Origin of the sequence: Bradyrhizobium sp. cf659 (assembly GCF_900113725.1) — a bacterium.
Taxonomy (GTDB): domain Bacteria; phylum Pseudomonadota; class Alphaproteobacteria; order Rhizobiales; family Xanthobacteraceae; genus Bradyrhizobium.
Genome location: NZ_FOQJ01000009.1, coordinates 166,775 through 222,824 on the forward strand (window position 1 = coordinate 166,775; position 56,050 = coordinate 222,824).

A 56,050-nucleotide genomic window follows, 5' to 3' on the forward strand; every position below is an offset into this window, starting at 1 on the left:
CGGCGGCGCGCCCGCGCATGTCGCCCCGCCCGCGGCACCGCCGGCGCCGACCCCGTTCCGCGCCGCGCCTGCCCCCGGCAATGGCGCCGAGGCCGAGAAGGATCCGGGCGAGGCCGCCGCCGAAGCCGACATGGACGAGGACGACGAGTTCGAGAACCAGATGTCGCTTGCGGCGATCGAGGCCGAGCTCAAGCCCAAGGTCGTCGAGATCTTCGACAAGATCGCCGAGAGCTACAAGAAGCTGCGCAAGCTTCAGGAGCAGGACATCCAGAACCAGCTCGAGAGCACCTCGCACGGGCCCTCGCTCTCGCCGCACCAGGAGCGCAAGTACCGCAAGCTCAAGGACGAGATCATCGTCGAGGTGAAGTCGCTGCGCCTCAACCAGGCGCGTATCGACTCGCTCGTCGAGCAGCTCTACGACATCAACAAGCGCCTCGTCTCGCATGAGGGCCGCCTGATGCGCCTCGCCGACAGCCACGGCGTCGCGCGCGAGGACTTCCTGCGCAACTACACCGGCTCGGAGCTCGATCCGCGCTGGCTCAACCGCGTCTCGAAGCTGTCGGCCAAGGGCTGGAAGAACTTCGTCCACCACGAGAAGGACCGCATCAAGGACCTCCGCCACGAGGTGCATCAGCTCGCCGCGCTCACCGGTCTCGAGATCGTCGAGTTCCGCAAGATCGTGCACTCCGTGCAGAAGGGCGAGCGCGAAGCCCGCCAGGCCAAGAAGGAGATGGTGGAAGCCAACCTCCGTCTCGTGATCTCGATCGCCAAGAAGTACACCAACCGCGGCCTGCAGTTCCTCGACCTGATCCAGGAAGGCAACATCGGCCTGATGAAGGCGGTCGACAAGTTCGAGTACCGCCGCGGCTACAAGTTCTCGACCTACGCGACGTGGTGGATCCGGCAGGCGATCACCCGCTCGATCGCCGACCAGGCCCGCACCATCCGCATCCCCGTGCACATGATCGAGACGATCAACAAGATCGTGCGCACGAGCCGCCAGATGCTCAACGAGATCGGCCGCGAGCCGACCCCGGAAGAGCTCGCCGAGAAGCTCGGCATGCCCTTGGAGAAGGTCCGCAAGGTCCTCAAGATCGCCAAGGAGCCGTTGTCGCTCGAGACCCCCGTCGGTGACGAAGAGGATTCACACCTCGGCGATTTCATCGAGGACAAGAACGCGATCCTGCCGATCGACGCTGCGATCCAGTCGAACCTGCGCGAGACCACCACGCGCGTGCTCGCCTCGCTCACCCCGCGCGAAGAGCGCGTGCTGCGCATGCGCTTCGGCATCGGCATGAACACCGACCACACGCTGGAAGAAGTCGGCCAGCAGTTCTCGGTGACGCGCGAACGCATCCGTCAGATCGAAGCCAAGGCGCTGCGCAAGCTGAAGCATCCGTCGCGGTCGCGGAAGCTGCGGAGCTTCCTGGACAATTAATTCGGATCGTCATGCCCGGGCCTGACCCGGGCATCCATCCAACGAAAACGGCGGGCCGAAAGCCCGCCGTTTTTCTGTCGTGCTGACGCTTGGCGTGTCCCGTGGACGCCAGCCTACTTCTTCTTCACCCCCACCCGGTCGAGGTTCTTGATCGCCAGCGGCGGGCGGCCGGATTTTTCGGCGATCTCGCGGTCCTGCTCCATGATGAAGCCGCGGGCGGGCTCGTCGCCCTCGAGGCCTCCGAGCAATTCCGCAGGGACGCGCCGGTTGGAGCGTTGGGAGCCGTCCTCATAGACGACGTTGAAAAAGGCGAATTCGCCTTTGGGATTGGTTCCGGGTTTCTTGGCCATGGCCGCTTGTCGTCGATAAGGGCGCAGCAGTCAAATGGCTTTGGCGGTTGTCGACATCCGCGTCGAGCCGGCGCTGCGAGCTTACGGCTGCACCAATCGGTGAAATCTGCTTGTCGGGGCAGGGGCGGGCTCGCCGGCGATCTGCTGCGACCCTCCCCTCAATAAACGGCGGGCCGAAAAGCCCGCCGCTTATTTTGGGTCTTCAGTGTCGCCCGGGGCTGGCGGGGCGACAACCTAGACTAGAATATTATAATCTGCGCCATGCCGTAGCAAGATAAATCGGGGCCGCGTTGGTGTCGCGGCGAGCGCGGCAGATATGCGTCGGTTGCGACCGCGGTTCCGATGTGCGCCGAAACAATTGCTTGGACCGTCAAAGCACTTTGTTCATCTTGTCTGCTCTCGCAATGCAGCGCGAGGGTTGCGCATTTGTAGGGAAATGCGCCGGGCTGCACGTCTTCCCATTTGCGTGCGGACGGGTTCCATCTTCGCGGTGCACATCTCAATGGGTGCGCGTGCGCTGCGCCAGTTCCTGGACGGCGAGCCGCGAGTGATGTCCGCCGCCGCGCCCGCTGTCGTCGTCCTTGCGTCCCTGCGCCATGATCGCGCTGCCCATCGCGGCGGAACCGAAGGTGATGAGGAACGAGGCGAGCAGCAGGAGAAGCGCAACGCCGCCTGCGCGGTCGGCGAGGATCAGCTCGCGCAGATGCCCGGGGTTGAGCCAGAGCAGGCCGCCGACGAGAAGCGCCGCGGCGCAGGCGCCGATCGCAAGGTTGATGGCGAGCAGGCGGAACAGGGGGATGCGGAGGAGGGCGGCGCGGGTTGGTCGAGGCTGCTGATGTTCGGGCATGGCGGTTCGCCTCATGATCGCATCGGTCGCATCAACCGATGGCGCTGCGCAGGCATCAGCATTATAGCGGCAACTCTCTCATTCGTCATTCCGGGACGCGACGACGTCGCGAACTATGATGCGCGATTGCGCATCTGAGAATCCATCGCGCTGTCGACTCTGCCGTTCGATGGATTCCGGGTTCGCCCTTTGGGCGCCCCGGAATGACGAGTAAGCCCTCACGGCGCCACCAGCTCCACCCGCCGGTTCAGCGCGCGGCCGGCGTCCGTTGCGTTCGGGCCGACCGGGGCGAGCAGGCCGACGCCGGCGGTACGCAAGCGTGTCTGTGCGATGCGAAAGCTCTTCACGAGCTCGGCGGCGACCGCTTCGGCGCGGCGCTTCGACAGGTCGAGATTGTACTCATAGGCGCCCTGGCTGTCCGTGTGGCCGACGATGAAGACGTTGAGCTGCGGCTGGCTCGTCAGGAGCTTTGCGATCTGCTCCAGCGTCGGGCGGCTCTCGGGTTTCAGCACCGCCTTGTCGGTGTCGAAATAGATGCCGTAGAGCGCGATGTGGCCGGTCTCGCCAAGACCCTTGGCCATCGCTGCGGCATCGACCATCTTGTTGGCGATGGCGCCAAGCTCGGCGACGGTGACCTGCGCATAGATCTCCTGGTTGTTCTGGCTGACGATGACGCTGGCATAGGTCTCGCGTCCGCCCTCGCTCTTGTGGCCGGCAAAGTAGCGGTAGTTGAAGCCGTCGACCCACATCTGCGGGATCGGCAGCGTGTCGACGCTTTCCGTGAAGGGAATGGCGCCGCAGGCCTCGGTGTCGCAGGCGAGCAGGGTCTCGAAGCCGGCCTTGGCGAGCTGCGTCTCGAAATTGCGCGACACTTCCAGGATCGAGGGGCCCGGATTGGTGCGATAGGCGATGCGGAAGATGCGCCCTTCGAGCCGCCGCGCATCGGTCGGCTGGCCGTCCCTGAAGGCGGCCGCCTGCATCCGCGCCGCGTCAAAATCCTTCACCACATAGCCGGTGATGACGCTGCCCGCGAACCGGCCGATGCCGGGATAGTCGCGGCTGCCGGCGACGTCGCGCGTCTGCGCGGCAGCGGCGGTGATGGCGAGAAGGGAGAGCAGGGCGGCAAGGACGAGCGATCCGGGGATGTTTCGCGGCGCGGGCATCGGCACTCTCTGTCGGTTGAGGAAGGGGGCGCAGACGTTAGTCGCCTGCACTCTACCGCCGGTTCTCGCCGACGGCCCGCTCCCTTGCCGATTGTCCGGAAAGCCGCCGCCGCCCGTTTCAAGCCGCCGGTGCAATCCGGCTGCCGGCCTCGTGCTCCTGCGCCGCCTGCTGGCGTTCCATCATGGTCTGCCACAGCGTCGCGATGCTGGTCTGGGTCTGCGGCGCGATCAGGCAATGGCCCTCATTGTCGAAGCCGCAGAACCGCACCGCCGGGTCTTTCCTCACCTCGGTCAATGCCTGGTTGAGCATCTCCAGGCAGGTCATGACCTGGCCGACGTCCTGCAGGCGGGTGTGATGCAGGATGTCCATCAGGCGGAACGTCATCACCGCGGGCTGGCCGAAGCTGATGCCGGGACGGCCGAGCTCGAACAGCACGTTCACGGCGGGAAACACGCCGCGGACGTGCTCGAGCACGCCGGCCATGTCTTCCACGCTACAGGCGACGAGATGAGCGGCCTGCGGCGGCGCGGCCGCGGGCGTCCGCGGTGCAAGGCCGAGCGAGGCGATCACCTCCTGCTCGATCCATTGCCGCACCAAGGCGGGCGCATTGCGGATCTGTTCGGCGGTCAAGGTAATTCCGGTCATCAGCTATTCTCCTGGCGGCTCTCCTGCTTCGCTCAATCTAGAAAGCGGGGCGCGAGACACGTTGATGCGGATCAAGCGCGCCGCTTTGACGGTCGCCGCTTTCCCGGGCATGATCGCGCGCTGCTTCGCGCAAGGAATTTGGGGGGATCGCTCGACATGCTGAGATACGCTCTGGCCGCCGTCTGCTTCGTTGGTCTGGCCGGCGGCCCGGCCGAGGCCGCGCGCTGCGGCGGCGACTTCAACAGCTTCGTCGCCGGCATGACCGCGGAAGCGCAAGGAGCCGGCGTCGCGGCGAGCGTGACCAGCGCGGCGTTCAGCGGCATCACCCAGGACGGCGCCGTGCTCGCCTTCGACCGGCGCCAGCGCTACACCTTCAACAAGAGCTTCGAGCAGTATGTCTCGACCCGCGTCGGGCCGGGCCGCATCAATGGCGGCAAGGCGCTGTTGCAGCGACACGCGGCGCTGCTCTCGCGCATCGAGCAGCAGTTCGGTGTGCCCCGCTATATCCTGGTTGCGATCTGGGGGCTGGAAAGCGATTTCGGCAAGGGCGACATCGGCAAGCTACCGGTGGTCCGCACGCTGGCGACGCTCGCGCATGACTGCCGCCGCACCGAGCTGTTCCAGGGCGAGCTGCTCGCCGCCCTCAAGATCGTGCAGCGCGGCGACCTGCCGCTGCGCGACCTGATCGGCGCCTATGCCGGCGAGATCGGCCAGACCCAGTTCCTGCCGTCGTCCTACATCAAGTACGGCGTCGATTTCGACGGCGACGGCCACGTCGACCTGCGCCACAGCGTCCCCGACGTGCTCGCCTCGACCGCGAACCTGCTCCACACCAGCGGCTTCAAGATGGGCCAGCCCTACGGCGAAGGCACCGCCAATTTCGAGGCGATGCGGGAGTGGAACAGGGCGGTGATCTATCGCAAGACCATCGGCTATTTTGCCGATCGGCTGGCGGGGCAGTGAGGGAGGCGCTGCTGAGAGGTGGAGCGCACGCGCCACACACGGTGTCATCGCCCGCGAAGGCGGGCGATCCAGTATTCCAGAGACGGCAGTGATTGAGCCGAGAGGCCGCGGCGTACTGGATTCCCCGCTTTCGCGGGGAATGACAGCGGAGTGTGAGGCCGCGCTATTGCGCACCTGACTACTTCGCCGTCCCCTTCGCCATCTTCTCCAGCCTCCGCTGCAACGTCGCCCAGTACGTCCCCGGGCGGAAGCGCTGCAACAGGTCCATGAAGCGGGCGTCGTTGCCGATCAGGATGCGGGGCTCGTTCTTCTCGATGCCCTTGATGATGCGCAGCGCGGCGTCCTTCGGCGTGGTCTTCGCCGCGTTCTCGAACCGCTCGATCATCTGCGAGCGGCGGGCATTGTCGGTGACGCCGGCCCCGGTGCGCGAGCTGCGCGCGATCGAGGTGGCGACGCCGCCGGGATGCACGACCGACAGTTTTACGGGACTTCCCGCCACCGCGAGCTCGTGCCGCACGCTCTCGGAAAAACCGCGCACGGCGAACTTGGCCGCGGCGTAGGCCGATTGTCCCGGCGGCGCGATGATGCCGAAGATCGACGAGACGTTGACGATATGCGCCTCGTCCCTCGTCTTCAGGTGCGGCAGGAAGGCGCGGGTGCCGTGCACCACGCCCCAGAAATTGATGTCGAACAGCCACTCCATCTGCGCCTGGTCGATCTCCTCGAACGTGCCCAGCAGCGCCACGCCGGCATTGTTGACGAGGATGCCGAGCGACGGATGCGCCGCTGTCGCTTCGCCTGCGAATTGGGCGATGTCGCCGGGTTCGCTGACGTCGACGCGATGCACGCTGATCTTGCGCGCCGCGTCGCCCCCTTCGCCGATCTCGGCGGCGAGCGCCTTCAGCCCGGCCTCGTCGCGATCGGCGAGCGCGAGGTCGCAGCCACGCCGGGCGAGTTTGATGGCGAGTGCGCGGCCAATGCCGCTCGCGGCTCCCGTGATGGCGGCGGCGCCGCGAATCGCAGTCATGGATCCCCCCGTCAAGCTCCGATTTTGGAACTATGATTTACAATTTTTCAGAATGGAACCGAACCGTATGCGAGTTGGCTCCTTAACGTAAGTTACTTGGACGGAGACAGGCAGCATTGGGAGCCGCCGATGGGACAATCAAGACCATTTACAGCAACGGCACTCATCGTTGAGGACGACCCCATGCAGAGAGAGATGCTCAGTCTCCTGCTGGAGGAGAGCGGCTATCAGGTCATCCAGTGCGAGAGCGCCGAAGCGGCCGAGCGGGTGCTCGAGAAGAGCGCCGGCGCACTCTGCCTGATGCTGACCGACGTGCAGCTGGCCGGCCGCATGAACGGCGTCGAGCTCGCCCATGTCGCCAAGGGACGCAATCCCAAGCTCGACATCATCGTCACCTCCGGTCGCCCCCTGATGCAACCCTTGCCCGACGGCGCCAAATTCTGGGCCAAGCCCTGGGCGCCGCTCGACGTGCTGCGCGAGGCCGAGATCGCGCAGCTGTCCTGACGGTGACGGTGTCAGGACTGTTGTGTTTGCAGGGCTTGGCCTGTTCTCAACCCGTCATCCCGAGGCGCGAGCCGCGCGGCGCAAAGCGTCGCGTGGCGAGCCTCGAAGGATGAACGGCCGAGATGCAGCCGGGCCATCACCCTTCGAGGCTCGCCGAACAGGCGAGCACCTCAGGGTGACGGTGCTGGAATTGCTTTGTCTGTGGGGCAGGCCTGTTCTCAACCCGAGGCGCCGCTTTCTTGCGGTGAGGCGGGATGATAGGGTCTGCTCATGACCTGGTCCTTCCTGCTCACCTCGCTGATCGTCGTCGCCTCGCCCGGCACCGGCGTGCTTTACACGCTGGCGGCGGCCTTGACGCGCGGCTCGCGCGCCAGCCTGGCTGCTGCCTTCGGCTGCACGCTCGGGATCGTGCCGCACATGATTGCAGCCATGCTGGGACTTGCCGCCGTGCTCCACACCAGCGCGCTCGCCTTCGCCGCGCTGAAATGGTGCGGCGTTCTCTATCTGCTCTACATGTCCTGGCAGGCGCTGCGCGAGCGTGGTGCGCTGGCGGTGGAGGGCGAGATCAAGGAGCGATCGAGCGGCCGGGTCATCGTCACCGGCTTCCTGATCAACATCCTCAATCCAAAACTGTCGATCTTCTTCCTCGCCTTCCTGCCGCAGTTCATCGCGGCGGACGAGGCCCATGTGCTGGCGCGGATGCTGGAATTGAGCGGCGCCTTCATGGCGATGACCTTTGCGGTGTTCGTCGTCTACGGCCTCTGCGCCGCATCCGTGCGCGAGCGCGTCATCTCCCGCCCCGCGGTGATGACCTGGCTGCGCCGCAGCTTTGCCGCGGGATTTGCCGCGCTCGGCGCCAAGCTCGCGTTTGCCGAGCGGTAGGCTTTCTTCCTTCACCTCTCCCCGCCTGCGGGGAGAGGTCGGATCGCCTCGGCGATGCGAAGCATCGTCCGGTGCGATCCGGGTGAGGGGGTACAGGTCTCACGGCAATCTCATGTGGGGAGAGAGGCCCCTCACCCCACCCTCTCCCCGTAAGAACGGGGCGAGGGAGTGAGAGAACGGAGCGGGACGCGACAAGCCAGCCAATAAAAAAGCGGGCCTCGCGCCCGCCATCTTCAAACTCTCTTAGCCTTACCCGACGCCCGGGCGGAGCGAGCTCCACCCGGGCAAAGAACATGCTGGCTACTTCTTCTTCGCGGCCTTCTTGGCCTTCTTCTTTGTCGCCTTCTTCGCCTTCTTCGCTTTCTTAGCCATAGTATCCTCTCAAGGGTTAATGGTGGAACGCGACACGAGGGATGCTCGGCGGAGGGCCAGCCTCGCAACATCCTCGACGACAAACTCAGCAGATTCGCAGGTCTCTGCCCCGCGCCGTCATATCTGTGTCATCACGTTATCCACAGCTCAGATGCGTTTTCGGGTGATTTTTGCCCGCGAATCCGCTCCGCGCGGATCGCGAGACGACCGCGCGAGGTCGACGGCGACATGCCTAACGATCCGATAATCCGCGCGCCGTTCATGAATCCAAAACCAAAGGCGTGCATTGGAGGATCGCAGTGAGACTCCGTTAAGTGCAACCCGCGCATTGTTCCCCGCAAGAAAACGGGGACGGGTGATGGACGGACGGCTGCCAGGAATGGGGGGCGGGGCGCTGCGCGCGCTGCGGCGGCCATGCTGAACGTACCGACACTCTGGACGGTCTTCGCCGTCAACTTCCTGGCGCTCGGCCTGATCTGGGCCTACGTGACGCGCTCCTATCCGAAATTCGCGGCCGCACGGTTCTGGATGGCGTCGGCCTTCGTCGCCGCGGCCGGCGCGATGGCGGCCCTGGTCCGCCTGTTCGTCTCGTCTCCCTTGCCGCTTCTGTTCGGCGCTGCCGGCGTCGTCGCGGCGAGCTGTCTCGCCGCCATGGGCATTCAGCGCTTCTACGACCAGCCGGTGTCATGGCGCCTCATGATCGCGACGGGCGCCTTGAGCCTCGGCGGCGTCGTCTTCTTCATGGTCGGCTTCGACCACATGCAGCTGCGCATGCTCAGCTACACGATCGGCCAGGCCCTGCCGCTGGTGCTGTCGCTGCGTCTGTTGCTGTTGCCGCCTGAAGGGCGCGTCAATCCGGGCGCCCGTCTGGCCGGTATCGTCATCATCACCATCATTGCGATCTTCCTTGCCCGTGCGGTGGGCAATCTGCTCGGCCACGACTTCTCGGCGGTCGCCGGCGGTCAGACCCATGCCGTCATGGTGCTGGGGCTCCTGTTCCTGTCGATGACGCTCAATTTCGGCTTCCTCCTGATGGCGATGGACCGGCTGCGTGGTGAGGTCGCCGATCTCGCGCTGCTCGACGATCTCACCGGTGTCGCCAACCGGCGCCATCTGTTGCAGCGCCTGTCCGAGGAATGCGCCCGTTCGGAGCGCAGCGGCGAGCCGTTCTCGCTGCTGGTGATCGATCTCGACGGCTTCAAGACCATCAACGACACCCATGGCCATGCCGCGGGCGATGCCTGCCTCCAGCACTTCACCCTGATGGCGCAGACGCGGCTGCGGCCCGGCGACATGCTCGCCCGCACCGGCGGCGACGAGTTCTGCATCGTGCTGCCGTCCTCTTCCATGCGCGAGGCGGCCGCAATCGCCCGTCGCGTGCTCGAGGTCTGCCGTCGGGACGCCGCGGCCTGCAACGGCAACGACATCCCGATCGCGATCTCGATCGGCGTGGCGCAATGGGACCGCGGCATCGGTCAATTCCCCGACCGCCTGATCGCGCATGCCGATCACGCACTCTATGCCGCCAAGAAGAACGGCAAGAACGACTTCGCCGTCTACGATCCGGCGCCGCCGCTCTCGCCCGAGCCGAACGGCACGGGCGAAGCCGCGCGCAATTTCGCCTGATGACGTGCTAGGCTCGGGTCCGCATTGGACCCTTGATGATGATGTCTCGCCTGCTCGCGGCCATTCTCGCCGCTCTTCTGATCGCACCCGCCGCCGCAGCCGACGCCGAACTCGCAAAGCTCGCGCGCGCCTCCGGCACGCCCGACATTCCCGGCCTGAAGATCGTCTGGCTGGCGCCGTGGGGGGATGTCCGCAGCGCAAGATCCTGGCGCAACATCATCGTGCACCAGACCGAGGGGCCGGCGGGCTCGGCCCGCGGCGGCGCGGCGGAGCAGTCGAAGAACCCGACGCGGCGCGGCGTCACGGTCTGGGTCGAGACCGACGGCACGGTCTATTGGGCGGTCGCGGAAAACCTGGTGCCGACCCATGGCGACGGCGCCAACCGCAACGACAACAAGTACATCGACAACAGACCGACCTATCGCCAGGTGGTGCGCGACAATTCGATCGGCGTCGAGTTCGCCGGCAATTATCCCGATGTCGCGGCCGGCCCCACCGAGGCGCAGGTCGCGGCGTGGAAGATCCTCGTCAAGGTGCTGCGCGCGCGCTACGACATCCCGCTCGACCGCGTCTATGCGCACAACTGGATCGACTACAAGGACGCGCGCTATTGCGAAGGCTGCTGGCTCGCGACGCTGGCGAGGACATGGGGGGAGTAGACCTCCACCGTCATTCCGGGGCGCGCGTAGCGCGAACTATGATGCGCAATTGCGCATCTGAGAATCCATTCATCCACCAGCTCTGCGGCGAAATGGATTCCGGGCTCGCGCCAAGCGGCGCGCCCCGGAATGACGGGAGGGGTCAAACCGCCTCCGCCATCCAGCCGAACAGCCGCCGGATCAGTCCCGGCCGCCGCGGCAATTCCGGCGGCTCGTCCGCTGCGAGCACACGTTTGAAGAAGTAGTCCAGGAACACCATGTCGTTCGGCTCGGTGACGGTGAATGTCTCCTCGCCGAAGTACACGCTGTAGTTAAAGAAGAACGGACCCATGATCGGGATCGTCGCGGTCGAGGCGTAGTCCTTGGAGATCACGAAGCCGGCGGGGTCGAGCCCGTGCTCGCGCATCGCCTGCTCGACCAGCGGCAGCTTGCGCATGAACTGGGCGGAGAAGCCGCCGACGGTGGATTGCAGGATGATCGACACGGCGCGTCCATTCGCTTGCTGTTGTCGGTCCGGTCCTTTTGGGTCGGCTCATCGGACGCGCGGGTTCAAGGCCAGCGCGGTTCTACGTCGGTCAGGGGAAGGGAACGTGATGGCCGTCTCATCCGGCTGTGCGGCGGATGTCGGTCTTTGCAGGGTGGCGCGATCAGGCCGCATCATTGGGCCGCAAACACAGCTGTCATCGCCCGGCCTTGACCGGGCGATCCAGTATTCCAGAGGCCTGCGTTGGAGAACTCGCTCTCGCAACCGACGCCGCGGCGTACTGGATGCCCCGCTTGCCGCCTACGCTAAAGCTTCGGCGCCCCTGGACCTCAACCCCGGCGAAGCCTTGGCGTAGCCGGGTCGCGGAGCATGGCACCGAATGTGGAGCGACACCTCACCCAACAAAAAAGCCGGCGTTGCCGCCGGCTTTTCCGTCTCTTTCGATCCGCCAATCTCTGGCGCCAGCGAAGCCCGCTTAATGCGCGGCTTCCAGCGCGGCCTGTTCCGCCCTTGCGATCGTGCCCTTGACCGCGGACTGCACCTTCTCGAAGGCGCGGACCTCGATCTGGCGGACGCGCTCGCGCGACACGCCGAACTCGGCGGCAAGGTCTTCCAGCGTCATCGGCTCATCCGCGAGGCGGCGGGCCTCGAAGATGCGGCGTTCGCGCGGGTTGAGCACGCCCATGGCGCCGTTCAGCGCGTTACGGCGGTGATCATACTCCTCGTGCTCCGCCATCATGGCTTCCTGGTTGGGCGTATTGTCGACCAGCCAGTCCTGCCATTCGCCGGCTTCGCCGTCGTCGCGGATCGGCGCGTTGAGCGACGCGTCGCCACCGAGGCGGCGGTTCATGTCGATCACGTCCTGGTCCGTCACGCCCAGCCGCTTGGCAATGGTCGCAACCTGGTCGGGGCGGAGATCGCCCTCGTCCAGCGCATTGATCTTGCTCTTCGCCTTGCGCAGGTTGAAGAACAGCTTCTTCTGGTTCGCGGTGGTGCCCATCTTCACGAGCGACCAGGAACGCAGGATGTACTCTTGAATCGACGCCTTGATCCACCACATCGCGTAGGTGGCGAGACGGAACCCCTTCTCGGGTTCGAAACGCTTCACCGCCTGCATCAGGCCGACATTGCCTTCCGAGACGACCTCGGAGATCGGCAGGCCGTAGCCGCGATAGCCCATGGCGATCTTGGCCACGAGGCGGAGATGGCTGGTGACGAGTTGGTGCGCCGCGTCGCGATCGTCATGCTCGCGCCAACGCTTGGCGAGCATGTATTCCTGCTGGGGTTCCAGCATCGGGAACTTGCGGATCTCGGCGAGGTAGCGAGAGAGGCCGGATTCTCCATTGAGCACCGGCAAAGCAGCGGTACGGGCCATAGTTGAGCCCTCCAAGGTTCAGGCCCCCGATAGCGGCGGGCCAGGCAGACGACCGCTGTGTTAAAGCCGGCCGTAGCTGCGATGTTCCGCGTTGGTCATTTCCAACGCAGGCGCAATATACCCCATGGGGGGTCAAAAAGGGAAGGATTGCTGACGTCACGTCCCCGTGTGGCAGCTATAACTTTTTGTAATGTAACGCTTTTCCTAACGGAGCTGCGTCATAGCGCCGCTTTCAGGGTGCCCTCCAGGAGAAGCAAATCCTCCGGCAAAGCCGCCTCCCAGTGGAGTAATTCTCCCGTCCTCGGGTGCTCCAATACCAGCAGATAGGCGTGGAGGGCTTGCCGCCCGAGCGCCGCCAAAGCGGCTTGTGACTCCGGGCCGAGCTGGTTGGCCTTGGTCTTGAAATGCGGGCCATAGACGGCATCGCCCATCAGGGGATGGCCGATATGGGCGAGGTGGACGCGGATCTGGTGGGTGCGCCCGGTCTCGAGCTCGCAGGCGAGCAGCGCCGCGATTGGCTTGCCGTCGCGCCCGGCAAAACTCTCCAGGATCTCCCAATGCGTCACCGCCTCGCGGCCGCCTTGGCGCACCGCCATCTTCTCCCGCGCATACGGATGGCGGTCGATCGGCGCATCGACGGTGCCGCGATGTCGGTTCGGCACCCCCCAGGCGAAGGCCATGTAGCCGCGCCGCATCGCGCCGGTGCGGCCGTGGTCGGCGAACTGCGCCGACAGCGAGGCGTGCGCGAGGTCGTTCTTGGCGACCACCATCAGCCCGGTCGTGTCCTTGTCCAGCCGGTGCACGATGCCGGGCCGGCGCACCCCGCCGATGCCCGACAGCGTCGAGCCGCAATGGGCGATCAGCGCGTTCACCAGCGTGCCGGTCTCGTGGCCGGCTGCGGGGTGCACGACCAGGCCCTTCGGCTTGTTGATGACGATGATGTCGTCGTCCTCGAACACGATATCGAGGGCGATCTCCTCGCCCTTCGGCTCGGCGGGCGCGGCCTCCGGCACGTCGATTGTGATCGTATCGCCGCCACTGACGTGATAAGCGGGGTCGCGGATGGCGGAGGCCTTCAGGCTCACCGCGCCCGCCAAGATCAGGGCTTTCAGCCTCGATCGCGACAGGTCCGGCAGGCGCGCCGCCAGCACGCGGTCGAGCCGGGCCGAGCCCTCGTCGCCGGCGACGACAACCTCCAACCTTTGCGCAGAGCCTGAGTTTTCCATGACGACGTCTGATACCGCTGTTCCCGAACCGACCCCCGAGCAGGCCGCGCTGTTCGCGCGGGTGCGGCGGATGATGCTGATCGCGGGGTTGACCACGGCGCTGGCGATCTGCGCCGTTCTGATCGCGGTGGGCTACCGCCTTTTCAAGTCGGAGGGAAGGGCGCCCGAGCCGGCCGGCGACGTCACCGCCACCCTGCCGAAGGGCGCCAGGATCGTGTCGACCGGGGTCGCCGGCGACCGCCTCGTGATCACGCTCGATGTCGGCGGGGTCACCGAGATCCGCACCTTCGACGCCCACACGTTGAGGCCGGCCGGAAAGCTGAAATTTGCCAATGAGCCGTAAGGGTGGCCCGGACATTCGGCCCAAATTTCCACCGTCGTCCTGGCGAAGGCCAGGACCCATAACCCCAGGTTTTCGTTGCGTGAACGAGATCGGCGCTCCGATGTGCCTTAACCATTGGCATTCGGGGTAATGGGTCCTGGCCTTGGCCAGGACGACCGGGGTGAAACCCCCAATCTCGCCTTGCCGCCGGCAAAATTCGCGGCTATGTCGTAGCCCTCACGCTCCCTTCGTCTAGCGGTTAGGACGCGGCCCTCTCAAGGCTGAAACAGGGGTTCGATTCCCCTAGGGAGCGCCAAGTCCCCGATAATTTGCGATCTTGTGCGATGCTGCTCCGGCCCGGGAGCGCCATGTCGCGCAATATTTGGTCGATCACGCACCGTATCGGCGAGGTTTGGCGCTTTGCGCACGCCGATTGGCCAATTCGCAGGCGGTCGGCCGGGCGACCTGAACCGCCGGACGGCACGGGCAAATCGACGTGCGCCTTGCATCGTCTCAGTGATGCGCAGAAACACTCCTGACGGTCTCGGTCAGCATATCACCCGGCGCGGAACGGCTGAGGTCACCCAGGCTGATGATGCCGATCATCCGCTTGCTCTTGTTGATCACCGGCAACCTGCGGACCTGCAGCTTCTCCATATGATGCATCGCCTTTGCGAGGTCATCGTCCTCCCGGCAGCAATGGATGCCTTCAGTCATCACGTCGCGCGCGGTCGCGCGGCCGGCATCGAAGTTGTGGCTCGCGAGCCCTTTGCAGACGATATCGCGGTCGGTCACCATCCCGACCAGTTTGTCGTCCTCGCCAACCGGAATGCAGCCGATGTCATGCGCCCGCATCAATTTGGCAAGCTCGGTGAGAGGGGTGTCGGGGCTGACCCAGTCGACACCCTTGTGCATCACGTCTTTGACTTTCATGGCGAGCCTCCGTTCGTGGGTTTGAAGTGCATTAATGCAACGCAGCGGCCCCCCATTTTCTGAATTGTACAGCCGATCGGGCGCGAGATCGCAGCAGAAGGCATCATTCCCTGCCCGTCCGACCAGACAAGCGCAGACGTTGTCGCCGTTACCCTCCCCCACACTCTAACAGCGACTTCGCGACCGGAGTTCCCGCCCAGGATCGCAAAGGCAATGGGCGGTCTCCAAAATCCTCAGTCGTGCGCGCTAAACCGCCCGTGCGGCGCATTGGCCGTCAGGCGCTCAAACTGCGCGTGTCCCATATGAAGCAGCGTCTCGTGATCGCCGGCTTCCATGTAGATGTCCGGCTGTGCCTTGATGCTGTCGTCGACGATCGTATCCAGCCCGTAGCATTTGCCGACGGCAGGTACTGCACCGTGTGCACAGTCGCTGAACAGCCGATCGATCTCGGTTTCATCGGCCATGTGGACGTTGTCGCCGAGCTCTGTCCTCAGTTCCGACAGGTGGAGGTGGTGCGATGCGGGCAAGACGGCCAGCACGTATTCGCCGTCGCGCCGCAACACGATGCCCTTGGCGAGGCGATCGCCAGGGATGTGGCATACCTCGGCCGTGCGAGCGGACGTCATGCTGAGTTCGTGCGGGATCACCTCGTATTGGATGTTCTCAGCGGCTAGGTATTTCTGGAGCGTGGGAGCAATGGCCATGACATCACCTCCGATGCTGGATGCAAACCATCCACCGTAGGGGCTTCCCGGCAGGCTCGCGCCATACGATGGGCGGCTATCTGACTATAGACCCAACAGGGGTCTTCCATCCGCAAATATATGCTAGTTCGCCGTCTTATTCAGCATGGCGCGTCACTTTGCGCCGTTCCGCGGTCCCGGCGATGCAGGTTCGAATACCGGTGTCCTCGCCTCGAGGCGCTAATCCCGGCCGTGAAATCGAGCGGCGGGCGTCGCTCATTTCCGCTATAATGAAATCATGACGATCGGGATTACCGGACCCGGACGCAAGGTACCAAGGCAAAGTGCCGTGGCCAGGCTCATCGTTGCGGCCATCGTCATTGGGACTTCCCTCATCCTGCTCGCGCTCGCGAGCGACCTCCTGGTCGGCTGGCTGTGGTTTTCCTCGATCGGCTACCTGCAGGTTTTTGCGACGACAATCGGCGCCGAGGCCGCCGTCTTTCTTGCCGTCTGGACGGCAACCGCCGTCATCCTTTGGTTGAACGGATGGCTCGCACTGCGTTTTGCCCGACGAGGGTCGACGCAGCCTGTCGCCGCTCCGGCGCAAAGCGCCGCGGGCAACGTGCAACCGGATCTGCTTGCGCTCGTGCGCGATCAACTGCCGTTGCCCCGGTTGATCGCAGGCGGTGCAGCTTTGCTCGCTCTTCTTGTGGCGGCGGAGGAAGCCGGCAACTGGGGCGTCTTCCTGCGATTTATCTATCAGGTACCCTACGGCGCAGACGATCCGCTCTACAACAAGGACATCGGCTTCTACCTCTTCTCGCTGCCCGCCTATATCGTCATCAGGAACTGGATGATGCTCGCGCTCGTTCTGAGCGGGCTTTTCGCCGCGGCTGTCTACTGGCTGCATGGCGACATCGAATACGACGTTCGCCGCCGGTCAATATCGCCGGCGGCGATCGCTCATGGTTCCGCTCTGCTTGGTTTCATCTTCGCGGTAAAAGCCTGGTCCTACGTTCTCGACCGCTATCTGCTGCTCTATGGCGACAATAGCGTCGTCGTCGGCGCAAGTTACACCGACGTGCATGTGGGGCTGCCGGCGTTGTGGCTGATGATCGGAATTTCGATCATCGCGGCGCTTGCCGCCTGGGCGAACGTCCGGGTTCGCACCTATCGGCTCCCGGCCGTGGCGATCGTGCTCGTCGGCGTCGGCATGTTCGTGCTGTCCGCCGTCGTCCCTTGGCTATACAGGCAGTTCGTCGTCAAACCGAGCGAGTTGGAGCTGGAGAGGCCCTATATCGAACACAACATCGCGCTCACCCGGCAGGCATATAATCTCGATCAGATTGCAACCAAGCCGTTTGCTGCCGAGCAGAAGCTTACCCCAGAGGTGCTCGAAGCCAACAAGGCGACAATTGAAAATATCAGGCTGTGGGACTGGCTGCCGCTGTCGGATACCTACGCGCAACTGCAGGAAATCCGCACCTATTACAAATTCCATGACCTCGACGTTGATCGCTACTGGCTCGATGGCTCCTACCAGAGCGTGATGCTCTCGGCCCGCGAACTGCGGTCCTCCCTGTTGCCGCCGAACGCCCAGACCTGGGTCAATCGCCACGTGCTGTTCACCCACGGCAATGGCGCGGTGATGAGCCCGGTCACACGCAAGAGTGCCGAAGGACTGCCGCTGTTCTATCTGCGGGATATTCCTCCCGTCGCAGACGTCGGTCCCAGGATCGACGAGCCGCGCATCTACTTCGGCGAGCAGACCGACGACTACGTCATCGTCAAGGGCAGCACGCCGGAGTTCGATTATCCGAAGGGGAAAGAGAACGCCTATGCGGCCTATGGCGGCGCCGGCGGCATCCCGATCGGGGGAATGGCCGCGAGAACGCTGTTTGCTTACTATTTCAACGACCCGAACCTGATTCTTTCAAGCTACATCACGACCGACAGCCGGATCATGATCCGGCGCAACATCCAGACGCGGGTGAGCACGATCGCTCCGTTCCTCAAGCTCGATCACGATCCTTATCTGGTCGTCAGCAATGGGCGCATGTTCTGGATGCAGGACGCCTACACGACGAACTCCTATTTCCCGTATGCAGAGCCGGCACAGGGGCTCGATCTCAACTACATCCGCAATTCGGTGAAGGTTGTCGTTGATGCCTATAACGGGACCGTCGACTTCTATCTGGTTGATTCCGGCGACCCGGTTGCGGCGACCTACCAGCGCATCTTTCCGAGCCTGTTCAAGCCGTTCACGACGATGCCGCCGGACTTGCGGAAGCACGTTCGCTATCCGGAAGACCTGTTCCTGATTCAGGCCCGGCTGTACCAGACCTACCACATGGAGGCGGCCGACGTTTTCTACAACCGCGAGGATCTCTGGCAATTCCCGCGTCAGCCGGGCGGCGACGGCATCTCGACGATGACCCCCTATTACATCATCATGCGGCTGCCCGGCGAACCGCAGGCCGAATTCTTCCTCATGCTGCCCATGGTGCCGAGCCGCCGCGACAACATGATCGCGTGGCTCGCCGCGCGCTGCGACGCACCCGACTACGGCAAATTGATCGTCTACGAATTCCCCAAGGAGAAGCTCGTCTACGGGCCGTTCCAGATCGAGGCCCGGATCAATCAGAGTACGGAGATTTCGCAACAGCTCACGCTGTGGAATCAGATGGGCTCGCGGGTGATCCGCGGTGCCAATTTGCTTGCGATTCCGATCGAGAACTCGATCCTTTACATATCGCCGCTCTATCTGCGAGCGCAGCAAGGACACCTGCCGGAGCTCAAGCGCGTGATCGCAGCTTATGGTGAGCGTGTCGTGATGAAGGAGACGCTCGCCGAGGCCTTGGCCGCCCTGTTCACGGAATCCGGTCCGGCGCCGGTCACCCCGAGCAGGATGGAAGAGGCGCCCCTGACAGGCCCGACGGCAAATCAGTCCAGGGAGGCGCTTGATCGCTACAACCAGGCAGTGGAGCGATTGAAGGCAGGAGATTGGAAGGGTTTCGGCACGCAATTCGATGCCATGCGCGAACTCCTGGAGGACATGAACCGGCGCCCCGTCGACCGATGATGCCTCGGGCTTTCCGCATCGTTGGCCGAGGCACCTATGTGCGCGGACGCGTGCCTCAACTGTGTGCCGTTAAGAATTGCGGCTGTCGCGCCATTTCGATACAGAGCGTCGACGCACTGATCAGGCGGACCGAAGCCATCCTTCCGCGGTCAAAGCTTCCAGCACAGTGAAATAGTCCTTGTTCGGATCCTGGTTGGACCCCGTTCCGACGTCGTCGCCGCCCGATTTGATTCCGTGCATCAGATCGTTGAGATGTCCGGTAAGTACCGAGCCGATCGCATGAACGGCTTCGTGACGATCGAGCCCCTCGGACATCAGTCGCTGCGCCGTGCGTCGCACCGGCAGCTCGGCATCAGCCATCTGGTTCTCGACGATGACGTGAACGACAGCGTGCAATCTCTGCCGCGGGAGGCGAATCCGGGCACGTCGATGATACCCCAGCACAGCATCGATCCGTTCTTGTTCGTCCAGCGCAAGCCACTGATCCGGATGTGGCTCCAAGAATGGATCATACCGCCAAGTCGCGCCTAACTCTTGCTCAAGCGCTGATCGGGAATCTTCCCGCGTCTGCGGATCAACTCGGTGCAGTCCGGATGACGGCTCGCTCCGGCTCCGCGGGTTGAGACAGCACTTCTTGAACTTCTTGCCGCTGCCGCAGGGGCAGAGGTCGTTTCGTCCAACTTTGTACGAATTCACTATCGCGAGCACCCGCGACAAAACCGCGTTGAAAGATTCTCCTCCGAGGGAGGAGGCAATATGGACAGGGTGGTTAGCGGAGCAATCCCGGGCCACGACGTGGCGCAGCAGCCACGGGGCGGTTTCGTTCAACGCCTCAGTTCACCAAGACCTAATTCCCTCCACAGCCAACCGAAGTCGTAACTGGCCATTGCGCTGTTGTCATCGCCGGATTTGGCCGTCATGTTCTCCATCATCTTGAGCCATTCGACGACTTTAACTCGTCCGTCGTCGGTCTTGACTGCTGCACGTGGCGTCAGTCCTCCGAGCACGGCAACCGGCTCATCGAGGACGCTGCGGTAGTGCCGGTCCATTTGACCATGGATGATCGCAAATTGCTCCTCCTCGGAGATATCGACCGCCTGGGGCTCGCCGGCGTCGCGCGATGCCATTATTTGCTCGACAGTTTCGGTCTTGATCGAAGGTTCGCCGACCCGCGAGCCGAGTATCCTGGACAGCAGCGCATCGCCGCGGTCGGAGCGCTGCCGGGAGTTCGTGCTGAGTACAACCGCCTTGTCCTCCAGCTTCACATCGCCGAGCACGAGTGCGCCGTCGTCGCGCCAGGTTTCGAAGTTCAATGACCGCCCCGGCTGTTCGCCGGCACCCGCCGCCGCCGGTTTTTCCCCGGTGATCCAGTTCCAGGTTATCATGTCCGCTGTGCAAAATTCGGCATGGGCGTGTAGTACAGTGCGAATGTCATTGCTGGTTGTGCCGGCTGCAAGAGGGTAGCGCACTTCGCACAGAACCAGCTCATCCCCTTCGGAGTTTCGCCAATCGGGGATCGACGGCTCTCGAATCCGATCGATCAGATCGACGAGCCAAAAGGTCGTGAACAGCGAACCGCTTGTGCGTGCCATCTCGGTCGGAGACAGATCGGCGATCGCCTCGTCGTCGACATCTTCTCCGAGAGCGTCTTTCGCAAATCTTCGTCTTTGATCCTTGCCGAGCTTTTCGAAGGCATCCCAGGCTTCGAGGATATCTTCCGCTGTGCCGTGTTCGAACACTAGCACGCCGCCGCCTACCTGCATTTTGCTGCCGACCTGAACGACGCGCGCCGCGATGCGGTCCCACGGCTTGAGGCTGCGGGTCGCGCTCCGCTCGCTGATCAGGACCGGTTCGCCGCCTCGGATGAGATCCCGTGCGTGAAACGACGTGCCGGGGACGATGTCGCTCACCTCATAGAGGCTCATTGTCGAACTTCGCAGCGCCGCCATGTAGGTGCGAACCGATGCAGTCTCCTTCCAGCCGCGCCGTTTCAGATAGTCGTCGATGGCATTCTCGCCGTCGCCGAATTCGCAGGTCAGGAAGTCCTCGAACGCACAGGCCCACACCGTGCTCATGAACAGGTCTTCACCGATGGTCGAAACGATATCCTCCATCCCGAGACCGGTTTCGTCGCAGGCGGGCAATACATGGTCTGCAAGGATCTCGTCGAAACGATCGGCCCAGGGGCCGCGCATCGACCATTGGATCAGGCGTTCGAGTGTGTGTTTGCCGGCCATATTCCCGCTCGCGTCATGAAGATTGTTCGTCGCAACGCGCAGGCAGTCTATCAGGCATACGCTGGCGGTTCGACCCGGAACCGGATCCGCCACGGGAATTCACCAGGTTTCTCGCGGCTGCCCGCGGTAGCCTGGCGAATGAGGCGGACGACGCAGGGCAGTCGTGCATGCTCGAAAATTAGACCGCGGCTTCAATCGTGTAGGAGCTTGCAGCCTTCTGAATTACGGTGGCATTGCTGGACTGCGCTCAACTCCATAGCGCACTCAGCTCCCAGGCTTTGGATGTGGCCTCATTCACCTGCCAGGTACTCGCGCGACTGTATCGCTCTCAAGCCGCCTCGTAAGGCGCGATCTTCTTGATCTGTGGTGCGAGTACGTCTTCGGCTGTTTCGAGATCGAATCGAGCCTGCATGTTCATCCAGAATGCAGCGCCAGTCTTGAAGAATTTGCCGAGCCGCAGCGCGGTGTCGGCCGTGACGGGCTTTTCTTCGCGCGCAATGCGCTCGATCCGGGTGCGCGGTACGTTCAGGGCGGCCGCGACCGCGTAGGGCGTCAGCTTGAGCGGAGCGAGAAATTCTTCACGCAGGATTTCGCCGGGATGAATTGGCGGTAATTTCTTTGCCATCTGCGAACTCCTTTGGTTGGCCACAGGCGGCCGGTCTAGTGATAGTCTATGATCTCGACGTCTTCGGGACCTGCATCCGTCCATCTGAACACGATCCGCCATTGATCGTTGATACGAATCGAGTGCTTGCCCGCCAAATCGCCCTTAAGAGCTTCAAGGCGGTTGCCGGGAGGCGATTTCAAAGCATCGAGAAAGTCGGCGGCGTCCACCATGATCAGCTTTCGGCGCGCGACCTTTGCGATATCTGCCGGAAAACCCTTCGGGGCCATGCGGCCCTGAAGGATCAACTCGGCAAACTTCCCCTTGAAGCTCTTGATCATGACAATACGTATCTCGTCGAGATACGTATTGCAAGGCCTTAGTATCTCGATGAGATGCTAAGGCGAGTGGCGCGTTTTGTGGCAGGCGTGACGGACGAAGCAGTACAAAATTCCACCGTCAATCCCCTTTCGCAAAAATATTCCACTTCGCCGAAATTCGGATTTATCGTATGTGTCGACCGTCCCGGCCCGGCAAAAGGGCGGTCGTACGTCGTCACGAACGCGGGCTGGGTTGCGGTGGACGCGGGCGTGCGCGGACGCGTGCCTCAAGGGTGTGCCGTTAGGAATTATGGCGCAATTTCGATAGTATGAGAGCTCGCGGTTTTAGTCTGGCTGGCGCCATTTCTCTGGGCCCGGCGGGCTTCAACAGATTGATTGTTTCGTCCAAAGGATTGTGCCTGTGGCACTAGCCATCAACATCCGCGCCGACAACAGTTCTGCAACCGAGATCGAACGGCTGTGGGACCAGGTTGCTGCCTTTGAGGTCGAGCCGTCGATGCGCGCCCTCGGCTACCGACCGCATTTCACTTTTGCGATCTACGATTCCCCTTCGATCAGCGAGCAGACTGCATGGGATGCCATGCTGACGGCCGTCACCGGCGAGGCGCAACTGCGTATCGAATTCAGACAAATTCGTTGGTTCGAAGGTTCGCCTCTCGTCCTCTGGGCCGACCCAGCGTCCAATGGGGCCCTGACCCGCATCCACAGCGCCATCAGTGCAGCAATTGATCCGGCGCATTGTCGCCCTCATTATCGGCCCGGAGCATGGACGCCACACTGCACGCTCGGCACGCGCATCGCCGACGAACGGCACGATGACGCCATTGCCTTTGCACGGTCATACGACGGCAGGATCGAAGTGCTGTTCGATGTGGTGGATTGCGTCGCCTTTCCGCCGGTGCGAATTATATCCGAGCGGAGATTGCCATCGTAGTCGGTCGTCAATCGGGGTGATGTGTTTCGCGAGAGCTCAGCCCATCCTACGTACTAAGCGGCGCTTCGGACCTGATCCGCTGCAGGCGCGCCATCTCGCGACTGCGCGGCTGTCGGGCAAAACAGCCGAAACAGGATGTCAACCCCGTCCTCCAAAAACATTCCACTTTACCGAAATTCGGATTTGTCGTATGTGTCGGCCATCCCAGCCCGGCAAAAGGGGCGGTCGTACGTCGTCACGAACGCGGGCTGGGTTGCGGTGGACGCGGGCGGCGTTAAAGGCGGTCGGTAGCGTGCAGGGCGAGATGAACCTCGTGAGCGCGCTACGGACCGCGAAGACGGACGGCGCCCAAGCTTTGCGGAGCCTTTGACGGAGCAGGGCCGCGCCCTGCGAAGCCTCTTGGCGAAGCAGGGTTAGCTCGCGTACGGCGAAACCGTGTGGTCCTGGCCGTCGTTGCTACGGTCAAGCCTTGGCGAAGGCGTCAATCGCGTCAACCGGCGCGGTGCCGCGCATTTCGCGAAGGCGAGGGAGGCCAGAACGAACTCGGCTCCCGGGAGAGCACGGCATAGGCCGTCAAACCATCGCGCAGGGAAGGCCGGGTTTCGGCGGCCCTGTGTCTCCCCTGTGCATTGCGTGTGCATCTGTTCAGCGCAGGGGTCTTAATGGGTGCCAGCCGGCGCCCGGTCTTCCCTGCGCCCTTTCTTTCGAGGGGGTGTGACGCGAAGCACAGCTCGGGCAAATCATGCCGCGAGAACGCGAGTGCGCGCCCGGGCCTCACGCCCGGACCTCCCATGCGAGCATGATGCATCGGCATCCGCGGAGGTGGTCGTTGTCCCGAAAATCTGCCTCTATGCGCCCCGACGTGCCTCCGAAGCTGCTGCCGGGCCTTTGGAGGTTTTGGCAATTGCATGCGGAGCGACGATATGAGCGGTTTGGTGATCTCTGGCGGCCGGGTGGTGGATCCGGCGAGCGGGATGGATGCCATCGGTGATGTGGCGGTGGTGGACGGCAAGATCGCCGCCGTCGGCGCCTCGCTCGGCGGCGCCGAGCGGGTGATCGACGCCACCGGCCTCGTGGTTGCGCCCGGCTTCATCGACCTGCACGCGCACGGCCAGTCGATCCCGGCGGATCGCATGCAGGCGTTCGACGGGGTGACGACGACGCTCGATCTCGAGGCGGGCGTGCTTCCGGTCGGGTCCTGGTATGAGCGCCAGGCCCGGAAGGGACGCGTGCTGAACTACGGCGCCGCCACCAACTGGGCCTTTGCGCGCATCGGCGCGATGACGGGCTCCAATGCGGAAAGCTCGCTGGAGGCGTTCGGCAACGCCATGCGCGACCGCCGCTGGATGGACAACGTCGCGACCGACGCCGAGGTCGCCGGCATCCTCGATCGCCTCGCGCGCGGCCTCAACGAAGGCGGTATCGGCATCGGCATCTTGAACGCCTACGCGCCGGGCGCCGGCGTGCAGGAGCTGACCGCGGTCTGCCAGCTTGCAGCCGCCAAGGACGTGCCGACCTTCACCCACGTCGCCTACATGTCGCGCATCGATCCCGAGAGCGCGGCGGAGGCCTATATCCGCCTGATCGGCTATGCCGGCGCCACCGGCGCTCACATGCACATCTGCCATTTCAACTCGTCGAGCAAGACCGATATCGAGCGCTGCCGCGTGCTGGTCGAGAAGGCGCAGGCGCAGGGCCTGCCCATTACGGTCGAGGCCTATCCTTACGGCACCGGCTCGACCGTGCTGGCCGCGGCCTTCTTCAGCGATCCCCAATTCGTCGAACGCAACGGCACCGGTTACGATTCCGTGCAGCGCGTGACCGACGGCTATCGCTTCCATGACCGCGAGGAGCTGCTCAAGGCGCAGGCCGAAGAGCCGTCCTCGCTGGTGCTCTGGCACATCCTCGACACCGAGAACAATTCGCATCACCGCGACCTGCTCGACATGTCGGTGCTCTATCCCGGCGGCGCCATCGCCTCCGATGCGATGCCGTGGACGCTGTCGGACGGCACCACCTATACCGGCGACGCCTGGCCGCTGCCTGATGATGCGACGTCGCATCCGCGCTCGGCCGGCTGCTTCACAAAGTTCATCCGCGAATGGGTGCGTGAACGCAAAACGGTCTCGCTGCTGGAAGGCGTGCGCAAATGCGCGCTGATCCCGGCGGAGATCCTGTCGCAGAGCACGCCCGCGATGCGCGCCAAGGGCCGGCTCGCGAAGGGCGCCGATGCCGACATCGTCGTGTTCGACTACGAGAAGCTCAGCGACCGCGCGACATTCACGGCGATGAACCGTCCATCCGAGGGCGTGCGGCATCTCGTCGTCAGCGGCCAGGTGCTGATCAGCGACGGCGTGCTGGACGTGGCGGCGCGGCCGGGCAAACCCGTGCGCCGCCCCGTCGTCGAGAGCTGACCCATGCCGGTCCCCATTCTCCTGGTCACGGGCTTTCTGGGGGCGGGCAAGACCACGGTCGTCAACCATCTGCTGGCGCATGCGGAGGGGCGGCGCATCGCCGCCGTCGTCAACGATTTCGGCGCGATCAACATCGATGCGGAGCTGATCGCGGGCGCGAGCGACGGCGTGGTGAGCCTTGCCAATGGCTGCATCTGCTGCTCGCTCGAAGGCGACCTGCTCCGCACGCTCGCGACGCTGCTGCGCCGTGATCCGAAGCCGGACACCATCGTCATCGAGACCAGCGGCGTCGCCGATCCCTCCGACATCGTGCGCAACCTGAATGGACCCGGTGATCCTGCGCGAGGCGCCGCTGGAAACCGTGCTCTGCGTGATGGACGCGGGCACACCGCCGTCGGCCTTCGATGACGCGCTGGTGCGCGCGCAGCTGCGCGTCGCCGATATCGTGGCGCTCAGCAAGCTGGATCTGGCGGACGAGGGCGCAGGTGCCCGGATGCGTGAGGCCATCCGCGCGCTGCGCGTCCCCGCCGTGGTCGTCGATGCGCAGCACGGCGAGATTCCGTCCGCGCTGTTGTTTCCCGCAACCGTCGATCGCGCGCCAGCGGCACGCGAGCCGGGGCCGCGGCGGCCGGCAGAGGAGCGCTTCGAGACGCTGAGCTGGACCTCGGATCAGCCGATCTCGCTGCCGCGCTTGCAGCAGGCCATCGGCCGGCTCGCGCCAAAGCTCGCCCGCGCCAAGGGCCTGTTCGAGACCATCGAGCAGCCCGGCCGCCTGACGGTGTTCCAGTTCGCCGGCGGCCGCGCGACACTGGCGCCGGGTGAAGCGCCGACGCCAGGCGCGCCGCGGACCCGGATCGTCTTCATCGCCGAGCTCGGGGTGCTCTCGAAGGCCGAGCTCGACGGGATCATGGCGGGGTGCGTTGCGAGTGGGTGAGATGAGGCGGTAGGATGGATTGCAGTCACAGGGATCAGCTTGGCATGTCGTCCAAAAGCGCACCCGCACCCGCAGACGCCGCTTCGCGCCGCGCCGCCAAGCCGACGATCGTCTATCCGGCCGGCACGATGCCCGGGCCCGACCTGGCCGCGCTCGAGCAAGCTCGCCGCACGATGGTCAAGACGCACGAGCTCACCGTGCCGCCACGCGATGCCAGAACATTTCGCGTGGCGCGCGGCCAGTTCTTCCGCATCGTCAGCATCGATGGCCCTCAGGTCGGCGACCTCAATCTCTGGAATGCAGAGGATCTCTCCGAGCGCTTCTTCAGCGGCAAGACGCGGGCGCTCCATGGCACGCATGTCGGCATCGGGGACCGGCTCTGGAGCAATATGCCCTACCTTCGGCCGATGGCGACCATCAGTCACGACACGCTCGGCTGGTACGGCTTCGATGAGGACGGCGCCGGCATTCATGATGTCATCGGCACGCGCTGCGATCCCTATACAAATCTCCTGTTGAACGGCACGGCTTACGATTTCTGCTGCCATTCCAACCTGTCCCGCGCGCTTGCCGCCGAGCTCGAGATGGAGCCACGCGCGATCGAGCATCATGTCCACGACGTGCTCAACGTCTTCATGTGCACCGGCTTCACCAAGGACACGCACCAATATTTCATGAAGGCAAGTCCGGTCCGTCCCGGCGACTTCATCGAGTTTCTCGCGGAGATCGACCTGCTCGGCGCGTTGTCGGCCTGTCCCGGTGGAGACTGTAGCGCAACCCATTCCAGCGATGCCGCGGCATGCCATGCGCTCAAGATCGAGATCTTCGAGCCGGATCGAGCGACACTGAAGGACTGGAGCTGGCCGTCGCCAAGTGCGTATCACCGTCGCCACGGTGGGCATGCGCAAAGCTGAGCTTCAATCCTCCACCGGCAATCCGTTGCCGTGCACATACCAATCCGCGCGGGACGTCCATTGCACGTGCCGGTCGGGCGTCGCGCCCAGCGGCTCGTCGAACGCGCCGGCATGGATGATCGCTTCGCGTCCGCTGCGCGTCAGATGCGGCATCGGGCTGCCGCAGCTCTTGCAGAACGCGGTCGCAAAGCTCCGTGCATTGGGCAGGTCGAAGCGCGCGACGGATGTTTCCCCGCGCAGCCAGCGCAGCGCCCCCGCCTTCACGATCACCTCGCAGGCATGCGCGGTCCCGGTCGCCTTGCGGCAGCGCGAGCAATGGCAGTTGAGGAAGCGATCGAACGGGCCCTCGACCTCGAACGCGACCTCGCCGCACAGGCAGCTTCCCCGGAACGCAGCCATGTCACTCCCCCTCCGGCTCGGCCGGCTTCCCGGCCGCCTCCTCGGCGTGAACCGGCGGAGCGCCGTGCGCGCCGCGCAGCCGGATCATGGTGTCGATCACGTCGACTTCGATCTTCAGCATGTCGAGATCGCGCGTCATCTCGCGCACCTCCTGGCCCTTGCGCGCCAGCTCCTCGGAGACGTCGACCGCCATCTTGCGCTCGGTGACGTTGCCCGGCGTGTTGACGAACAGCTTTGCGCGCATCCATTCCAGCCGCGCCCGATGGGTGTCGCGCTCGAATTTCTTCTCCGCGTAGCGGCGCCGCGCTTCCGCATAGGCGCCGACCAGCGCGGTTTCCGGCAGGCTCCACAATTGCTCGACCGACATGGTCATGCGGTTCAGGTCCCGGGTTCGGCTCGGCGGAGGTTTGCTCCGCAGCCTATCAGACCCTTCCGGCCGGCAATTCTCAAGAGGGGGCGGGCAACTCCGCGCCCGGCAAATTCACGCGAATTGTGCGAGGCCGTGGCCGACGGACCAGTTCTCCCTGGGGGCATCGAGCACGTTCACGAACACGTCTTCGGGCCGGATGCCCGGGTTCTCGCCGAGCAGGTCCGCGATCCGGCGGTACAGCGCCTTCTTCTGCTCCGCGGTGCGCGAGGCGAACACGGTGATCTGGATCAGCACGGCGTTCTCGCTTCGCGCGACGCCGTAGGCGTTGCCGCAGCGGAAGTTCGCGGGGGCATGCTCGCTGATGGTCATGAACTCGTCGCCCTCGGGCACGTTCAGCGCCTCGCGCATGGCGCGATAGAGGCCGTCGAGGATCGCCTGCCGGTAGGCGTCGGGCTTTCCGGCGCGCATCGAGATGTGAAGCAGAGGCATGAGCTGGTCCCTGTGCATGCGGGCCGACCGGCCAGGGCGCATGATGCGCGCCGGCGGTCCGGCTCATTGACGAAACGGGCTATCAATCCCAATTGGTTTTTGACACGATGTCGAGAAAACATGTTCTTGACACCGTGTCAAATACTTTCAGGCCGAGGACCGACATTTGAGACCGCGCGAATTCGACCATGACGACGTCCTGCGCATCGCGTTCGACCAGTTCTGGCGCAAGGGCGTGCGCGGCGCCTCGCTGTCGGACATCGCGCGCGATGCCGGCGTCCAGCGCGGCAGCCTCTACAATGCCTTCGGCAGCAAGGAGGCGCTGTTCCTCCAGGCCTATGAACGCTATGCGGGCGATTATCTCCTCGCCCTGCAAAAGGCGCTCGGCACGGGCAGTTTGCGAAAACGCCTCAGCGCGTTTTTCGACCTGACCATCGTGAATTTCCGCTCGGGCTCGCCGCCGCGCGGATGCCCGACCACGCGCGGCCTGATGGAGCTCGGCGCGGTCGAAGGCGAGGGGCTCGACGAGGAAGCGCGCCAGGCCTTTGCGAACCTCATCTCGCGCATCACCGCCCTGGTTCAGGACGCGTTGTCGGCAGGCGCGAAACGCGGCGAGTTCAACGGCAATCCCGCGGCCGCGGCGCTGCACATCATCACGGTGACGCGCGGCCTCGCCGTGCTCGAACGGGCCTTCGGCGACGAGGCGCAGCTGCGCAAGATCGCTGCCCACACGATCGATCTCGTGCTCGGCAAGGCGGGCGGTTAGGCGTCAGCAGCAGGCAAGCGCGTTGACCGCCCTCGTTGCCGCATCCTCTTTCCCGGAGCCGACGAACTGGCAGACGACCGACTCGAGTTCACCAGGCTGCTCGCTGCGGGCGACCGCCAGCAGCCGCATCAATTCCGCCTCGTCCTTCGACAGGCGGCGGCACGACGGCGGCATGAAGCACAGCTCGCACGGCCGGCCGCTGCGCAGGATCCTGACGAGCGCAGCAGCCCGTGCGACCAGCAGCGGGCTGTCGGCAATGCCGGGCGCTTCATCGGCAAAGCGATAGGCCGCCTCCCAGCAATCGGAGGCGCCGGTCGCATAGGCAGCCCCAATGAAGCGGAACAGCGAAAGCGCGACGCGGCAGAATTGATCGTAGCTTTCGACGCTCGGACGGGTCGCGAGCGCGGCCTGGAGCGGGCAGGGGCGCGACTGGCCGGCTTCCGGGTCAGGCACAGGATTGCTCGTAGCCTCCATCATGAACGATCTCGTCAATGCAATGTGGGACTGCCGACAAGCCAGCTCTTCATCACCATCGTCCGGCCCTGGTCGAAGGGCTCGGCGTGCCGGTCGGGGAGAATGAGGCCGGCCATGCGGAAGATGGTCGCAAGTCCCCGCACCGGCGCCAGCGCCCAATCCGCGCCCACCGGTGGCAGCCAGCACTCGAACTGCTCGCGCGCGACATCGTCGCGCTCTTTCTGCGCGGCGGCGATCGCCCGCAGGATTCCGCGCTCGCTCTCCGACATGCGCGGACAGGTGGGGCAATGCACTTCGATGGCCGTATGCGCCGTGCAGGCAAAGATCTCGATGATCGCTTCCAGTGACGGCACGGCATCGTCCACGCGAAAATGGTCGTACACCTGCTGGATGTCGGCCGCGGTTGGAACGGCGCTTCCGCTGCGCGCCTTGCTCCGAAAGCCCCAGATGAAGAGCCGCTCGGCCGCGGTCAGTGCGGGAAGGTCGATGGGCTTGGCGTATGTCGATTGATGCATTGAGCCTCGGGCCTTTCGCTGCGGGCACGCCGCGTCTGGCGCTGACGATCTGCGCCGATCGTTCTGCCAGAGCCTGTCGCAAGTCAACGCGGCGAAGGCCGATATCGAGGTCTTCTAGATTTGAAGAGTTCGGATCTCGGATGCGGCCGGCCCCGCAAACCTGCCAGGCCGCACGCGGCGTGCCGGCTGCCTGCCCACGCGATTTTACGGGATTTGGGGGACCCGAATGCTTAAAGCTTTGCTAAGGGGAACGGGATAAACAGGCATATCAGCCCTTCCAATTTTGCGAGCCCCGATGATTTTCTCCCGCATCAGTTTCAAGCTGGTCCTGATTGTCGGCATCAGCCTCCTCGGCATGATTGCGCTGGCGCCGATCGCGCTGTCGACCCTGCGCACGCAGATGGTCGCCGATCGCCAGGCCAAGACGCAGCACATGGTGGATGTCGGCTACGGCATCCTGGCGCACTATCAGAAGCTCGAGAGCGAAGGAAAACTCCCGCGCGAACAGGCGCAGGCCGACGCGATGGCGGAGATCAAGAGCCTGCGCTACGACAAGGTCGAGTATTTCTGGATCAACGACATGACCCCCAGGATGGTCATGCACCCGATCAAGCCCGAGCTCGACGGCAAGGATCTCGCCGGGATGAAGGATCCCGCCGGCAACGCGCTGTTCCTGGGGTTCGTTGACGTCGTCAACAAGCAGGGCGCCGGCTTCTACAGCTATCTCTGGCCGAAGCCCGGCTTCGACCAGCCGGTCGGGAAGATCTCCTATGTGAAGGGCTTTGCGCCCTGGGGCTGGATCATCGGCACCGGCATCTATCTCGACGACGTCGATGCCGTGTTCCGCCAGAACGCGACGACGTTCGCGCTGGTGTGTCTTGCCGTGCTCGTGCTGGTGCTCGGCGCCTCCTTCGTGATCGGCCGCAGCGTCACGAAGCCGCTCGCGAAAATCACCACGCTGACCGAGCGCCTCGCCGCCGGCGACAGTGCGTTCGATGTACCCTACACCGATCGCCGCGACGAGGTTGGCGGGCTCGCCAACGCGCTCGCCGTGTTCAAGGACAATGCGTCGGCCGTGAGCCGGATGCATGCCGAACAGCAGGAAGCGAAGCAGCGGGCCGACGGCGAGAAGCGCAAGACGATGGCCGATCTCGCCGGCAAGTTCGAAGCGAGCGTCCAGGCCGTGGTCCGCGACGTCTTCGACGAGGCACGCGCGATGCAGCAGGCCGCGCAGGGCATGTCTGAGACTGCGAACAAGGCGACCGATCGCGCGAGCTTCGTGGCGACGGCCTGCCAGCAGGCTTCGAGCAACGTGCAGACGGTGGCCTCCGCCGCCGGCCAGCTGTCGTCCTCGATCACCGAGATCAGCCAGCGCGTCGCGCAGGCCGCGACGGTGGCCGACAAGGCGGCCGCCGACGGTCAGCGCACCAACGACACCGTGCAGGGGCTTGCCGCCGCCGCGCACAAGATCGGCGAGGTCATCGACCTCATCAACCAGATCGCCTCGCAGACCAACCTGCTCGCGCTCAACGCCACCATCGAGGCGGCGCGCGCGGGCGAATCCGGCAGGGGTTTTGCGGTGGTCGCAAGCGAGGTGAAGTCGCTGGCGAGCCAGACCGCGAAGGCGACCGACGAGATCGGTGCGCAGATCACCGCGATCCAGGCCGAGACCAACCAGGTCGTCGGCAATATCGAGAGCATCCGCAAGACCATCATGGAGGTCAACGAGATCTCCTCGTCGATCGCAGCCGCCGTCGAGGAGCAGGGCGCGGCGACGCAGGCGATCGCGCACAGCGTGCAGGAGGCGGCCGCCGGCACCGATCAGGTCTCGCAGAACATCTCCGGCGTGACCGATGCGACCGCCGAGACCGGCCAGGCCGCCGGCCTCGTGCTGCAATCCAGCGGCCGGCTGACGCAGAAGCTGCAATCGCTTGAGGACGAGGTCAGCGTCTTCGTTGCCGGCGTGCGGGCGGCCTAGCGGGCGACCGCGCGAAAATGCGCCGCGATGTCGGCGCGCGTTGCGACCCAGACGCGGCCTTCGAGCCGCGCAAGCTCGGCAAGAATGGCCTTCACTGCGCGGAAGCGCGCAGGGCGGCCGCAGATGCGCAGATGAAAGCCGATCGATAGCATCGAGGATCGGCCGCGTTCGGCTTCCTCGACCAGCGTCGCGAGCGCGGCGCTGACATAGCCCGAAAAGTCCTCTGGCTGCACAAAACCGTTCCGATGGAAGAACTTCATGTCGTTGGTGTCGAAGCCGTAAGGCAGGACCAGCATCGATCCCTGGCGCGACCGGCTCCAATAGGGCAGGTCGTCGTCGAGGGCGTTGGAATCGTAGGTAAAGCCGAGCTCGGTCAGGAGGTCGCGCGTCCAGGCGCTCTGGCTGCCGCGTGACATGAAGCCGACCGGCGTGACGCCGGTGGTGCGGGCGATGACGTCGCGCGTCCTTTCGATGTCACGGCGTTCGGTCTCGGCATCGCCGTAGAGCGCGTGCGGCAGCCAGCGCCAGCCATGCACCGCGGGCTCGTGCCCGGCCTCGACCACGGCGCGCGCAAGGTCCGGCACGCGTTCGACCGCACGGCCGCACATCATGAAGGTCGACGGGACCTTGGCCTCGGCGAAGGCGTTGAGGAAGCGCCACAGGCCGGCGCGCATGCCGTAGTCGAACACCTGCTCCTGCACGAGGTCACGGACGCCCGGCGGCAACGTCGAAGCAACTTCGCCATAGCGTTCCGTCTCGGCATCGCCCTGCTCGACGGCGAGCTCGGCGCCCTCCTCGAAATTCACCACCAGCGACACCGCGACGCGGGCGCCGTTCGGCCAGAGGATATCCGGTCGCACCGGGCCATATCCGTGGAGATCGCGCTCGATCGGCATGATCAGCGGTTCCCGATCTGGCGGCTGACGCCGCCGAAGATTTCCGCGCAGACGAGACCGGCGAGCGTCACAAGCACGATCACGCCGGAGACGGCGGCGACCCGCACGTCGAGGCTGCCTTCAAGGATCGCCCAGAGCTTGATCGGCAGAACCTCGGTGCGCGCATCCGCCAGGAACAGTGAGACCGGAACGTTGTCGAACGAGGTCAGGAACGCAACGAAGCAGCTTGCGACGATGCCACGGCGGATCAGCGGCAGCGTGATCCGGCGGAAGGTGTACCAGCGGCCGGCACCCAGGCTGAGCGAGCAGGTGATCAGCACCGGATTGAGCTGCTGCACCGACGCGCCGACCATCCGGATCACGAAAGGCACGCAGATGATGGTGTGGCCGAGCACCAAGGTCGCCGCCGACAGACGTATGCCGAGCAGGTTGAAGACGAGCAGCAGCGACAGGCCGAATGCCATGGCGGGCAGCACCATCGGAGACATGAACAGCGCATCCAGCGCCCGCGCGATCTTCAGCCGGCTCCGCGCGAGCCCGAGCGCCGCCGCGCCGCCCAGCACCGCGGAGAGGATCGTCGCCATGGCCGCGACCTTGAGGCTGGTCAGCGCGGGCTCGACGATCTCCTGCGATTGCAGCAGCTCGACATACCAGCGCAGCGACCAGCTCGGCGGCGGGAATTTCAGCGTAATGCCGCCGGTGAAGGAAATGACGAGCACGACCAGCGTCGGTGCCAACAGCAGCAGCATCCCGAAGCCGGTGATCGTTCCGATCACGCCGGAATAGATGCGGTCAATGAGACTACGCTGCATCGACGCCTCGCACATAGCGGCGCGACAGCGCGCCGATTGCAAAGACGATGCCGGTGACGGCGAGCGTGAAGATCAGCGACAGCGCAGCCGAGAACGGCCAGTCCTGCACTCCGACGGCCTGTTGGTAGATGTAGGACGGCATCAGGATGATGCGTCCGCCACCGACCAGCGTCTGCGTGATGAAGGCGGTCGCAGCGGCAGCAAAGACGAGCAGCCACCCGGCGATGGCGCCCGGCAGGGTCAACGGCAGGATGACGGTGAGGAAGATGCGGGCGCGGCTTGCCCCCAGTCCCTCCGCGGCTCTCGTCAGGTTGCCGTCGAGCCGCAGCAGGCTGTTGATGACCGGGAGCGCCATCAAAGGAAGCTGGATCTGCGTCAGCGCCAGAACCATGCCCTCCCAGGTGTAGAGCAGCCGGGCGGGTGCCTGCCAGAATCCGAGCGACAGCATCGCCGAGTTGATGATGCCGTCGCGGCCGAGGATCACGATCCAGGCGAAGGTACGCACCACCGTGCTGGTCAAGAGCGGCAGCATGATCAGGAACGTGATCAGCGTGCGCATGAACGGGCCGCTCGCGACATAGACCAGCGCGAGCGGATAGGCCAGGATCAGCGTCGCCAGCGCAACCTCCGCGCCGAGCCACAACGTGTCCGACAGCACCTTGAGGCTGAACGGGTCGGACACGAATCGCAGATATTGCACCAGCGACAGGCCCGAGAATTGCGGATCGCGGAACAGGCTGACCAGCACAAGCGCGGCCAGCGGCAGCACGAAGGCTGCGAAGAACAGCGCTGCCAGCGGAACCACCGGCAGCAATTGCCTTGATGCACTCGTGCTGGCTGGCGCCATCTAGATTTTCACTTCCTTGCTGAAGCGGGTGATCCATTCGCCGCGCATCGGCTGGAATTTGGTCCAGTCGAGCAGGACATTGTTGGCGACGAGGTCGTCGACGCTCTTGGCGACGGTGAGGTTTGCGCCGGTCAGCGCCACCTTGCTATTGGTCGGCATCATCACCCAGGGCGCGGCCTCGATGCCCTTCTGCGTGTCGACCGACATCACAGTGTCGAGGTAGTCGAGCACGAGTTTCGGATCCTGATTGTTTTTGACGATCTGCGCGCTGGTGCGGATCACGACGGCGCCGGACTTTGGCTTGGCGAAGGCGATGTCGACGCCCTTGGCGGCGAGCAGTGCCACGTTGTTCCAGAAGTTGAAGGCGATATCGATCTCGCCCTGCTGGAACAGCGCAGCCAGCGCGCCGGGCGAGGCCGCGATCGCGCCGACGTTCGGCAGCAGCTTCTTGATGGCCTCGAAGGCCGGCTCGATGTTGGTCTCGGATCCACCGTTCAGCTTCGCGATCTCGACCATGAAGGCGGTGCCGAGGCTCGATCCGAGCCCGGTGATGCCGACACGGCCCTTGTATTCAGGCCTCCACAAATCCTCCCACGAGGTCGGCGGCGTCGTGATCTTCTTCGGGTTGTAGGCGATGCCGATCAATTGCACGGTGATGACAGGCGCGTAGCCATCGGGATGGCGGAACACGCTCGGGATGTCGGCATAGGATTTTGATTGCGCGACCGGGAATTTCTCCAGCACGCCGCTCGCGATCGCCGGGATCAGTGGTCCCTCGTCGAACAGCACGACGTCGAAGGGCGGGGCGTTGCGCGAGGCCTGGATCTTGCCGATCTGGTCGACGCCGAGCAGTGGCGTGAATGTGACACCGCCGTCGCTCGTCTTCTTGAAAGCGGGCCCGACCACCGAGCGGAAGGCTTCGTCAAAGCTGCCGGGATAGGTCGTCGCCACGATCGAGGTGGCGGCGCGCGATGGTCTCGGCCATCCCCAGCCTGCCGCCGCGACAGCGGCCGAACCTGAGGCGAGCAGCGATCTCCGGGATAGGCTCATGTCAAACACTCCTTTGCTGATGGTTCGAGACGTCGCCGACCGGCGTGCTGAAAACGCTGACGCGCGAGACGTCGGAGATCGTGAGCCAGGCGGTCGATCCCGCCTGCGCCTTCGCGCTTGTCGCAGCGCGCGCCTGGCTGATCTTCACGGCTTCGCCGCTCGCGGCGACGCCCTCGGTGATGCTGACCGCGCCGAGCGGTACGGTGGCGCGGATCGTGACGGGAATGGCGCCGGCTTGCTCGGCGCCGAACGCGATGTTCTCCGGCCGCACCGAGAGCGTCACCGGCGTGCCGCGCCGTCGCTGCACGGAGCGGCCGAGGTCGATCTCGGGGCCGGCGTCCAGCTGCACGCGGTCCGTCTCAGTCACGGTGCCGCGCAGCAGATTGGTGTGGCCGATGAAGCTCGAGATGAACAGGCTCGCCGGGCGGTCGTAGAGCGCATCCGGGCTGTCGATCTGCTCGATGCGTCCCTTGTTGAGCACGACGATGCGGTCCGCCATCGACAGCGCCTCCTCCTGGTCGTGCGTGACGATGATGGAGGTGACGCCGAACGTCTTCAGCAGGCTCTTGATCTCGATCTGCATGTCGAGGCGGAGATTCTTGTCGAGCGCCGAAAACGGCTCATCGAGCAGGACAAGGCCCGGATCGATCGCGAGCGCACGCGCCAGCGCCACGCGCTGCTGCTGTCCGCCGGAGAGCTCGCCCGGAAGTCGGCGCGCGAATGCCGCCATCTGGGCGAGGCTGAGCATCTGCTCGACCTTTGCCGCGACCTCGGCATTCGCAGTCTTGCGCGCCCGCAGCCCGTAGGCGACGTTCTCGAACACGGTGAGATGCGGAAACAGCGCGTAATTCTGGAACACCATGCCGATGCGGCGGCGATTGGCGGGGATGTGCTCGACCCGCGCGCCGTCGAAGCGGACTTCGCCTCGGGACGGACGCAGGAAGCCCGCGATGATCTGGAGCATCGTGGTTTTGCCGCAGCCGGATGGTCCGAGCAGCGCGATCAACTCGCCGGCCGCAACAGTGAGATCGATCTCGTCCAGTGCAACCGTCGCGCCGAAGGCGTGGCCGATGCCCTTCAGGTCCAGCGATTGTCCGCGCACGCCACTCAACGCCAGCTCCATCCTTCGCGGTGTCCTGCGCGAGGGTGTTAGCAATCGCCGTGCCAGCGCGGGCTGTTCGCTAAGGCATTGCGGATGCTTTGATAATTTTTAGGCGCCAAAAATTGGCGCCAATTTATTGTCTATATTGTAAACAGTATGGATGCCGGTTTGTACAAAAAATGGGCTGCGGCAACATTCCAGAATCCTGTAAAAGCGACGCATGAAGCGAAGCCGCCCCCTCAAGCGCAAGCCGAAGCGCCCCGAGCCGAAACACAGGGAGCCGGAGGCCGTCGATCTGCGCAGCATCGACGACGATCCGGTGGTTCAGGGCATCCTGACCGCGATCAGCCAGAAACGGCTCAAGCCCGGCGCCAAGCTCGGTGAGGACAAGCTCGCCGCGGCCTTCGGCACCACGCGGATTCACATCCGCCAGGCGCTGGCCCATCTCGCCTCGCGCAAGGTGGTAATGCAGATCCCCAATCGCGGCGCGTTCGTGTACCGGCCGAGCTGGGAGGAAGCCCAGGACATCTTTGCCGCGCGCCGCATCATCGAGACGGCCACGGTGGCTGCGGCGATCGACCGGCTGGACAAAACAGGCAAGGCCGAACTCAAGGCGCATATGGAGCGCGAAGCGCGCCACGACCGCAACGACCGCTGGGCCTCGCTGTCGCTCACGGCCGAATTCCACATCCTGGTCGCCAAGCTTGCCGGCAACCGCGTGCTGTTGGAGATGTCGCGCGAGCTGATGCTGCGGACGTCGCTGGCGATCGCGACGTTCGAGCAGCCAGGCGAGCCGGATTGCTCGCCCGACGCGCACCCCGACATAGGAGCGTTGATCCTCGCCCGGGACAAGGCCGGCGCGATCCATGCCATGCATCATCACATCGAGGAGATGGAGCAGCGGATCAGGCCCCAGGAAGGCAAGGGCGAGGTCGACGAGCTCACCGCGATCTTCCAGGAGATCGGTGCACGGGCGCGGGCGGCCGGATAGCATGACCGCTCGCCGCATCCTCCTGATCAATCCGAACAGTCTTGAGGCGACCACGACGATGATGGTCGCCATCGCGAAGTCGGCCGCCGTGACCGGTTTCGACATCGTCGGCGCCACGGCAACGCGCGCGCCGTCGATGATCGTGTCGGCGGAGGCGCTGGAGGCGGCCGCCCCCGAGGTCGAGGAGATCGCGCGGGCGCATCAAGCTTCCTCGGACGGCATCATCGTCGCGGCGTTCGGCGATCCGGGCCTTGCCGGAATCAGGGCAGCGATCAGGCTGCCCGCGGTGGGCATCGGCGAGTCGTCGATGCTGGAGGCCGCCGAAGGTGGCCGCCGCTTCGGTGTGGCGACCACGACACCGCTGCTCAAAGCGAAGATCGACGCATTGCCGGACGCGCTGGGACTGCGATCGTGCTACGCTGGCACGCGCTTTGCCGAAGGCGATCCGCAACAGCTGATGCGCGATCCGGCGCAGCTGCGCGCAGCCCTTGCCGGCGCGGTCGAGGCCTGCATCGCGCAGGACGGGGCGGAGGCCGTCATCATCGGCGGCGGGCCGCTGGGGGAAGCCGCGCGCGAGCTTCAGCCGATGTTCACTGTCCCCGTCATCGCCCCGATTCCGTCGGCCGTAAGGCGGATCATTCGCCTCGCCACGGCGTAACGCCGACGTTTTTTCCGCGCCGCGGCATCGGCCGTGATGCGGAAAACTGTTTTCCTTGACATGACGTCGGCCGTGCTCGACGTGTAACGACGTCGAGTGATGGCATGCGCGTGCCCTCGCGAAAAGAAGAACAGCACTGGGATGACGTCATGAGCGCGGGCCTCAATGAGAAGGACTACCTCGCCACTCTGAACGGCCTGTGGGACAAGGCCTGGCCGAAGGGCATGCCGCGTTCGCCGAACTATCTGCACGGCGAAGTTCCCTTGACGGAATATCTGCGCGCCTGGGCGAAGCGGAGCCCGGATCGTCCGGCGGTGATCTTCTACGGGCACGTCACCACCTACGCCGACCTCGACCGGCAGAGCGACCGCTTCGCGGCGCTGTTGCAGGCCAAGGGCGTGCGCAAGGGCGATCGCGTCGCCGTCTTCCTGCCGAACTGCCCGCAATTCCACATCGTGTTCTTCGGCATTTTGAAGCTCGGCGCGGTCCACGTCCCTGTCAGCCCGCTGTCGCGCGCGTTCGAGCTGTCCTACGAGCTGAACGACACCCAGGCCGATGTGATCGTGGCGCTGGACCAGCTCATCCCCGTCGTCGAGCAGGTGCGGGGCGAGGTGCGGCTGCGCGAGACCATCGTCACCAGCTTTGCCGATGTCGTGCCGGCATTGCCCGCGTTTCCCGCACCGGACTCGATCCGCGCGCCGCGCATCGCGGTCGCAGGCGCGACCGATCTGCTGCCCGCGCTTGCCGCGATGCCCGCGCCTGCGCCGCTGCCGCCGCCCGGCCTCGATGAGGTCGCGGCGCTCAACTACACCGGCGGCACCACCGGCATGCCGAAGGGCTGCGTCCATACCCATCGCGACATGGTCTACACGGCCGCCGCCAATTACGGCATCTCGGTCCTGTCGGACGAGAGCAGCGTGTTCCTGTCGTTCTTTCCGGAGTTCTGGATTGCGGGTGAGAACCTTGGCCTGATCTTCCCGCTGTTCTCCGGCGCGACGCTGGTCCTGCTCGCGCGCTGGGATGCCGTCGGCGCGATGGCCGCGATCGACAAGTACAAGGTCACGATCACGGCGATGCCGGTGGACGGTGCGGTGGAGTTGATGGATCATCCGCGCTGGAGCGAGTTCGACCTGTCGTCGTTGAAGCAGGTGCGCGTCGTCTCCTTCGTCAAGAAGCTCAACGCCGACTATCGCAGGCGCTGGAAGGATCTCACCGGTACGATCCTGATGGAGGCAGCCTGGGGCATGACCGAGACCCACACCTCCAACACTTTCACGGCCGGCTTCCAGGACGACGATTTCGATCTCAACAATCAGCCGATCTTCGTCGGCCTGCCGGTCCCCGGCGCCGAGTTCAAGATCACCGATTTCGAGACCGGTGCGCTGCTGCCGCTCGGCGCGGAAGGCGAGATCCGCGTGCGCACGCCGTCGCTGCTCAAGAGCTACTGGAACAAGCCGGAGGCGACCGCAGAGTCTCTCGTTGATGGCTGGCTGCGCACCGGCGACATCGGCAGCATCGACAAGGACGGCTTTCTGCACTTCCTCGGCCGCCGCAAGGAGATGCTGAAGGTCAAGGGCATGAGTGTGTTTCCGCCGGAGATCGAGGCGCTGCTCGGGCAGCACCCGAAAGTGCTGGGCTCGGGCGTGGTCGGACGCGACGATCCCGACAAGGGTCAGGTGCCGGTGGCCTATATCCAGCTCAAGCCGGAGGCGATCGGTACCATCTCGGCGGAGAGCCTGCGCGCCTGGTGCGCCGAGCGCATGGCCGTCTACAAGGTCCCGGAGATCCGCATCATTGAAGCCCTGCCCCTGACGGCGACGGGCAAGGTGAAGAAGCAGGACCTCAATCCAAATCTGCCTGCCGCAGTCTGAGTGAGAGACATCATGTCGTTCAAGAAACTCCTGATCGCCAATCGCGGCGAGATCGCCATCCGCATCGCGCGCGCGGCGGCCGACGCCGGCATCGCGACGGTTGCGATCCACCCCGCGGACGACGCGCTGTCGCTGCACGTGCGTGTCGCCGACGAGGTGGTCGAAATTCCCGGCCGCGGCGCGCGGGCCTATCTCGACATCGAGGCGGTGGTGACGGCGGCGAAGAGTGCCGGCTGCGATGCCGTGCATCCCGGCTACGGCTTCCTCAGCGAGAACGCGGCGTTCGCCAGGGCCTGTGGCGATGCGGGCATTGTTTTCGTCGGGCCGAAGGCTGCTGCGCTCGAGCTGTTCGGCGACAAGGTCGCGGCACGGCAATTGGCAAAACGCTGCGGCGTGCCGATCATCGCCGGCACCAGCGGGCCGTCGTCGCTGGAGGAGATCACGGCGTTCTTCACATCGCTCGGCAGCAATGCCGCAATCGTGATCAAGGCGATGGCCGGCGGCGGCGGACGCGGCATGCGCGTGGTCGAGAGCGCGGCCGACCTCGCGGAAGCCTATGCGCGCTGCCAGTCCGAGGCCAAGGCGGCGTTCGGCTTCGACGGCGTCTATGCCGAGCGGCTGATCCGTCAGGCGCGCCACATCGAGGTGCAGATCATCGGCGACCGCCACGGCGCGATCTCTCATCTCTGGGAACGTGAATGCACCATCCAGCGCCGGCACCAGAAACTGATCGAGGTGGCGCCGAGCCCGTCGCTGAGCGAGCCCTTGCGTGGCCGCATCATCGAGGCGGCAAGGCAGCTTGCGGCGGCGGCAGCTTACGACAATCTCGGTACCTTCGAGTTCCTGGTCGACGGCACGGCGGAGGACAGCTTTGCCTTCATCGAGGCCAATCCGCGGCTCCAGGTCGAGCACACCGTGACGGAAGCGGTAATGGGCCTCGACCTCGTCCGCGCCCAACTCGCGGTCGCCGCGGGTAGCACGCTGGCCTCGCTCGAGCTTGCGCAAGGATCGATCCCGAAGCCGCGCGGCTACGCCATGCAGCTCCGCGTCAACATGGAGACGCTGGACGAGACAGGCGCGACGCATCCGACCGGCGGCGTGCTCGCCGTGTTCGAGCCGCCGTCGGGGCCCGGCGTCCGCGTCGATAGTTTTGGCTATGCGGGCTACAAGACCAGCGCGGCCTTCGACTCGCTGCTCGCAAAGGTCATCGTGCATACGCCGGGCGAGGCCTGGCATGACGTGGTCGCCAAGGCTTCGCGCGCCTTGCGCGAATTCCGGATCGACGGCGTCGTCACCAACATCGCGTTTCTCCAGGCCGTGCTCGCGCACCCCGACTTCAGGACCAATCGCATTGCGACCGATTTCATCGACCGCAACATCGCGAAGCTCGTGGAGGCGGCCGACGGCGCGGCCAAGCCGCTCTATTTTGCCGCGACCGAGCGAAGCGGCGTTCACGGCACCGAGCCGCAAGTCGCGCAGGCCGTGCCTGAAGGCGCGGTGATGGTCGCAGCACCCTTGCAGGGGACCATCGTCACAATCCAGGTGAAGGAAGGCGAGATCGTGCGCCCCGGCCAGCAGCTCGCCGTGATCGAGTCCATGAAGATGGAGCATCTCGTCATGGCCGAGCAGGGCGGCCGGGTGATGAAGCTCGTCGCCGACGACGGTGTCACGCTGATGCATGGCGAATCGATTATGTATCTCGAGCCGCTCGACGTCGCGGCCGACGCGTCGGCGGCGGAAGCCGATGTCGATCTCGACCATGTCCGCCCCGATCTCGCCGAGCTGATCGCGCGCCAGGCCAACACGCTCGATGCGAACCGGCCGGCCTCGGTCGAGCGCCGCCGCAACACCAATCAGCGCACCGCCCGCGAGAACGTCGCGCAGCTCGTCGACGACGGCTCCTTCATGGAGTATGGCAGCCTCGCGATTGCGGCGCAGCGCCGCCGGCGCAAGCTCGATGATCTCGTCAAGAACACGCCGGCCGACGGCCTCGTCATGGGCGTTGCCACCGTCAATGCGGAGCATTTCGGCCCCGAGGGCGCGCGCTGCATCGTCGTGGCCTACGACTACACCGTGCTCGCGGGCACGCAGGGCCACATGAACCACAAGAAGATCGACCGCATGCTGACATTGGCGGAAGATTGGCGCGTGCCGCTGGTGTTCTACGCCGAGGGCGGCGGTGGCCGGCCCGGCGACACCGACCGGCTCGGCATGACTGGGCTCGACGGCCCGTCCTTCGTGCAGTTCGCAAGGCTCTCCGGCCTCGTACCTGTGATCGGCGTCGTCTCCGGCTATTGCTTTGCCGGCAACGCCGCGATGCTCGGCTGCTGCGACGTGATCATCGCGACCAAGAACGCCTCGATCGGCATGGGCGGCCCTGCGATGATCGAGGGCGGGGGGCTCGGCGTCTATCATCCGGCCGAGGTCGGCCCGGTCTCGTTCCAGTCACCGAACGGCGTCATCGACATCCTCGTCGAGGACGAGGAGGAGGCGACGCGCGTCGCGCAAAAATACCTGTCCTATTTCCAGGGCGCGGTGACGGAGTGGCAAGCCGCCGACCAGCGCCTGCTCCGCCGCGCCATCCCCGAGAACCGCCTGCGCGTCTATGACATCCGCAGCGTGATCGATCTCGTCGCCGACAAGGATTCCGTGCTGGAGCTGCGCCGCGACTACGGCGTCGGCATGATCACCGCGTTGATCCGCATCGAGGGCAAGCCGTTCGGCCTGATCGCCAACAACCCGCGCCATCTCGGCGGCGCCATCGACGCGGATGCCGGCGACAAGGCCGCGCGCTTCCTCCAGCTTTGCGATGCCTTCGACCTGCCGATCGTCTCGCTGTGCGACACGCCCGGCTTCATGGTCGGTCCGGAAGCGGAGAAGACCGCGATCGTGCGCCACGTCTCGCGCATGTTCGTGACCGGCGCCAGCCTCACCGTGCCGCTGTTCGGCCTCGTGCTGCGCAAGGGCTATGGGCTGGGCGCGCAGTCGATGATCGGCGGCGGCTTTCATGCCTCGTTCTTCACCGCGGCCTGGCCGACGGGCGAGTTCGGCGGCATGGGCCTCGAAGGCTATGTCCGCCTCGGCTTCCGCAAGGAGATGGAGGCGATCGCCGATCCCGAGGAGCGCGAGACGTATTATCGCAACAAGGTCGCCGAGCTCTACGCCAACGGCAAGGCGGTCTCGATCGCGTCGGTGTTCGAGATCGACAACGTCATCGACCCCGCGGAGACGCGGCGGTGGATCATGGCGGGCTTGCGATCCGTGCCGAAGCCTGAGCCGAGGACGACCAAGAAACGGCCGTGCATCGATACGTGGTGAGGGCGGTGCAGCAATTCTGATTACGGCGTCGTTGTAGCTTCAGCCGTCATTCCGGGGCGGCTCGAAGAGCCGAACCCGGAATCTCGGGATTCTCGGGTGCGCAATGGCGCACCATAGTTCGATGCTTCGCATCGCCCCGGAATGACGAGAGGAAGTACGAGCCCTCGCATCCTGTTCCCGGTTCCCGATTGACATCCCCGCCCGTGCTGCCAGACTTTGCACAATAATACAGGGTGGAGACGTCCGCGATGGCCAGCCTTTCGGCCTCGAACCATGTCGCCCGTGTCTTGTCCGTCGCCAATCACGTGGCCGACGTCGATGCCTCTTCGCGGATTGCCAATTCCTGGCGGCGCTGCCTGATCAGCCACAAGCTCGATCCCGCCCGCCAGGGCCCGCCGCAGACGCTTACCGAGGCCGAGATCCGGCAGGTCGCCGAGCCGATGGAGGAGACGATCCGGCTCGCAACGCCCGAGCTCGACGACCTCGCCCGCGTGCTGCGCGACGCCGGCTATTGCGTGAATCTGGCCGATGTGAACGCGACCATGCTGTTCAGCCGGCTTCCGGGCGAGGCCGATGCCAGGATGTTTCTGGACTGGAAGATCTACACCGGCTCGAATTTCGCCGAAACTTTCGAGGGCACCAACGGGCTCGGGACTGCGCTTGCCGAGCAGAAGCCGATTCTGGTGCATCGCGACGAGCATTTTCGCGCGCAGTGGCACATGTTCTCCTGCGCCGTGGCGCCGCTGTTCGACCAGGCCGGCCGGCTCGCCGGTGCCATCAACATCACCTCCTGCCGCGAGGATCTCGAACGTGCCGCGCATCAGCTTGCGCTCGCGGTGACCATGGAGGCGACGCGGCGGATCGAGGGCGCGATCTTCCGCGGCCATTTCCACAACGCCTGGATCGCGACGGTGCCGGGTGACGGCGGCAGCGGCCTGCTCGCCTATGACGACGACCGCCGCATCGTCGGCGCCTGCCGTTCCGCGCGTGCGCTGCTCGGCCTCACCGACGGCATGATCGCATCGGGCATCGATCTGTCGCGTTACATCAAGTTCGATCATCACGCCGCGCGCAGTGCGGACGATGTTGTTGAGTTGCGCCGCGCCGATGGCAGTCCGTTGGGCCAGGGCCACGTTGCCCCGCCGCTGCGCGCCAGATCCTTCACGGGTCCATACGCTCCGCGCCGCGATGCGACGATCGACCGTTTTGATGCCCTGCATCGGCTCGCCGGACGCGATCCCGGCCTGATCAGAAGCGTGAAGCGGCTCAGGAGCATCGGCGATCACAATCTGCCGGTGCTGCTGCATGGCGAGACCGGCGTCGGCAAGGACGTGTTCGCGCGTGCCATTCATGCCGCGAGCAACCGCGCGCGCAACCACTATGTCGCGCTGAACTGTGCGGCGATGCCGGAGAGCCTGATCGACGCCGAGCTGTTCGGCTACGAGGCCGGGGCCTTCACCGGCGCGCGGCGCGAGGGCTCGAAGGGCCTGATCGTGCAGGCCGACGGCGGCACGCTGTTCCTCGACGAGATCGGCGACATGCCGATCGCGCTGCAGACGCGCCTCTTGCGCGTGCTGGAAAACCGCGAGGTCTGGCCGCTCGGTGCGCTCAAGCCGGTGCCGGTCGACATCCGTCTGATCAGCGCCACCCACCGCGACCTCGGCCGCATGGCGGAGGAGGGTGCCTTCCGCGCCGACCTCTATTTTCGTCTCCGCGGCATGGAGGTGAAGCTGCCAAGCTTGCGCGAGCGCGCCGACCGCGACGACATCATTCGCCAGATCGCACGCGAGGAAGCGCCGAATTGCCGTCTCTCCGACGAGGCCTGGGCGTTGCTCTCGGCCTATCACTATCCCGGCAACATGCGCCAGCTCCGCCATGTGCTGCGGCTTGCCGGCTGCACCGCGGAGAACGGCGTCATCACCGATGCCGATCTCGATCTGCCGCCGTTCGGCGGCCGTGCGGCGGAGCCGGACCTCGCGGCGGCCGAGCGCGCGACGATCGTCGAGGCGCTGCGCAAGCACGGCGGCCGCGTGACAGAAGCGGCGCGCGCGCTGAAGCTCAGCCGCGCGACGCTGTATCGGAAGATCAAGCAGCTGAAGATCGAGACGGCGCAGTAGCGCGTTCTGTTGGAGATGAACGAGGAGCGAGCCGCGGGCTTTCGCCTCTCCCCGCGTGCGGGGAGAGGCCGACGCGCGAAGCGCGGCGGGAGAGGGGGAGTCTCCGCGAGTCCAACTGTCACCTCCCTTGCGGAGGCTCCCCCTCACCCCAACCCTCTCCCCGCAAGCGGGGCGAGGGAGCGCACCGGTGCCGCCGCCCTTACGAAAAATCCGTCCAGCTCAGATGCCGTGAATCGAGGTCGCCGACTGTCACGGTGCCGCGGATTTCGTGAGGAACGTGGAAGCTGCTGCGCAGATAGACCAGCGGCGCAGCCCCGCCGGAATGCGACACCCCGCGGACCTCGCCGACGAAGATCGAATGCGTCTTGGTTTCGAACTCCTGCGCCAGTTCGCAATCGAACGCGGCCACCGCATCCGTCAGCACCGGTGCGCCGGTAGCTCCGCGCGTCCACTGGCCGAACGCAAAGCGGTCGTCGCCATTGACGCCCTTCTGCCCGCTGAAGGTGAGCGCCAGCAGCGCGTGGTCCTCGTGCAGGAAGTTGATCGCGAAGGCGCCTTCCTCACGGATGCGCGCATGCGCGCTGGCGTTGCGGTTGACGCAGACGATCAGCGACGGTGGATTGTCCGACAGCGAGCAGGCCGACGTGACCGTGAGTCCTGTGCGCTTGCCGTGCTCGGCACCGACCGTGACCAGCGCGACGGCGCCGGCGCATTGGCGCATCGCCTGCTTGAAATCCTTTGCGTCCACGCTCACGCGGAAATCTCCGAAACGGGTGCGGATGCGGCACGATCGCGCCGCATCCGCGTCGGGTCAAGCCGCCTTCTTCGCGGAGCCGAGATGCTTCAGGCGCGGCATCACCTCGTTGCTGAGCAGCGAGAGCGAATGATGCCAGGCCTCGGCCTTGTGCTTGTAGTCGAAGCCGAACACCAGCAGCACGCCGAAACCGCCGACCTCCTCGTAGATCTTCTCGATCTTCTCGGCGACGGTCGCGGGCGAGCCGACGATCCAGTTCCGCTTGGCGCAATATTCGACGGTGACGTCGCTGTCGGGCACGTCGGGCGCGTGCTTCAGATAGTCCTTGAAGCCGAAATGGCCGAGCAGGGGCAGGAAGTACTCGTGCATCATCCGGCCCATCATGTCGCCGGTCGAAAGCTTCCAGGCCTCCGCGTCGGTGTCGGCGACGAACACCTCGCGCACCAGCCGCCAGTCCTGGCGGTTCGGCTTGCGGCCGGTCTTCGCCGCACCGATCTCGACCGAATCCCAATGGCTGCCGACATAGGCGGGATTGAGGTTGAGGCTCATCGGGATGAAGCCGCGTTCGCCGGCGAGCTTCAGCGTGTCCGAGTTCTTCGACAGCCCGGCAACGCCGATCGGCGGATGCGGTGCCTGCAGCGGCTTGATGTGAGGCTTGAGGAAGTCGAACATCGTGTCCGGCTTGGTCACCGTCCAGAATTTGCCCTTGTAGGTCCAGGGCGCGGGATCGGTCCACATCTTCAGGATGATCTCCAGCGCCTCGCGGGTCATGTCGCGGTTCTGCCCGCTCATGCCGTCGACGTTGAACATCGCCCAGTCGCTCGGCAGGCCGCTGGCCGCGACGCCGAAATTGAGCCGGCCCTCGGACATGTGGTCGAGCATGGCGACGCGGTTGGCGAGCTCGGCCGGATGGTGATAGGGCAGCAGGAAGCCGCCTGGCCCGATGCGCAGGCGCTTGGTCTGCATCAAGGCCTGCGCGATCAGGAGATCCGGCGTGGGATTGGGTTCCCATGGCGCGGTGTGGTGCTCGCCGACCCAGGCCTCCTGATAGCCGAGCTCGTCGAGCCAGCGCATGACTTGCAGGTCCCAGTCGTTTCCTTCCTTCAGGCCGCACTCCGGCGGATGCGAAGGCATCGTGAAATAGCCGATCTCCATGGGTTTTCTCTCCACAGTTGACGCGTCTTGCTGCGCGGTTCACGGATGTGAGTGGGGACGCATGAGCAAGCGGTGTGCCAGCGCGGCAGCGTCTCAGACCTGCGAGAAAACGCTGGTTTGCGGCGGCAATAGCCGATATCCCGGGGCGAATTTGCCGGCCGTCGTCTCATTGTCGCGAGACGGCGTCTTGCCGGTGAGACGAGGACGAGAACCGAGATGACCGAACCCGCCTATGTCGCAGTGGACTGGGGCACCAGCAGCTTCCGCCTGTGGCTGGTCGATCGGGCCGGCCAGGTCCTGGCCGAGCGCCGTAGCGATGAAGGCATGCTGGCGGCCGCCAAGACCGGATTTTCCGGCGTGCTGCAATCGCATCTTTCGGCAATCGAAGCGCCGGATCGTCTGCCCGTTCTGGTCTGCGGCATGGCCGGCGCCAAAACCGGCTGGGCCGAGGCCGGCTATGTCGACACGCCGGCGCCGCTTGCTGCCATCCTGAAGCAGGCCGTGCGCGTGCCGGGCGAGGCGCGCGACATCCGCATCCTGCCCGGCATCGCGCAGCGCGACGCAGGCGCGCCGGACGTGATGCGCGGCGAGGAGACGCAGTTGCTCGGCGCGCTCGGGCTCGAGGCCGCCGGCGAAGCGCTGGTCTGCATGCCCGGCACGCATTCGAAATGGGTGCGGGTGAAGGACGGTACGGTCGCGCATTTCTCCACCTTCATGACCGGCGAGTTGTTCAGCGTCGTGTCGCGCGAGACGATCCTGTCGCTCGCGGTCGCCGGTGCCGATGATGCCGAGGATGTCGCGAGCTTCAAGACGGCCGTGAAAGCCGCGTTTGAGGCGCCGGCCTTTGCGGCCAATCTCCTCTTCGGTGCGCGGTCGCGGCAGCTGTTGTTCGGTGGTACGCCGGCTGCGGCGCGCGAGACGCTGTCGGGCACCTTGATCGGTGTCGAGCTGGCGGCGGGTCTCTCCGGCGCCGTGCCGAAAGCCGGCGTCACGTTGATCGCCTCGGGGCGGCTCGCGATGCTGTACCGGCTCGCCTTCGACGCGCTGTCGGTGATCGTGACGCCGATCGATGCGGATGAAGCCGTCCGCCGCGGCCTGTCGATGGCAGCCGCGGCCATCTGGACGAAGCAAGAAGGATCTTGAGATGAGCGTTCCCTTTCCGCCGATGCAGCGGCCGCTGGTCGCGATCCTCCGTGGCGTGAAGCCGGAGGAGGCCGAGGCGATCGTCAGCGTGTTGATCGAGGCCGGCATGACGGCGATCGAGATTCCGCTGAATTCGCCCGACCCATTCCGCTCGATCGCCACCGCCGCGAAGCTCGCGCCGGCCGGCGTGCTGATCGGCGCCGGCACGGTGCTGACCACCGCAGATGTCGATCGTCTCAATGACGTCGGCGGCAAGCTGATGGTCTCGCCGAATGTGGATACGCAGGTGCTCACGCGTGCGCATCAGTATGCGATGGTGACGATGCCCGGCGTGTTCTCGCCCACCGAGGCGCTGCTCGCGGCGCGGTCGGGTGCGTCGAGCCTGAAATTCTTTCCCGCGAGCGTGCTCGGCGCGTGCGGCATCGCCGCGATTCGCGCGGTGCTGCCGGCCGGCGTGATGATCGCAGCCGTCGGCGGCGTCTCCGACCAGAATTTTGCGGAGTATATCAAGGGCGGCGTCACTGCGTTCGGGCTCGGCTCCAGCCTCTACAAGCCCGGCATGAATGCGGCGGATGTCGCAGCGCGCGCAAAGGTGACGATCGCGGCCTATGATCGGGCGATTGCGAAAGACTGACCTCGCAATAAACCAGCCGTGATCCCGTTACCGTCGCGCATTATCCTATCTTGTCGTACCAGCGAGATCAGGAGACCGACATGGCGATCAACAACGTGGCCGATCTGTTCGTGGCAACGCTCGAACAGGCCGGCGTCAAGCGGATCTACGGCATCGTCGGCGACAGCCTGAATGCTTTTACGGAGGCGCTGCGGCGCCGCGGCACCATCGAATGGATCCATGTCCGGCATGAGGAGGTTGCGGCGTTTGCAGCCGCCGGCGAAGCCGAGATGACCGGAAGCCTTGCGGTCTGCGCGGGTTCCTGTGGCCCGGGCAATCTGCATCTCATCAACGGCCTGTTCGACGCGCATCGCAGCCGCGTTCCCGTGCTGGCGATCGCGGCGCAGATTCCGTCGGCCGAAATCGGCGGCGGCTACTTTCAGGAAACCCATCCGCAAAACCTGTTCCGGGAATGCAGTCACTATTGCGAGCTGGTCTCGGATGCGAGCCAGCTTCCTTTCGTGATCGAGAACGCCATCCGCGCGGCCGTGGGCCTGCGCGGTGTCGCCGTCATCGCCATGCCCGGCGACGTCGCTTTCCGCGACCCGCCGAAGCGCGCGCTCTCGACGGCGCGGGGGCTCGCGCTGTCGGCGCCGAAGGTCGTGCCTGCGGCCGATGAGCTGAAGGCGCTGGCGGACCTCCTGAACGGCGCCGAGCGCATCACGCTGTTCTGCGGCCGTGGCTGCGCCGGCACGCATGCGCCGTTGATGCAGCTTGCGGAAGCCTTGAAGAGCCCGATCGTGCATGCACTCGGCGGCAAGGAGCACGTCGAATACGAAAATCCCTACGACGTCGGCATGACCGGCTTCATCGGCTTCTCCTCGGGCTATGCCGCCATGCACGCCTGCGACGCCCTGGTCATGCTCGGCACCGATTTCCCCTACAAGCAGTTCTTCCCGACCGACTGCCAGGTTGCGCAGATCGACATCCGCCCGGAAAATCTCGGCCGGCGCTGCAAGATCGACCTCGGCCTCGTCGGCGACGTCAAGCTGACCATCGAGGCGCTGCTGCCGCTGCTCAAGACCAAGACGCAGCGGAGGCATCTCGACGACGCCGTCGCGCATTACAGGAAGGCGCGCGAAGGGTTGGACTCGCTCGCCAGGGGTACCCCGGGCAGCAAGCCGATCCATCCGCAATATCTCGCCAAGGTTATCAGCGACCATGCGTCCGAGGATGCCGTGTTCACCGCCGATGTCGGCACGCCCACGGTGTGGGCGGCGCGCTATCTCGAGATGAACGGTCGCCGCCGGCTGATCGGCTCCTTCGTGCACGGCTCGATGGCCAATGCGATGCCGCAGGCGATCGGGGCGCAGGCTTCGCAGCCCGGCCGCCAGGTGATCTCGTTCTCGGGCGACGGCGGCTTCACCATGCTGATGGGCGATCTGATCACGCTGACGCAGATGAAGCTGCCGGTGAAGGTCGTCGTCTTCAACAACGGCGTGCTCGGCTTCGTCGCGCTGGAGATGAAGGCCGCCGGTTTCGTCGACACCAATGTCGACCTGCAAAACCCTGATTTCGCGGCGATGGCGCGCGCGATGGGGATCTTCGCGAGGCGCGTCGAGGACCCCGGCGAGCTCCAGGGCGCGATGAAGGAGATGCTGGCGCACAACGGACCGGCGCTGCTCGATGTCGTCACGGCGAAGCAGGAGCTGTCGATGCCGCCGACCATCACGCCCGAGCAGATCAAGGGTTTCAGCCTCTGGGTGCTGCGCGCGGTGATGAACGGCCGTGGCGACGAGGTGCTGGATCTCGCGAAGACAAACCTCTTGCCGCGCTAACCCCGCTTCACCGAAGGCGCGGGCAGCCGCTCGTGGCGGTGCTGGAAGCGTTGCCAGTGCAGCACGCTGCCGATCAGCAGCGCCGGCACGAAGCCGAGCACGATCAGGAAATGCGGCAGCTGTGTCGGCGAGATGAACGCAATGGCGATATCGGAGATCAGCCAGAGCGCTGCGAACATCACCGCGAAATCGGTGCGCGGGCAGCGCAAATAGTAAAACACGGCGGTGATGACGATGGCGGGCCCGATCGCGATGCCGATCATCACCGCGGTCAGCTCCTTCGGCGTCAGCGCGTCGAGCACCATCGACGCCAGCAGCCAGAGCGCGGCGAACATGGCGACGATGTCGAGCGGATGTCGCAATCCAATACCTCTCGCAGGAACCACGCTATCGTTGTGGCCCGGTCCCTCGCCGTCAAGGGAAAATACGCCTATTCCTCGTCACTTCCGGGCGTTGGCCGCAGCATGAAATGGCCGAAAGCGGTGGCGATCGGCTTGCTCGCATCGTCCTGCCAGGCCCGCGCTTCGAAGGCGACGATGCGCCGGCCCTGCTTCACGATCGAGACATTGGCAAAGCTGTCGAGCGCGCGGCCGGAGCGCAGATAGTTGATGGTCAGTCCGATCGGCTTGGGCGGCGCCGCGGCGCCGAGCTCGCGTGCCACCCCGATGATCGCGGTGGTCTCGAGGAAGGCGCCGGTCATGCCGCCGTGGATCGCGGGCAGGATCGGGTTGCCGATGATCTTCGGCGAGAACGGCATCGTCAGCGTGCCGTCGTCGTTGACGCGGATGCCGAGGCAGCGCGCGAACGGGCTGCGGGCGAATGGGCCATCCGGATCCTCCGGCGCCTCCAGGGTCGGGATGCTGCGCGAGTCCATCCTGCGGTCGGCGAGCATGTTGGTGCGGTTGGCGCCGATCATGAAGCAGGCGGTCGCGGTCGCGACCGGATCGTCCTCGGACTCCTGATACGCGGTGGAGCGCACGAAGGCGATCGAGCGCGTGGTGCGGTAGCAGACCGAATGCGCCTTGATGTCGAGGCCCGGCGTCGCCGGCTTCTGATAGTCGATGCGCAGGTCGAGGGTTGCGATCGCGCGCGTGCCGTCGAGCGCGAGTTGCACCGCCATGCCGCAGCTCTCGTCCAGCATCGCGGTGACGACGCCGCCATGCAGCACCCCGGTCTCGGTGTCGCCGACGAAGACGGGACGGTAGGGCAGGCTGGACCAGGCCTCGCCGGGCGCGAAGCGGTCGAGCTGGAGCCCGCTGATATGGCCGTAGTCGGAGCGGCGGCCCTTGATGGCCTCGGCGAGTTCCTCGAACGGGAGCGTGGCAGGTAGGCTGGGCGTCGATGAGCTGGACATGGCGATGTTCTAGACCAGTGCCGGGCGCCGCGCAAAACCCCGAATACGCGTCGTGCGGCAGGTCTGCCGGCGGTTGGGCCTCGACAGGGCGGGCCGAAGCGCCGATGGTGAGCGCTTCGTTCGTTCGACTAGCCGCAAGGAGCGCTTATGGCCGACCCCGAAACACCCGGCACCAATCAGGGGCCCGTCACCATTTCGAGCTCGAGCTCCGAGCGGGCGCCGATCATCTATTTCGACGGCGCGTCCTGCTTCGGCCATCACAACGGCGCGATCCAGATCGAGCTCGCCGCGAACTTGCTGATGCCGGTCGGCGCCGCGGTCAGGGTCGACGTGATCCAGACCGCGCACTTACGTTGCAGCGTGGCCGCGGCGCTTGCCTTGCGCGAGGCGCTCGACAAGGCGCTCGCGATGTACAAGCAGGGGCAGCAGCAGCCGAATGAGGAGATCCCGGCGGTGAAGAACTGAGGCCGGCAGCGCGATTGCATGTCACTGCGATCGCAGTTTCTCAGCTCACATGCACCTTCGGCTTCCTGCCGCCGTTCCACTTGCCGTCGAGTGCGCGCTCGATCTGGGCGGCGAGTTGCAGGAGCAGGCCGTCATTGGCCTGCTTGGCGATCGCCTGGATGCCGAGCGGCAGGTCGTGGTCCTGGGTTGCCATCGGCATCGAGATCGCCGGCATGCCGCAGAGATTGGCGAGCGGTGTGAAGGCGAAGAAGCGCCAGAGATTGCCGAACCAGTCGAGCACATCGGGATTGTCGGAGATGGTGAGATATTCCCTGGTGCCGACCTTCGGCGTCGGCAGCGCGGTGATCGGCGTCAGGATCACGTCCCACTGCTCGAAGAACGCGCCGAAGCCGCGTGACGTCGTGTTGAACACGCCCTGCATCTTCGCCCGCTCGGCGAAGCTCGTGTGCCGGCCGGCTTCCCAGATCCTGATGTTCATGGGCTCGATGAGATCTTCCGGCGGCTTGTCCAGTCCGCGCGCGGCGAGCATGTTGGAGATCACCACCGCGAAATTCGAGATGTAGCAGGTGGTCTGCGCCGCGAACGCGGCGCGGAAGTCGAGCTCGGGCAGCGCATAGTCGACGTGATGGCCGAGGCCTTCGAGGAAGCGGCCGGTCTTCTCGAGCTCGGCCGCGATCTGCGGCGTCGCGGTGTAGTCGCCCCATGTGTGCGACAGCGCAATGCGAAGCTTGCCGGGATCGCGCTTGATCATCTCGGAATAGGGCTGGGCCGTGGTCCAGAACGGCATGAACTCGCCGGGCGCAGGCCCGCGGGCGTGATCGACGAAGGCGGCGGTGTCGCGTACCGAGCGCGACTGGCAGCCCTGGATCGACACGAGCCCGGTGAGGTCGGACATGTGCGGGGCGAGCGAGAATACGCCGCGCGAGACCTTCAGCCCGATATTGCCGTTGACGCCGGCGGGAATGCGGATCGAGCCGCCGCCGTCGGTCGCATGCGCGATCGGCACCACGCCGGCGGCAACCATCGCGGCGCTGCCCGCCGACGAGCCGCAGGTGGTGTAGTCGGTATTCCAGGGATTGCGCGTGACGTAGACGGCCGGATTGTCGGCCGAGCTGCACACGCCGAATTCCGGCGTGGTGGTGCGCCCGATCAGGTTCAGTCCGGCCTGGCGGAATTTGCCGGTCAGGAAGGTATCGGCGGCGGCGCGATTGCCGCGCATCAGCAGCGAGCCCATCTCCTGGAGCCGGCCCTTCATGGTCGGCCCGAGATCCTTCATCAGGAAGGGCAGCCCGGCGAACGGGCCGGCGAGGTTGGCACCGTCCCTGGCCGGGTCGGCGATCACGTCCTCGAACAGCTCGACCACCCCCGACAGCGCCGGATTGACCTTGGCGACGGCAGCAGTGGCCTGGCGGGCCAAGTCCTTCGGCGTCAGCTCGCCCTTGCGGACGCGCGCCGCCAGCCCCACGCCATCGTGCTGCGCCCACTCGTTCCAGCTCATCGGCAAAGTCATGAAATTCAAATCCCCTTGGATAGCGGCGTTCCTTCCTTTCGCATGGGCCTGCGTGAATCAACTGAGCCGGCGCGAAGGGCAGGGTTGCGTGGGGCGGACAGGTCGCACGACCAGGGAGGACGGCCGTCTCAATCCGATAGTCGCGCGATCACCGCAACCGGCCCGCCGCCCGCCGGGCCCTGATGCTCGGCGCCACCGGACACGTAGACCGCGCCGGTGCCGGCAAGGCCTGCGATCAGGCCGCCGACCGCGGCGCGGGCGTGGCGCGTCGAGCTGATGTCGGTGTCCTCCAGCATGGTGTGGCGAAAGCCGCGCACGCTGCCATCAGGCGAGGCTTCCGCCTTGGCGAAGATGTTGACGAGCTTGCGGCCGGCTTTTGCTTGCGGCGCGACGCCAAGCCCGACGCTCTGCAGCGCCGACGCCACTGCGGCGGCGTCGATCGCATCGCTCATCACGGCGTGGCCGATCTCGAATTCGCTGACCGATGCCGCCGAATTGCCGAGCACGATCACGACGTTGTGCATCAGCTCGATTCCGGCCGAGGTGGACGCCACCTTCGAGAACAGATCGTAGCGGCGCAGCACGTCCCCGTCGCTGATGTCGGAGCCGGTCTCGCCGAGCGCGACCGCAACGCCGAGCGCGGAGGCGCCGCGCGAATAGGCCATCGAGCCGTAGGCGCTGGTCGTCGCCGTCTTGTTGCCGCGCGCGCTTGCGGCCTCGACGCGATCGCTGGTGAGCAGCGGGCACTTGATCTGCACGAAATGGACGTCGGCAGGGTCGGTGATGCCGGCGTCCGCCATCGCGGCCCTCACGGCCGCGGCCGTCTCCGCGATCTGCGCGGCGCGTCCGAGCTCCTCGGGCAGGAAGTCCCGCGTGTGCGCCATGCCGATGCTCAGGCGCTTGCCCGACAAGCCCGCCGGCCGCTCTTCGACCTCGCGGCGCGTGAACACGGTGATGTGCGGGCTGAGCACGCCTTCGGTGCCGCCGGACATCACGAAGGCGATGCGCTGCTCGACCTCCTCCGGGGACAGGCTGAGCTGCGGCGCCAGAGCCGTGCACAGCGCGGCGACGGCATATTCCCGGGTAAAGTCGTTGACGCCGCCATTGCCCTCGGTCTTGCCGAGGATCGCCAGGATCTCCCTCGGGTCGATCGCGCCGGCGCCGATCATGCTCATCAGGCCGGAGACGTCGCCGGGGCCCTTGGTGGCGATCCTGATGACGCCGACCGATGTCGTCCGCATTGCAGTCCTCGTGTGGAGTTCGGTGGTCCGGCGGAACAAGACAGCCGTCGAACGGAGGCGGATGTCAAGGTACCCAAGCCCATCCCCGATGTCGTCCTGGCGAAAGCCAGGACCCATTACCCCAGGGAGTGGTTTGACGAAGGCTCCTGGTCGGTACTCATACCGTCAGCAATCGATGGATTCCGCGGTATGGGTCCTGGCTTTGGCCAGGACGACAAGGGGATAAAGTCTTCGCACCATGAACGCCCGCCACACCCGCACGATTGTGGCGAGATCGCATCGGTTCGACAAAAAAAATCGTCTGTCGACGGTTGCGCGCTGCACCTTGATGAATCAACCTCGGTTGGTCCATAAGCGGCGTCCC

General features: G+C 65.3%; 52 protein-coding genes, 1 tRNA gene and 1 pseudogene (1 of these 54 only partly in view). 24 read left to right on the forward strand and 30 right to left on the reverse strand.

What is annotated here, in order from left to right:
• A protein-coding gene (gene rpoD / locus BM118_RS29785; RefSeq protein ID WP_092189997.1) for an RNA polymerase sigma factor RpoD crosses the window boundary here: on the forward strand, positions 1 to 1,438 show its 3' portion. The gene continues 722 nt to the left of window position 1, outside the view; only the last 1,438 of its 2,160 coding nucleotides appear in the window; its start codon lies off the left edge, out of view; the stop codon is at positions 1,436 to 1,438.
• A gap of 113 nt (positions 1,439 to 1,551) precedes the next feature.
• On the opposite strand, the gene BM118_RS29790 is transcribed toward rpoD, so the two are convergent.
• From BM118_RS29790 to BM118_RS29805, 4 genes are all read right to left on the reverse strand, one after another.
• On the reverse strand, positions 1,552 to 1,788 hold the full coding sequence (locus tag BM118_RS29790) for a hypothetical protein (protein ID WP_027548366.1): 237 nt from the start codon (positions 1,786 to 1,788) through the stop codon (positions 1,552 to 1,554).
• A 499-nt stretch (positions 1,789 to 2,287) separates the two neighbouring features.
• Positions 2,288 to 2,635 carry a hypothetical protein gene (locus tag BM118_RS41820; protein WP_177234820.1) on the reverse strand — a complete coding sequence of 116 codons (348 nt, stop codon included), beginning with the start codon at positions 2,633 to 2,635 and terminating at the stop codon, positions 2,288 to 2,290.
• 218 nt (positions 2,636 to 2,853) lie between these two features.
• Positions 2,854 to 3,798, reverse strand: coding sequence for an OmpA family protein (locus tag BM118_RS29800; RefSeq protein WP_177234821.1), 945 nt, complete (start codon positions 3,796 to 3,798; stop codon positions 2,854 to 2,856).
• A 118-nt stretch (positions 3,799 to 3,916) separates the two neighbouring features.
• Complete coding sequence (locus BM118_RS29805; protein ID WP_092190001.1) at positions 3,917 to 4,444, reverse strand: hypothetical protein; 528 nt, start codon at positions 4,442 to 4,444, stop codon at positions 3,917 to 3,919.
• 156 nt (positions 4,445 to 4,600) lie between these two features.
• On the opposite strand from BM118_RS29805, the gene BM118_RS29810 reads away from it, so the two are divergent.
• Positions 4,601 to 5,407: a lytic murein transglycosylase gene (locus BM118_RS29810; protein ID WP_092190004.1), complete on the forward strand. Its 807-nt coding sequence runs from the start codon at positions 4,601 to 4,603 to the stop codon at positions 5,405 to 5,407.
• 178 nt (positions 5,408 to 5,585) lie between these two features.
• Here the strand turns inward: BM118_RS29810 and BM118_RS29815 are convergent, their stop codons facing one another.
• Positions 5,586 to 6,434 carry an SDR family NAD(P)-dependent oxidoreductase gene (locus tag BM118_RS29815; protein ID WP_092190006.1) on the reverse strand — a complete coding sequence of 283 codons (849 nt, stop codon included), beginning with the start codon at positions 6,432 to 6,434 and terminating at the stop codon, positions 5,586 to 5,588.
• A 129-nt stretch (positions 6,435 to 6,563) separates the two neighbouring features.
• Here BM118_RS29815 and BM118_RS29820 point away from each other — a divergent pair, with 129 nt between their 5' ends.
• The 4 genes from BM118_RS29820 (at position 6,564) to BM118_RS29840 (ending at position 10,477) form a co-directional block, all read left to right on the forward strand.
• Entirely contained in the window at positions 6,564 to 6,938 is a 375-nt protein-coding gene (locus BM118_RS29820; protein WP_092190008.1) for a response regulator, read from the forward strand.
• 270 nt (positions 6,939 to 7,208) lie between these two features.
• Positions 7,209 to 7,820, forward strand: coding sequence for a LysE family translocator (locus BM118_RS29825; RefSeq protein WP_092190010.1), 612 nt, complete (start codon positions 7,209 to 7,211; stop codon positions 7,818 to 7,820).
• Between the two features lie 786 nt (positions 7,821 to 8,606).
• Positions 8,607 to 9,818 (forward strand): GGDEF domain-containing protein, encoded by a 1,212-nt coding sequence (locus tag BM118_RS29835; protein WP_177234822.1) that lies wholly within the window; start codon positions 8,607 to 8,609, stop codon positions 9,816 to 9,818.
• A 35-nt stretch (positions 9,819 to 9,853) separates the two neighbouring features.
• The gene (locus BM118_RS29840; RefSeq protein ID WP_092190016.1) at positions 9,854 to 10,477 is read left to right on the forward strand and encodes a peptidoglycan recognition protein family protein; all 624 of its coding nucleotides are present in this window, start codon (positions 9,854 to 9,856) and stop codon (positions 10,475 to 10,477) included.
• Positions 10,478 to 10,619: 142 nt separating this feature from the next.
• Here BM118_RS29840 and BM118_RS29845 read toward each other — a convergent pair whose 3' ends face one another.
• The 3 genes from BM118_RS29845 to BM118_RS29855 all read right to left on the reverse strand — a co-directional run bounded on the left by BM118_RS29845 (position 10,620) and on the right by BM118_RS29855 (position 13,562).
• A complete protein-coding gene (locus BM118_RS29845) occupies positions 10,620 to 10,961 on the reverse strand; it encodes a hypothetical protein (RefSeq protein WP_092190018.1) in 342 nt (113 codons plus the stop codon).
• A 475-nt stretch (positions 10,962 to 11,436) separates the two neighbouring features.
• On the reverse strand, positions 11,437 to 12,336 hold the full coding sequence (gene rpoH / locus BM118_RS29850) for an RNA polymerase sigma factor RpoH (protein ID WP_027548376.1): 900 nt from the start codon (positions 12,334 to 12,336) through the stop codon (positions 11,437 to 11,439).
• Between the two features lie 218 nt (positions 12,337 to 12,554).
• A complete protein-coding gene (locus BM118_RS29855) occupies positions 12,555 to 13,562 on the reverse strand; it encodes an RluA family pseudouridine synthase (RefSeq protein ID WP_092190020.1) in 1,008 nt (335 codons plus the stop codon).
• Between BM118_RS29855 and BM118_RS29860 the strand changes: the two genes are divergently transcribed.
• Both BM118_RS29860 and BM118_RS29865 read left to right on the forward strand, forming a co-directional pair.
• Positions 13,561 to 13,905 (forward strand): hypothetical protein, encoded by a 345-nt coding sequence (locus BM118_RS29860; protein WP_092190022.1) that lies wholly within the window; start codon positions 13,561 to 13,563, stop codon positions 13,903 to 13,905. The two genes, BM118_RS29855 and BM118_RS29860, sit on opposite strands and share 2 nt — an antisense overlap.
• A 220-nt stretch (positions 13,906 to 14,125) precedes the next feature.
• Positions 14,126 to 14,200, forward strand: a tRNA-Glu gene (locus tag BM118_RS29865).
• A gap of 197 nt (positions 14,201 to 14,397) precedes the next feature.
• On the opposite strand, the gene BM118_RS29870 is transcribed toward BM118_RS29865, so the two are convergent.
• The gene (locus BM118_RS29870) at positions 14,398 to 14,817 is read right to left on the reverse strand and encodes a CBS domain-containing protein (RefSeq protein WP_092190023.1); all 420 of its coding nucleotides are present in this window, start codon (positions 14,815 to 14,817) and stop codon (positions 14,398 to 14,400) included.
• A gap of 233 nt (positions 14,818 to 15,050) precedes the next feature.
• Positions 15,051 to 15,521, reverse strand: a complete 471-nt coding sequence (locus BM118_RS29875; protein ID WP_092190025.1) for an aminoacyl-tRNA deacylase — start codon at positions 15,519 to 15,521, stop codon at positions 15,051 to 15,053.
• Between the two features lie 277 nt (positions 15,522 to 15,798).
• Between BM118_RS29875 and BM118_RS29880 the strand changes: the two genes are divergently transcribed.
• A complete protein-coding gene (locus BM118_RS29880; RefSeq protein ID WP_092190027.1) occupies positions 15,799 to 18,582 on the forward strand; it encodes a UPF0182 family membrane protein in 2,784 nt (927 codons plus the stop codon).
• A 120-nt stretch (positions 18,583 to 18,702) separates the two neighbouring features.
• Here the strand turns inward: BM118_RS29880 and BM118_RS42470 are convergent, their stop codons facing one another.
• The 4 genes from BM118_RS42470 to BM118_RS29905 form a co-directional block, all read right to left on the reverse strand.
• Complete coding sequence (locus BM118_RS42470; protein ID WP_244550271.1) at positions 18,703 to 19,410, reverse strand: SEC-C metal-binding domain-containing protein; 708 nt, start codon at positions 19,408 to 19,410, stop codon at positions 18,703 to 18,705.
• Positions 19,407 to 20,819, reverse strand: a complete 1,413-nt coding sequence (locus BM118_RS29895; RefSeq protein ID WP_092190029.1) for a DUF7986 domain-containing protein — start codon at positions 20,817 to 20,819, stop codon at positions 19,407 to 19,409. Before BM118_RS29895 ends, BM118_RS42470 begins: the two co-directional genes overlap by 4 nt.
• A 328-nt stretch (positions 20,820 to 21,147) precedes the next feature.
• Positions 21,148 to 21,444 carry a HigA family addiction module antitoxin gene (locus BM118_RS29900; RefSeq protein ID WP_092190031.1) on the reverse strand — a complete coding sequence of 99 codons (297 nt, stop codon included), beginning with the start codon at positions 21,442 to 21,444 and terminating at the stop codon, positions 21,148 to 21,150.
• Between the two features lie 35 nt (positions 21,445 to 21,479).
• Entirely contained in the window at positions 21,480 to 21,764 is a 285-nt protein-coding gene (locus BM118_RS29905) for a type II toxin-antitoxin system RelE/ParE family toxin (protein ID WP_092190033.1), read from the reverse strand.
• Positions 21,765 to 22,164: 400 nt separating this feature from the next.
• On the opposite strand from BM118_RS29905, the gene BM118_RS29910 reads away from it, so the two are divergent.
• From BM118_RS29910 to BM118_RS29925, 4 genes and pseudogenes are all read left to right on the forward strand, one after another.
• Positions 22,165 to 22,698, forward strand: coding sequence for a 2'-5' RNA ligase family protein (locus BM118_RS29910; protein WP_092190035.1), 534 nt, complete (start codon positions 22,165 to 22,167; stop codon positions 22,696 to 22,698).
• 908 nt (positions 22,699 to 23,606) lie between these two features.
• Complete coding sequence (locus BM118_RS29915) at positions 23,607 to 25,112, forward strand: amidohydrolase family protein (protein WP_244550272.1); 1,506 nt, start codon at positions 23,607 to 23,609, stop codon at positions 25,110 to 25,112.
• A 3-nt stretch (positions 25,113 to 25,115) separates the two neighbouring features.
• Positions 25,116 to 26,046, forward strand: a pseudogene (locus BM118_RS29920) (CobW family GTP-binding protein).
• Positions 26,047 to 26,090: 44 nt separating this feature from the next.
• Positions 26,091 to 26,960, forward strand: a complete 870-nt coding sequence (locus BM118_RS29925; RefSeq protein WP_244550273.1) for an urea carboxylase-associated family protein — start codon at positions 26,091 to 26,093, stop codon at positions 26,958 to 26,960.
• 3 nt (positions 26,961 to 26,963) lie between these two features.
• Here the strand turns inward: BM118_RS29925 and BM118_RS29930 are convergent, their stop codons facing one another.
• From BM118_RS29930 to BM118_RS29940, 3 genes are all read right to left on the reverse strand, one after another.
• Entirely contained in the window at positions 26,964 to 27,359 is a 396-nt protein-coding gene (locus BM118_RS29930) for a GFA family protein (protein WP_092190039.1), read from the reverse strand.
• Position 27,360: 1 nt separating this feature from the next.
• Entirely contained in the window at positions 27,361 to 27,732 is a 372-nt protein-coding gene (locus tag BM118_RS29935) for a hypothetical protein (protein ID WP_092190041.1), read from the reverse strand.
• Between the two features lie 108 nt (positions 27,733 to 27,840).
• Positions 27,841 to 28,218, reverse strand: a complete 378-nt coding sequence (locus tag BM118_RS29940; RefSeq protein WP_092190043.1) for a tautomerase family protein — start codon at positions 28,216 to 28,218, stop codon at positions 27,841 to 27,843.
• A gap of 166 nt (positions 28,219 to 28,384) precedes the next feature.
• On the opposite strand from BM118_RS29940, the gene BM118_RS29945 reads away from it, so the two are divergent.
• Entirely contained in the window at positions 28,385 to 28,984 is a 600-nt protein-coding gene (locus BM118_RS29945) for a TetR/AcrR family transcriptional regulator (protein WP_092190045.1), read from the forward strand.
• 3 nt (positions 28,985 to 28,987) lie between these two features.
• Here BM118_RS29945 and BM118_RS29950 read toward each other — a convergent pair whose 3' ends face one another.
• The gene (locus BM118_RS29950) at positions 28,988 to 29,461 is read right to left on the reverse strand and encodes a hypothetical protein (protein ID WP_092190229.1); all 474 of its coding nucleotides are present in this window, start codon (positions 29,459 to 29,461) and stop codon (positions 28,988 to 28,990) included.
• 11 nt (positions 29,462 to 29,472) lie between these two features.
• A complete protein-coding gene (locus tag BM118_RS29955; RefSeq protein WP_177234823.1) occupies positions 29,473 to 29,973 on the reverse strand; it encodes a hypothetical protein in 501 nt (166 codons plus the stop codon).
• A 295-nt stretch (positions 29,974 to 30,268) separates the two neighbouring features.
• Here BM118_RS29955 and BM118_RS29960 point away from each other — a divergent pair, with 295 nt between their 5' ends.
• Entirely contained in the window at positions 30,269 to 31,951 is a 1,683-nt protein-coding gene (locus BM118_RS29960) for a methyl-accepting chemotaxis protein (RefSeq protein ID WP_092190047.1), read from the forward strand.
• On the opposite strand, the gene BM118_RS29965 is transcribed toward BM118_RS29960, so the two are convergent.
• From BM118_RS29965 to BM118_RS29985, 5 genes are read right to left on the reverse strand one after another with little or no spacing between them, the layout of a single operon-like run.
• Entirely contained in the window at positions 31,948 to 32,847 is a 900-nt protein-coding gene (locus BM118_RS29965) for a polysaccharide deacetylase family protein (protein ID WP_092190049.1), read from the reverse strand. The two genes, BM118_RS29960 and BM118_RS29965, sit on opposite strands and share 4 nt — an antisense overlap.
• A gap of 2 nt (positions 32,848 to 32,849) precedes the next feature.
• Positions 32,850 to 33,659, reverse strand: a complete 810-nt coding sequence (locus BM118_RS29970) for an ABC transporter permease (protein ID WP_092190231.1) — start codon at positions 33,657 to 33,659, stop codon at positions 32,850 to 32,852.
• A complete protein-coding gene (locus BM118_RS29975) occupies positions 33,649 to 34,506 on the reverse strand; it encodes an ABC transporter permease (protein ID WP_092190051.1) in 858 nt (285 codons plus the stop codon). The genes BM118_RS29970 and BM118_RS29975 overlap by 11 nt, the downstream gene beginning before the upstream one ends.
• A complete protein-coding gene (locus tag BM118_RS29980; RefSeq protein WP_092190053.1) occupies positions 34,507 to 35,556 on the reverse strand; it encodes an ABC transporter substrate-binding protein in 1,050 nt (349 codons plus the stop codon). It lies immediately after the preceding gene.
• Position 35,557: 1 nt separating this feature from the next.
• The gene (locus BM118_RS29985; RefSeq protein ID WP_092190055.1) at positions 35,558 to 36,679 is read right to left on the reverse strand and encodes an ABC transporter ATP-binding protein; all 1,122 of its coding nucleotides are present in this window, start codon (positions 36,677 to 36,679) and stop codon (positions 35,558 to 35,560) included.
• A gap of 199 nt (positions 36,680 to 36,878) precedes the next feature.
• On the opposite strand from BM118_RS29985, the gene BM118_RS29990 reads away from it, so the two are divergent.
• The 5 genes from BM118_RS29990 to BM118_RS30010 all read left to right on the forward strand — a co-directional run bounded on the left by BM118_RS29990 (position 36,879) and on the right by BM118_RS30010 (position 45,613).
• Entirely contained in the window at positions 36,879 to 37,649 is a 771-nt protein-coding gene (locus BM118_RS29990; RefSeq protein WP_092190057.1) for a GntR family transcriptional regulator, read from the forward strand.
• Between the two features lies 1 nt (position 37,650).
• Positions 37,651 to 38,307, forward strand: coding sequence for an aspartate/glutamate racemase family protein (locus tag BM118_RS29995; RefSeq protein WP_092190059.1), 657 nt, complete (start codon positions 37,651 to 37,653; stop codon positions 38,305 to 38,307).
• A gap of 149 nt (positions 38,308 to 38,456) precedes the next feature.
• Positions 38,457 to 40,178: an AMP-binding protein gene (locus BM118_RS30000; protein WP_092190061.1), complete on the forward strand. Its 1,722-nt coding sequence runs from the start codon at positions 38,457 to 38,459 to the stop codon at positions 40,176 to 40,178.
• Positions 40,179 to 40,190: 12 nt separating this feature from the next.
• Positions 40,191 to 43,496 carry an acetyl-CoA carboxylase family protein gene (locus tag BM118_RS30005; protein WP_177234824.1) on the forward strand — a complete coding sequence of 1,102 codons (3,306 nt, stop codon included), beginning with the start codon at positions 40,191 to 40,193 and terminating at the stop codon, positions 43,494 to 43,496.
• Between the two features lie 248 nt (positions 43,497 to 43,744).
• Complete coding sequence (locus BM118_RS30010) at positions 43,745 to 45,613, forward strand: sigma-54-dependent Fis family transcriptional regulator (protein ID WP_177234825.1); 1,869 nt, start codon at positions 43,745 to 43,747, stop codon at positions 45,611 to 45,613.
• 199 nt (positions 45,614 to 45,812) lie between these two features.
• Here BM118_RS30010 and BM118_RS30015 read toward each other — a convergent pair whose 3' ends face one another.
• Together BM118_RS30015 and BM118_RS30020 are read right to left on the reverse strand one after the other, a co-directional pair.
• Positions 45,813 to 46,367: a flavin reductase family protein gene (locus tag BM118_RS30015; RefSeq protein ID WP_092190067.1), complete on the reverse strand. Its 555-nt coding sequence runs from the start codon at positions 46,365 to 46,367 to the stop codon at positions 45,813 to 45,815.
• Positions 46,368 to 46,424: 57 nt separating this feature from the next.
• Complete coding sequence (locus BM118_RS30020; RefSeq protein WP_027547116.1) at positions 46,425 to 47,522, reverse strand: LLM class flavin-dependent oxidoreductase; 1,098 nt, start codon at positions 47,520 to 47,522, stop codon at positions 46,425 to 46,427.
• 216 nt (positions 47,523 to 47,738) lie between these two features.
• Between BM118_RS30020 and BM118_RS30025 the strand changes: the two genes are divergently transcribed.
• The 3 genes from BM118_RS30025 to poxB all read left to right on the forward strand — a co-directional run bounded on the left by BM118_RS30025 (position 47,739) and on the right by poxB (position 51,116).
• Positions 47,739 to 48,665 carry a 2-dehydro-3-deoxygalactonokinase gene (locus BM118_RS30025; protein ID WP_092190069.1) on the forward strand — a complete coding sequence of 309 codons (927 nt, stop codon included), beginning with the start codon at positions 47,739 to 47,741 and terminating at the stop codon, positions 48,663 to 48,665.
• A gap of 1 nt (position 48,666) precedes the next feature.
• Positions 48,667 to 49,299, forward strand: a complete 633-nt coding sequence (locus BM118_RS30030; RefSeq protein ID WP_092190071.1) for a 2-dehydro-3-deoxy-6-phosphogalactonate aldolase — start codon at positions 48,667 to 48,669, stop codon at positions 49,297 to 49,299.
• Between the two features lie 80 nt (positions 49,300 to 49,379).
• A complete protein-coding gene (poxB, locus tag BM118_RS30035) occupies positions 49,380 to 51,116 on the forward strand; it encodes a ubiquinone-dependent pyruvate dehydrogenase (protein ID WP_092190073.1) in 1,737 nt (578 codons plus the stop codon).
• Here poxB and BM118_RS30040 read toward each other — a convergent pair.
• Both BM118_RS30040 and BM118_RS30045 read right to left on the reverse strand, forming a co-directional pair.
• Positions 51,113 to 51,478, reverse strand: coding sequence for a hypothetical protein (locus BM118_RS30040; protein ID WP_177234826.1), 366 nt, complete (start codon positions 51,476 to 51,478; stop codon positions 51,113 to 51,115). The two genes, poxB and BM118_RS30040, sit on opposite strands and share 4 nt — an antisense overlap.
• Positions 51,479 to 51,546: 68 nt before the next feature.
• Positions 51,547 to 52,470, reverse strand: a complete 924-nt coding sequence (locus tag BM118_RS30045; protein ID WP_092190074.1) for a PaaI family thioesterase — start codon at positions 52,468 to 52,470, stop codon at positions 51,547 to 51,549.
• A 147-nt stretch (positions 52,471 to 52,617) separates the two neighbouring features.
• Here BM118_RS30045 and BM118_RS41825 point away from each other — a divergent pair, with 147 nt between their 5' ends.
• Positions 52,618 to 52,935: a hypothetical protein gene (locus tag BM118_RS41825; protein WP_027547125.1), complete on the forward strand. Its 318-nt coding sequence runs from the start codon at positions 52,618 to 52,620 to the stop codon at positions 52,933 to 52,935.
• A gap of 40 nt (positions 52,936 to 52,975) precedes the next feature.
• On the opposite strand, the gene BM118_RS30055 is transcribed toward BM118_RS41825, so the two are convergent.
• Both BM118_RS30055 and BM118_RS30060 read right to left on the reverse strand, forming a co-directional pair.
• Positions 52,976 to 54,445, reverse strand: coding sequence for an amidase (locus BM118_RS30055; RefSeq protein ID WP_177234827.1), 1,470 nt, complete (start codon positions 54,443 to 54,445; stop codon positions 52,976 to 52,978).
• 128 nt (positions 54,446 to 54,573) lie between these two features.
• Positions 54,574 to 55,686: a cyanuric acid amidohydrolase gene (locus tag BM118_RS30060; RefSeq protein ID WP_092190076.1), complete on the reverse strand. Its 1,113-nt coding sequence runs from the start codon at positions 55,684 to 55,686 to the stop codon at positions 54,574 to 54,576.
• Positions 55,687 to 56,050: the final 364 nt, after the last annotated feature.

Bases quoted from the DNA above. Each gene is read 5' to 3' on its own strand.
- BM118_RS29935 (WP_092190041.1), bottom strand. From the start codon at position 27,732: ATGACCATGTCGGTCGAGCAATTGTGGAGCCTGCCGGAAACCGCGCTG.
- BM118_RS29825 (WP_092190010.1), top strand. From the start codon at position 7,209: ATGACCTGGTCCTTCCTGCTCACCTCGCTGATCGTCGTCGCCTCGCCC.
- BM118_RS29800 (WP_177234821.1), bottom strand. From the start codon at position 3,798: ATGCCCGCGCCGCGAAACATCCCCGGATCGCTCGTCCTTGCCGCCCTG.
- BM118_RS30005 (WP_177234824.1), top strand. From the start codon at position 40,191: ATGTCGTTCAAGAAACTCCTGATCGCCAATCGCGGCGAGATCGCCATC.
- BM118_RS30060 (WP_092190076.1), bottom strand. From the start codon at position 55,686: ATGCGGACGACATCGGTCGGCGTCATCAGGATCGCCACCAAGGGCCCC.
- BM118_RS29970 (WP_092190231.1), bottom strand. From the start codon at position 33,659: ATGCAGCGTAGTCTCATTGACCGCATCTATTCCGGCGTGATCGGAACG.
- BM118_RS29805 (WP_092190001.1), bottom strand. From the start codon at position 4,444: ATGACCGGAATTACCTTGACCGCCGAACAGATCCGCAATGCGCCCGCC.
- BM118_RS29940 (WP_092190043.1), bottom strand. From the start codon at position 28,218: ATGCCTCTGCTTCACATCTCGATGCGCGCCGGAAAGCCCGACGCCTAC.
- BM118_RS29985 (WP_092190055.1), bottom strand. From the start codon at position 36,679: ATGGAGCTGGCGTTGAGTGGCGTGCGCGGACAATCGCTGGACCTGAAG.
- BM118_RS29990 (WP_092190057.1), top strand. From the start codon at position 36,879: ATGAAGCGAAGCCGCCCCCTCAAGCGCAAGCCGAAGCGCCCCGAGCCG.
- BM118_RS29895 (WP_092190029.1), bottom strand. From the start codon at position 20,819: ATGGCCGGCAAACACACACTCGAACGCCTGATCCAATGGTCGATGCGC.
- BM118_RS29925 (WP_244550273.1), top strand. From the start codon at position 26,091: ATGTCGTCCAAAAGCGCACCCGCACCCGCAGACGCCGCTTCGCGCCGC.
- BM118_RS29900 (WP_092190031.1), bottom strand. From the start codon at position 21,444: ATGGCAAAGAAATTACCGCCAATTCATCCCGGCGAAATCCTGCGTGAA.
- BM118_RS29860 (WP_092190022.1), top strand. From the start codon at position 13,561: ATGACGACGTCTGATACCGCTGTTCCCGAACCGACCCCCGAGCAGGCC.
- poxB (WP_092190073.1), top strand. From the start codon at position 49,380: ATGGCGATCAACAACGTGGCCGATCTGTTCGTGGCAACGCTCGAACAG.
- rpoH (WP_027548376.1), bottom strand. From the start codon at position 12,336: ATGGCCCGTACCGCTGCTTTGCCGGTGCTCAATGGAGAATCCGGCCTC.
- BM118_RS41825 (WP_027547125.1), top strand. From the start codon at position 52,618: ATGGCCGACCCCGAAACACCCGGCACCAATCAGGGGCCCGTCACCATT.
- BM118_RS30055 (WP_177234827.1), bottom strand. From the start codon at position 54,445: ATGACTTTGCCGATGAGCTGGAACGAGTGGGCGCAGCACGATGGCGTG.
- BM118_RS29915 (WP_244550272.1), top strand. From the start codon at position 23,607: ATGCGGAGCGACGATATGAGCGGTTTGGTGATCTCTGGCGGCCGGGTG.
- BM118_RS29950 (WP_092190229.1), bottom strand. From the start codon at position 29,461: ATGATGGAGGCTACGAGCAATCCTGTGCCTGACCCGGAAGCCGGCCAG.
- BM118_RS29815 (WP_092190006.1), bottom strand. From the start codon at position 6,434: ATGACTGCGATTCGCGGCGCCGCCGCCATCACGGGAGCCGCGAGCGGC.
- BM118_RS30045 (WP_092190074.1), bottom strand. From the start codon at position 52,470: ATGTCCAGCTCATCGACGCCCAGCCTACCTGCCACGCTCCCGTTCGAG.
- BM118_RS29965 (WP_092190049.1), bottom strand. From the start codon at position 32,847: ATGCCGATCGAGCGCGATCTCCACGGATATGGCCCGGTGCGACCGGAT.
- BM118_RS29960 (WP_092190047.1), top strand. From the start codon at position 30,269: ATGATTTTCTCCCGCATCAGTTTCAAGCTGGTCCTGATTGTCGGCATC.
- BM118_RS29875 (WP_092190025.1), bottom strand. From the start codon at position 15,521: ATGGCCATTGCTCCCACGCTCCAGAAATACCTAGCCGCTGAGAACATC.
- BM118_RS30000 (WP_092190061.1), top strand. From the start codon at position 38,457: ATGAGCGCGGGCCTCAATGAGAAGGACTACCTCGCCACTCTGAACGGC.
- BM118_RS29955 (WP_177234823.1), bottom strand. From the start codon at position 29,973: ATGCATCAATCGACATACGCCAAGCCCATCGACCTTCCCGCACTGACC.
- BM118_RS30025 (WP_092190069.1), top strand. From the start codon at position 47,739: ATGACCGAACCCGCCTATGTCGCAGTGGACTGGGGCACCAGCAGCTTC.
- BM118_RS29790 (WP_027548366.1), bottom strand. From the start codon at position 1,788: ATGGCCAAGAAACCCGGAACCAATCCCAAAGGCGAATTCGCCTTTTTC.
- BM118_RS29835 (WP_177234822.1), top strand. From the start codon at position 8,607: ATGCTGAACGTACCGACACTCTGGACGGTCTTCGCCGTCAACTTCCTG.
- BM118_RS29905 (WP_092190033.1), bottom strand. From the start codon at position 21,764: ATGATCAAGAGCTTCAAGGGGAAGTTTGCCGAGTTGATCCTTCAGGGC.
- BM118_RS29820 (WP_092190008.1), top strand. From the start codon at position 6,564: ATGGGACAATCAAGACCATTTACAGCAACGGCACTCATCGTTGAGGAC.
- BM118_RS30010 (WP_177234825.1), top strand. From the start codon at position 43,745: ATGGCCAGCCTTTCGGCCTCGAACCATGTCGCCCGTGTCTTGTCCGTC.
- BM118_RS29870 (WP_092190023.1), bottom strand. From the start codon at position 14,817: ATGAAAGTCAAAGACGTGATGCACAAGGGTGTCGACTGGGTCAGCCCC.
- BM118_RS29995 (WP_092190059.1), top strand. From the start codon at position 37,651: ATGACCGCTCGCCGCATCCTCCTGATCAATCCGAACAGTCTTGAGGCG.
- BM118_RS29840 (WP_092190016.1), top strand. From the start codon at position 9,854: ATGATGATGTCTCGCCTGCTCGCGGCCATTCTCGCCGCTCTTCTGATC.
- BM118_RS29980 (WP_092190053.1), bottom strand. From the start codon at position 35,556: ATGAGCCTATCCCGGAGATCGCTGCTCGCCTCAGGTTCGGCCGCTGTC.
- BM118_RS29930 (WP_092190039.1), bottom strand. From the start codon at position 27,359: ATGGCTGCGTTCCGGGGAAGCTGCCTGTGCGGCGAGGTCGCGTTCGAG.
- BM118_RS29810 (WP_092190004.1), top strand. From the start codon at position 4,601: ATGCTGAGATACGCTCTGGCCGCCGTCTGCTTCGTTGGTCTGGCCGGC.
- BM118_RS29855 (WP_092190020.1), bottom strand. From the start codon at position 13,562: ATGGAAAACTCAGGCTCTGCGCAAAGGTTGGAGGTTGTCGTCGCCGGC.
- BM118_RS30030 (WP_092190071.1), top strand. From the start codon at position 48,667: ATGAGCGTTCCCTTTCCGCCGATGCAGCGGCCGCTGGTCGCGATCCTC.
- BM118_RS41820 (WP_177234820.1), bottom strand. From the start codon at position 2,635: ATGCCCGAACATCAGCAGCCTCGACCAACCCGCGCCGCCCTCCTCCGC.
- BM118_RS29880 (WP_092190027.1), top strand. From the start codon at position 15,799: ATGACGATCGGGATTACCGGACCCGGACGCAAGGTACCAAGGCAAAGT.
- BM118_RS29975 (WP_092190051.1), bottom strand. From the start codon at position 34,506: ATGGCGCCAGCCAGCACGAGTGCATCAAGGCAATTGCTGCCGGTGGTT.
- BM118_RS30020 (WP_027547116.1), bottom strand. From the start codon at position 47,522: ATGGAGATCGGCTATTTCACGATGCCTTCGCATCCGCCGGAGTGCGGC.